The organism is Promicromonospora sp. NPDC059942, assembly GCF_042731755.1.
In the GTDB taxonomy this organism is placed as follows: domain Bacteria; phylum Actinomycetota; class Actinomycetes; order Actinomycetales; family Cellulomonadaceae; genus Promicromonospora.
In genome coordinates this window covers 6,036-61,337 of record NZ_JBHWLR010000005.1, presented here as the reverse complement: position 1 = coordinate 61,337, position 55,302 = coordinate 6,036, and the positions used below count along the sequence as shown (strand labels likewise).

55 protein-coding genes (1 of these 55 cut by a window edge) are annotated in these 55,302 nt (G+C 72.5%); 26 read left to right on the top strand and 29 right to left on the bottom strand.

The window, feature by feature from the left end; genetic code table 11:
* Positions 1-87: the end of a hypothetical protein gene (locus ACFV9Q_RS09595; protein ID WP_377234212.1), read on the top strand. 216 nt of this gene lie to the left of the window's left edge; the window shows 87 of its 303 coding nt (coding positions 217-303); its start codon lies off the left edge, out of view; its stop codon occupies positions 85-87.
* On the opposite strand, the gene ACFV9Q_RS09590 is transcribed toward ACFV9Q_RS09595, so the two are convergent.
* Complete coding sequence (locus tag ACFV9Q_RS09590; RefSeq protein ID WP_377234211.1) at positions 84-851, bottom strand: hypothetical protein; 768 nt, start codon at positions 849-851, stop codon at positions 84-86. The genes ACFV9Q_RS09595 and ACFV9Q_RS09590 overlap by 4 nt on opposite strands.
* A 95-nt stretch (positions 852-946) precedes the next feature.
* Here ACFV9Q_RS09590 and ACFV9Q_RS09585 point away from each other — a divergent pair, with 95 nt between their 5' ends.
* Positions 947-1,672: an AAA family ATPase gene (locus ACFV9Q_RS09585; RefSeq protein ID WP_377234210.1), complete on the top strand. Its 726-nt coding sequence runs from the start codon at positions 947-949 to the stop codon at positions 1,670-1,672.
* Between the two features lie 12 nt (positions 1,673-1,684).
* On the opposite strand, the gene ACFV9Q_RS09580 is transcribed toward ACFV9Q_RS09585, so the two are convergent.
* Positions 1,685-2,197 carry a GNAT family N-acetyltransferase gene (locus ACFV9Q_RS09580; protein ID WP_377234209.1) on the bottom strand — a complete coding sequence of 171 codons (513 nt, stop codon included), beginning with the start codon at positions 2,195-2,197 and terminating at the stop codon, positions 1,685-1,687.
* A gap of 130 nt (positions 2,198-2,327) precedes the next feature.
* On the opposite strand from ACFV9Q_RS09580, the gene ACFV9Q_RS09575 reads away from it, so the two are divergent.
* Entirely contained in the window at positions 2,328-2,894 is a 567-nt protein-coding gene (locus tag ACFV9Q_RS09575; RefSeq protein WP_377234208.1) for a pyridoxamine 5'-phosphate oxidase family protein, read from the top strand.
* On the opposite strand, the gene ACFV9Q_RS09570 is transcribed toward ACFV9Q_RS09575, so the two are convergent.
* Together ACFV9Q_RS09570 and ACFV9Q_RS09565 are read right to left on the bottom strand one after the other, a co-directional pair.
* Entirely contained in the window at positions 2,888-4,261 is a 1,374-nt protein-coding gene (locus ACFV9Q_RS09570) for a glutamate decarboxylase (protein WP_377234207.1), read from the bottom strand. The two genes, ACFV9Q_RS09575 and ACFV9Q_RS09570, sit on opposite strands and share 7 nt — an antisense overlap.
* Before the next feature lie 73 nt (positions 4,262-4,334).
* Positions 4,335-5,222, bottom strand: coding sequence for a hypothetical protein (locus ACFV9Q_RS09565; RefSeq protein WP_377234206.1), 888 nt, complete (start codon positions 5,220-5,222; stop codon positions 4,335-4,337).
* A 74-nt stretch (positions 5,223-5,296) separates the two neighbouring features.
* On the opposite strand from ACFV9Q_RS09565, the gene ACFV9Q_RS09560 reads away from it, so the two are divergent.
* Positions 5,297-6,139 carry an inositol monophosphatase family protein gene (locus tag ACFV9Q_RS09560; RefSeq protein ID WP_377234205.1) on the top strand — a complete coding sequence of 281 codons (843 nt, stop codon included), beginning with the start codon at positions 5,297-5,299 and terminating at the stop codon, positions 6,137-6,139.
* A gap of 85 nt (positions 6,140-6,224) precedes the next feature.
* Positions 6,225-6,887 carry a histidine phosphatase family protein gene (locus ACFV9Q_RS09555; protein ID WP_377234204.1) on the top strand — a complete coding sequence of 221 codons (663 nt, stop codon included), beginning with the start codon at positions 6,225-6,227 and terminating at the stop codon, positions 6,885-6,887.
* A 24-nt stretch (positions 6,888-6,911) separates the two neighbouring features.
* On the opposite strand, the gene ACFV9Q_RS09550 is transcribed toward ACFV9Q_RS09555, so the two are convergent.
* Together ACFV9Q_RS09550 and ACFV9Q_RS09545 are read right to left on the bottom strand one after the other, a co-directional pair.
* Positions 6,912-7,844: an RNA polymerase sigma-70 factor gene (locus ACFV9Q_RS09550; protein WP_377234203.1), complete on the bottom strand. Its 933-nt coding sequence runs from the start codon at positions 7,842-7,844 to the stop codon at positions 6,912-6,914.
* A complete protein-coding gene (locus ACFV9Q_RS09545) occupies positions 7,841-9,076 on the bottom strand; it encodes an NAD(P)/FAD-dependent oxidoreductase (RefSeq protein ID WP_377234202.1) in 1,236 nt (411 codons plus the stop codon). The genes ACFV9Q_RS09550 and ACFV9Q_RS09545 overlap by 4 nt, the downstream gene beginning before the upstream one ends.
* Positions 9,077-9,246: 170 nt before the next feature.
* Between ACFV9Q_RS09545 and ACFV9Q_RS09540 the strand changes: the two genes are divergently transcribed.
* Positions 9,247-9,591, top strand: a complete 345-nt coding sequence (locus ACFV9Q_RS09540; protein ID WP_377234201.1) for an ArsR/SmtB family transcription factor — start codon at positions 9,247-9,249, stop codon at positions 9,589-9,591.
* On the top strand, positions 9,588-10,307 hold the full coding sequence (locus tag ACFV9Q_RS09535) for a cation transporter (protein ID WP_377234200.1): 720 nt from the start codon (positions 9,588-9,590) through the stop codon (positions 10,305-10,307). The genes ACFV9Q_RS09540 and ACFV9Q_RS09535 overlap by 4 nt, the downstream gene beginning before the upstream one ends.
* A gap of 10 nt (positions 10,308-10,317) precedes the next feature.
* Here the strand turns inward: ACFV9Q_RS09535 and ACFV9Q_RS09530 are convergent, their stop codons facing one another.
* From ACFV9Q_RS09530 to ACFV9Q_RS09520, 3 genes are all read right to left on the bottom strand, one after another.
* Positions 10,318-11,046, bottom strand: a complete 729-nt coding sequence (locus ACFV9Q_RS09530; protein ID WP_377234199.1) for a helix-turn-helix transcriptional regulator — start codon at positions 11,044-11,046, stop codon at positions 10,318-10,320.
* A 76-nt stretch (positions 11,047-11,122) separates the two neighbouring features.
* Positions 11,123-11,527, bottom strand: coding sequence for a nuclear transport factor 2 family protein (locus ACFV9Q_RS09525; RefSeq protein ID WP_377234198.1), 405 nt, complete (start codon positions 11,525-11,527; stop codon positions 11,123-11,125).
* Positions 11,528-11,641: 114 nt separating this feature from the next.
* Positions 11,642-13,744 (bottom strand): HelD family protein, encoded by a 2,103-nt coding sequence (locus tag ACFV9Q_RS09520; protein ID WP_377234197.1) that lies wholly within the window; start codon positions 13,742-13,744, stop codon positions 11,642-11,644.
* 226 nt (positions 13,745-13,970) lie between these two features.
* On the opposite strand from ACFV9Q_RS09520, the gene ACFV9Q_RS09515 reads away from it, so the two are divergent.
* Positions 13,971-14,327 carry a DUF3467 domain-containing protein gene (locus tag ACFV9Q_RS09515; RefSeq protein ID WP_285104248.1) on the top strand — a complete coding sequence of 119 codons (357 nt, stop codon included), beginning with the start codon at positions 13,971-13,973 and terminating at the stop codon, positions 14,325-14,327.
* A 268-nt stretch (positions 14,328-14,595) separates the two neighbouring features.
* Complete coding sequence (locus ACFV9Q_RS09510; protein ID WP_377227295.1) at positions 14,596-14,964, top strand: STAS domain-containing protein; 369 nt, start codon at positions 14,596-14,598, stop codon at positions 14,962-14,964.
* A gap of 33 nt (positions 14,965-14,997) precedes the next feature.
* Here the strand turns inward: ACFV9Q_RS09510 and ppgK are convergent, their stop codons facing one another.
* Positions 14,998-15,744 (bottom strand): polyphosphate--glucose phosphotransferase, encoded by a 747-nt coding sequence (ppgK, locus tag ACFV9Q_RS09505; RefSeq protein ID WP_285104252.1) that lies wholly within the window; start codon positions 15,742-15,744, stop codon positions 14,998-15,000.
* A gap of 14 nt (positions 15,745-15,758) precedes the next feature.
* On the opposite strand from ppgK, the gene ACFV9Q_RS09500 reads away from it, so the two are divergent.
* Entirely contained in the window at positions 15,759-15,944 is a 186-nt protein-coding gene (locus ACFV9Q_RS09500; protein ID WP_377227296.1) for an SPOR domain-containing protein, read from the top strand.
* A gap of 55 nt (positions 15,945-15,999) precedes the next feature.
* Here the strand turns inward: ACFV9Q_RS09500 and panB are convergent, their stop codons facing one another.
* Complete coding sequence (panB, locus tag ACFV9Q_RS09495; protein ID WP_182617797.1) at positions 16,000-16,830, bottom strand: 3-methyl-2-oxobutanoate hydroxymethyltransferase; 831 nt, start codon at positions 16,828-16,830, stop codon at positions 16,000-16,002.
* A gap of 104 nt (positions 16,831-16,934) precedes the next feature.
* On the opposite strand from panB, the gene ACFV9Q_RS09490 reads away from it, so the two are divergent.
* Together ACFV9Q_RS09490 and ACFV9Q_RS09485 are read left to right on the top strand one after the other, a co-directional pair.
* Complete coding sequence (locus ACFV9Q_RS09490) at positions 16,935-18,269, top strand: glutamine synthetase family protein (RefSeq protein WP_285104256.1); 1,335 nt, start codon at positions 16,935-16,937, stop codon at positions 18,267-18,269.
* Positions 18,270-18,361: 92 nt separating this feature from the next.
* Positions 18,362-21,739, top strand: a complete 3,378-nt coding sequence (locus ACFV9Q_RS09485; protein WP_377234196.1) for a bifunctional [glutamine synthetase] adenylyltransferase/[glutamine synthetase]-adenylyl-L-tyrosine phosphorylase — start codon at positions 18,362-18,364, stop codon at positions 21,737-21,739.
* A gap of 112 nt (positions 21,740-21,851) precedes the next feature.
* Here the strand turns inward: ACFV9Q_RS09485 and ACFV9Q_RS09480 are convergent, their stop codons facing one another.
* A complete protein-coding gene (locus tag ACFV9Q_RS09480; protein WP_377234195.1) occupies positions 21,852-22,409 on the bottom strand; it encodes a hypothetical protein in 558 nt (185 codons plus the stop codon).
* Positions 22,410-22,711: 302 nt separating this feature from the next.
* On the opposite strand from ACFV9Q_RS09480, the gene ACFV9Q_RS09475 reads away from it, so the two are divergent.
* The 3 genes from ACFV9Q_RS09475 (at position 22,712) to ACFV9Q_RS09465 (ending at position 26,356) form a co-directional block, all read left to right on the top strand.
* A complete protein-coding gene (locus tag ACFV9Q_RS09475) occupies positions 22,712-23,665 on the top strand; it encodes an alpha/beta hydrolase (protein WP_377234194.1) in 954 nt (317 codons plus the stop codon).
* A complete protein-coding gene (locus ACFV9Q_RS09470; protein WP_377234193.1) occupies positions 23,652-24,281 on the top strand; it encodes an AAA family ATPase in 630 nt (209 codons plus the stop codon). The genes ACFV9Q_RS09475 and ACFV9Q_RS09470 overlap by 14 nt, the downstream gene beginning before the upstream one ends.
* A 143-nt stretch (positions 24,282-24,424) precedes the next feature.
* A complete protein-coding gene (locus tag ACFV9Q_RS09465) occupies positions 24,425-26,356 on the top strand; it encodes a GTP-binding protein (RefSeq protein ID WP_377234192.1) in 1,932 nt (643 codons plus the stop codon).
* A 377-nt stretch (positions 26,357-26,733) separates the two neighbouring features.
* Here the strand turns inward: ACFV9Q_RS09465 and ACFV9Q_RS09460 are convergent, their stop codons facing one another.
* The 3 genes from ACFV9Q_RS09460 to ACFV9Q_RS09450 all read right to left on the bottom strand — a co-directional run bounded on the left by ACFV9Q_RS09460 (position 26,734) and on the right by ACFV9Q_RS09450 (position 30,573).
* Positions 26,734-27,033, bottom strand: a complete 300-nt coding sequence (locus tag ACFV9Q_RS09460; protein WP_377234191.1) for a hypothetical protein — start codon at positions 27,031-27,033, stop codon at positions 26,734-26,736.
* 81 nt (positions 27,034-27,114) lie between these two features.
* Positions 27,115-27,768, bottom strand: coding sequence for a hypothetical protein (locus ACFV9Q_RS09455; protein ID WP_377234190.1), 654 nt, complete (start codon positions 27,766-27,768; stop codon positions 27,115-27,117).
* A 33-nt stretch (positions 27,769-27,801) separates the two neighbouring features.
* Positions 27,802-30,573: a cation-translocating P-type ATPase gene (locus tag ACFV9Q_RS09450; RefSeq protein WP_377234189.1), complete on the bottom strand. Its 2,772-nt coding sequence runs from the start codon at positions 30,571-30,573 to the stop codon at positions 27,802-27,804.
* Here ACFV9Q_RS09450 and ACFV9Q_RS09445 point away from each other — a divergent pair.
* Complete coding sequence (locus ACFV9Q_RS09445; RefSeq protein WP_377234188.1) at positions 30,572-30,724, top strand: hypothetical protein; 153 nt, start codon at positions 30,572-30,574, stop codon at positions 30,722-30,724. The two genes, ACFV9Q_RS09450 and ACFV9Q_RS09445, sit on opposite strands and share 2 nt — an antisense overlap.
* A 141-nt stretch (positions 30,725-30,865) precedes the next feature.
* Positions 30,866-32,101, top strand: coding sequence for a hypothetical protein (locus tag ACFV9Q_RS09440; protein ID WP_377234187.1), 1,236 nt, complete (start codon positions 30,866-30,868; stop codon positions 32,099-32,101).
* A 39-nt stretch (positions 32,102-32,140) separates the two neighbouring features.
* Here ACFV9Q_RS09440 and ACFV9Q_RS09435 read toward each other — a convergent pair whose 3' ends face one another.
* From ACFV9Q_RS09435 to ACFV9Q_RS09395, 9 genes are all read right to left on the bottom strand, one after another.
* Complete coding sequence (locus tag ACFV9Q_RS09435; protein ID WP_377234186.1) at positions 32,141-32,770, bottom strand: hypothetical protein; 630 nt, start codon at positions 32,768-32,770, stop codon at positions 32,141-32,143.
* A 120-nt stretch (positions 32,771-32,890) separates the two neighbouring features.
* Positions 32,891-33,271 (bottom strand): hypothetical protein, encoded by a 381-nt coding sequence (locus ACFV9Q_RS09430; RefSeq protein ID WP_377234185.1) that lies wholly within the window; start codon positions 33,269-33,271, stop codon positions 32,891-32,893.
* A gap of 155 nt (positions 33,272-33,426) precedes the next feature.
* Complete coding sequence (locus ACFV9Q_RS09425; protein ID WP_377234184.1) at positions 33,427-33,612, bottom strand: hypothetical protein; 186 nt, start codon at positions 33,610-33,612, stop codon at positions 33,427-33,429.
* 209 nt (positions 33,613-33,821) lie between these two features.
* Positions 33,822-35,246, bottom strand: a complete 1,425-nt coding sequence (gene glnA / locus ACFV9Q_RS09420) for a type I glutamate--ammonia ligase (protein WP_377227325.1) — start codon at positions 35,244-35,246, stop codon at positions 33,822-33,824.
* Between the two features lie 318 nt (positions 35,247-35,564).
* The gene (locus ACFV9Q_RS09415) at positions 35,565-36,302 is read right to left on the bottom strand and encodes a DUF4191 domain-containing protein (protein ID WP_377229785.1); all 738 of its coding nucleotides are present in this window, start codon (positions 36,300-36,302) and stop codon (positions 35,565-35,567) included.
* 55 nt (positions 36,303-36,357) lie between these two features.
* Positions 36,358-37,359, bottom strand: coding sequence for a lipoyl synthase (gene lipA / locus ACFV9Q_RS09410; RefSeq protein ID WP_377229786.1), 1,002 nt, complete (start codon positions 37,357-37,359; stop codon positions 36,358-36,360).
* A gap of 91 nt (positions 37,360-37,450) precedes the next feature.
* Entirely contained in the window at positions 37,451-38,143 is a 693-nt protein-coding gene (lipB, locus tag ACFV9Q_RS09405) for a lipoyl(octanoyl) transferase LipB (protein WP_377234183.1), read from the bottom strand.
* Between the two features lie 35 nt (positions 38,144-38,178).
* Positions 38,179-39,183: a hypothetical protein gene (locus tag ACFV9Q_RS09400; RefSeq protein WP_377234182.1), complete on the bottom strand. Its 1,005-nt coding sequence runs from the start codon at positions 39,181-39,183 to the stop codon at positions 38,179-38,181.
* Between the two features lie 230 nt (positions 39,184-39,413).
* Entirely contained in the window at positions 39,414-40,127 is a 714-nt protein-coding gene (locus ACFV9Q_RS09395) for an HNH endonuclease family protein (RefSeq protein ID WP_377234181.1), read from the bottom strand.
* A gap of 166 nt (positions 40,128-40,293) precedes the next feature.
* Here ACFV9Q_RS09395 and ACFV9Q_RS09390 point away from each other — a divergent pair, with 166 nt between their 5' ends.
* Positions 40,294-41,382 carry a Gfo/Idh/MocA family oxidoreductase gene (locus tag ACFV9Q_RS09390; protein WP_377229790.1) on the top strand — a complete coding sequence of 363 codons (1,089 nt, stop codon included), beginning with the start codon at positions 40,294-40,296 and terminating at the stop codon, positions 41,380-41,382.
* 98 nt (positions 41,383-41,480) lie between these two features.
* Positions 41,481-42,944 (top strand): hypothetical protein, encoded by a 1,464-nt coding sequence (locus tag ACFV9Q_RS09385; RefSeq protein WP_377234180.1) that lies wholly within the window; start codon positions 41,481-41,483, stop codon positions 42,942-42,944.
* A gap of 48 nt (positions 42,945-42,992) precedes the next feature.
* On the opposite strand, the gene ACFV9Q_RS09380 is transcribed toward ACFV9Q_RS09385, so the two are convergent.
* The 3 genes from ACFV9Q_RS09380 to lpdA form a co-directional block, all read right to left on the bottom strand.
* Positions 42,993-43,949 carry a TIGR01777 family oxidoreductase gene (locus tag ACFV9Q_RS09380; RefSeq protein ID WP_377234179.1) on the bottom strand — a complete coding sequence of 319 codons (957 nt, stop codon included), beginning with the start codon at positions 43,947-43,949 and terminating at the stop codon, positions 42,993-42,995.
* A gap of 178 nt (positions 43,950-44,127) precedes the next feature.
* Positions 44,128-45,936, bottom strand: a complete 1,809-nt coding sequence (gene sucB / locus ACFV9Q_RS09375; protein ID WP_377234178.1) for a 2-oxoglutarate dehydrogenase, E2 component, dihydrolipoamide succinyltransferase — start codon at positions 45,934-45,936, stop codon at positions 44,128-44,130.
* A 29-nt stretch (positions 45,937-45,965) separates the two neighbouring features.
* On the bottom strand, positions 45,966-47,384 hold the full coding sequence (gene lpdA, locus ACFV9Q_RS09370; RefSeq protein WP_377229794.1) for a dihydrolipoyl dehydrogenase: 1,419 nt from the start codon (positions 47,382-47,384) through the stop codon (positions 45,966-45,968).
* Between the two features lie 255 nt (positions 47,385-47,639).
* Between lpdA and ACFV9Q_RS09365 the strand changes: the two genes are divergently transcribed.
* A complete protein-coding gene (locus ACFV9Q_RS09365; RefSeq protein ID WP_377229795.1) occupies positions 47,640-47,990 on the top strand; it encodes an oxidoreductase in 351 nt (116 codons plus the stop codon).
* Here ACFV9Q_RS09365 and ACFV9Q_RS09360 read toward each other — a convergent pair whose 3' ends face one another.
* On the bottom strand, positions 47,991-49,562 hold the full coding sequence (locus ACFV9Q_RS09360) for a leucyl aminopeptidase (protein WP_377229796.1): 1,572 nt from the start codon (positions 49,560-49,562) through the stop codon (positions 47,991-47,993).
* A 110-nt stretch (positions 49,563-49,672) separates the two neighbouring features.
* Between ACFV9Q_RS09360 and ACFV9Q_RS09355 the strand changes: the two genes are divergently transcribed.
* The 4 genes from ACFV9Q_RS09355 to ACFV9Q_RS09340 are packed head-to-tail and all read left to right on the top strand — an operon-like array spanning position 49,673 to position 51,766.
* Positions 49,673-50,032, top strand: coding sequence for a hypothetical protein (locus tag ACFV9Q_RS09355; RefSeq protein WP_377229797.1), 360 nt, complete (start codon positions 49,673-49,675; stop codon positions 50,030-50,032).
* Positions 50,032-50,466 (top strand): hypothetical protein, encoded by a 435-nt coding sequence (locus ACFV9Q_RS09350; protein ID WP_377229798.1) that lies wholly within the window; start codon positions 50,032-50,034, stop codon positions 50,464-50,466. The genes ACFV9Q_RS09355 and ACFV9Q_RS09350 overlap by 1 nt, the downstream gene beginning before the upstream one ends.
* Positions 50,463-51,560 (top strand): quinone-dependent dihydroorotate dehydrogenase, encoded by a 1,098-nt coding sequence (locus ACFV9Q_RS09345; RefSeq protein ID WP_377234177.1) that lies wholly within the window; start codon positions 50,463-50,465, stop codon positions 51,558-51,560. Before ACFV9Q_RS09350 ends, ACFV9Q_RS09345 begins: the two co-directional genes overlap by 4 nt.
* Complete coding sequence (locus ACFV9Q_RS09340; protein ID WP_377229800.1) at positions 51,557-51,766, top strand: hypothetical protein; 210 nt, start codon at positions 51,557-51,559, stop codon at positions 51,764-51,766. The genes ACFV9Q_RS09345 and ACFV9Q_RS09340 overlap by 4 nt, the downstream gene beginning before the upstream one ends.
* A gap of 36 nt (positions 51,767-51,802) precedes the next feature.
* Here the strand turns inward: ACFV9Q_RS09340 and ACFV9Q_RS09335 are convergent, their stop codons facing one another.
* Positions 51,803-53,290 (bottom strand): PLP-dependent aminotransferase family protein, encoded by a 1,488-nt coding sequence (locus tag ACFV9Q_RS09335; protein WP_377234176.1) that lies wholly within the window; start codon positions 53,288-53,290, stop codon positions 51,803-51,805.
* Between the two features lie 62 nt (positions 53,291-53,352).
* On the opposite strand from ACFV9Q_RS09335, the gene ACFV9Q_RS09330 reads away from it, so the two are divergent.
* On the top strand, positions 53,353-54,102 hold the full coding sequence (locus ACFV9Q_RS09330) for a YitT family protein (protein ID WP_377234175.1): 750 nt from the start codon (positions 53,353-53,355) through the stop codon (positions 54,100-54,102).
* Positions 54,103-54,191: 89 nt separating this feature from the next.
* Entirely contained in the window at positions 54,192-55,205 is a 1,014-nt protein-coding gene (locus tag ACFV9Q_RS09325; RefSeq protein ID WP_377229804.1) for an aldo/keto reductase family protein, read from the top strand.
* Positions 55,206-55,302 lie beyond the last annotated feature (97 nt).

Genomic DNA, 55,302 nt, shown 5'->3' with positions numbered 1-55,302 from the left:
GTCGTCCAGCTCGTCATCGGCGTCTACCAGCTCGCCGACAACATCGACCGGACGGCGAAGGCCGTGCTCGACGGGCAACGGCGCTAGCTCGACTCCCAGACCACGAGGTCGAACGCGACGGTCTCGGCGTCACCGTTGACCGCCGCGATGTGCGCGTACGCGGTGCGCCGCTCGTTGGTCTGCACGCAGAGGTGCATCCCCTCGGCCACCGCGTCCGTGGCGATGGTCTGCTGCCAAGTCGTCTGCGCCTCGCAGTCCGCCCGGCTGGGCGCGCCGCTCATGATGGTGAGGCGCGCGCCCTCGACGCCGACGTCGCCGTAGCAGAGGTCCTGCGGGACCGACGCGGCGCCCCAGTTGGCCGACGTCGTGTCCAGGTCGAGGCAGGTGTGGAGCATTACCTGGACGGGGGCGTTCGTCTCGCGCCTGATCCCTGAGACGACGGCGGAAGCACCGCCGCCGGAATCGTCCGGCGCCGCGCCGTCATCAGTCCCGGTGTCGGTCCCGGCACCGTCGCCCGCGCTCGCCTGATCACGCAGCCGCCGGTTCTCCTCGCGCAGCTCCTGGTTCTGCGCCTCGAGGTCGTCGAGCTCGGCCTGCCGGCTGTCGTTCTGGTCGCGCAGGGCGGTGGCCTCGTCGTCGAGCAGGCCGTTGGCCGCCTCCAGGTCCTTGATCCTGACTTCGAGGACCTGGACCTGTTCCCCGGAGTCCGACGTGCCCGGGGTGAACAGGTTCTCGCCCCAGGCCGTCGCGACGCCGCCGAGCACCGCGGCGACGACGGCCGCGACGACGGCGACCGAGTGCTGGCCGAACCAGCCCGCCCGGCGGCTCGGCGGACTCTCCTGGGTGTCCACCATCGTGAGGATACGGGCATATGCCGCGAAAGCGAGGGCTCGTCGAGAGGGCACGCGGCACCGGCTGCCGGACCCCTCGCGGCTAACCTGGCGGGGTGCTGATCGAGCGAGTGAGCGTCCGGCCCGCCCTGGTCGACGACGGCGTCTGGCCGTGGACCGTACCCGCCGTCGCCGAGCTTGCCGCGCGTGGCGTGCGGCTGACCAGCAGCATCGTGATCCTCATGGGCGCGAACGGGTCCGGCAAGTCCACCGTGCTCGAAGCGATCGCGGAGCAGTACGGGATCGACGTGCGGGGTGGCCACGGCGGTCGCAAGTACGCGAGCCAGCTCGACACGAGCCCGCTGGGCGAGGCGCTCGTCCTGGACCGGACGATTGCCGGGTCCCGGATGCTCCGGCAGAAAGCGAAGGGGTTCTACCTGCGTGCCGAGACGGCCGCCGGGATGCTGGAGTTCATGACGGGCGCCGGCGTGAGCGGCTACGGCGACCGGCTGTCGACGGAGGTCAGCCACGGCGAGTCCTACCTGCAGGCCATCTCGGGCCGGTTCAGCGGCCCCGGCCTCTACCTCCTGGACGAGGCCGAGGGGCCGCTGTCGTTCGAGTCCACCCTGCAGCTCCTGTACCGGTTGCAGGACCTGGTGGTCGACCACGCCGCCCAGGTGATCTACGCGACGCACTCACCGCTCGTGGCGGCGCTCCCCGGGGCACAGATCCTGGAGATGACCGACCACGGCATCGCCGAGCGCACCTGGTCCGAGCTGGAGTCGGTCGCCCTCTGGAAGCGATTCCTCGGCCGCCCGGAGACGTTCTTCGACGCCGTCTGACCGGCCTCCCGGTCAGAGCTCCGTCGTCAGGAACAGCGAGTCACCGTGCACGGCGTCCTTCTCCACGCGACCGGACTCCACGAACCCGACCTTCGCCAGCACCCGCAGCGACGCGACGTTCCAGTCCCGCACCGTGGCCCACAGCCGCCGGTAGCCCGACTCCCGCGCCCAGCCGAGCACCGCCTGCGCGGCCTCGGTCGCGTATCCCTGACCCCAGGCGCGGCGCAGCAGCTCGTACGCGAGTTCCGGCTCGTCCTCCTGCCCGTGCGTGTTCGCGATCAGCCCGCAGTAGCCGACGACGTCCCCGGTCGCCTTGACCTCCAGCGCCGGCAGCCCGAGGGAGCCGGGCGGGGCACCGTCGCGGATCCAGCCCTCGACGTCCTCGACGGTGGGGTGGCCGTCGGCGCGGATCCGTCGGTGCGGCGGCACCCGCGGGTCGCGCTCGGTCCACATCTCGTGCTGGACGGCGGCCTCGGACACGCGCCACGGCCGCAGCAGCAGGCGGTCGGTCTCCAGCACGAACATGCGCTCGACCCTATCCGGCAGACCGGTCGTCGGCCGGTTCGCACGACACCGCGGGCGCACGTCCAGAGCGCACCCGACGACCCCCGGACGCACCAGCACCAGCGGCGCCCCGCGTGGCAGCATGCGTGCCATGAAGCTGCACGAACGTATCGAGGGCCGGCTGCGCGAGTTCGTCGACCGGCAGCCCATGTTCTTCGTGGCGACGGCGCCCCTGGCCGCCGACGGCCACGTCAACCTCTCGCCCCGCGGCGTCCCCGGCACCTTCGGCGTGCTCGACGACCACACCTTCGCCTGGCTCGACGCCACCGGCAGCGGCAGCGAGACCATCGCGCACCTGCGCGAGAACGGCCGGATCACCGTCATGTTCTGCGCGTTCGACGGCCCGCCGAACATCGTCCGGCTGCATGGCACCGGCCGCGTCGTGACCCGGTACGACGACGGGTACGCGGCGCTCGCGGCCCGTTTCACCGACGTGCCGGGCGCCCGCGCGGTCGTCGTCGTCGACGTCGACCGCGTCTCCGACAGCTGCGGCTGGGGCGTGCCGCTCATGGCGTACGAGGGCGAGCGGGACCTGATGGGTCCCTACTTCGAGCGCAAGGGCGAGGCCGGGCAGCAGGAGTACCGGCGCACCAAGAACCTGACGAGCATCGACGGCCTGCGCGCCTTCGACGACGACCCAGCCCCCGCGCCTCAGTAGCCCGTGCCGGTCTTCGCCTGCATCCGCTCGATCGGGTGGGCGCCGCCCTTGAGGTCGAGGGTCGTGCAGGCGTCCTCGATGTCCTGGGTCAGCCGGTCCACCTGGGCCCGGCTCATCGTCTCCTTGACCAGGGCGCGGAGGATCTTCACGTCCTGCGCGTCGGGCGGGAGCGTGTACGCCGGCACCATCCAGCCGCGCTCCGCCGAGAGCTGCCAGGCGATGTCCGACTCGTCGTACCCCACGTGGTCGCCCGCCAGCCGGAAGGCGACCAGCGGCAGCTGCTCGGCCTCCTCGCCGATCACCTCGAACCGCCCCGTCTTGCGCAGGTTGGCGGCCAGCACGCGGGCGTTCTCCTGCATCTGCCTCATCACGTACGTGTAGCCCTCACGGCCGAGCCGCACGAAGTTGTAGTACTGGGCCAGGACCATCGCCGCGCCGGTCGAGAAGTTGAGCGTGAAGGTGGCGTCCGTCTTGCCCAGGTAGTTCTCGTAGAACACGAGGTCCTTCGCGAGGTCCGACGTCTCCCGGAAGACCAGCCAGCCGATCCCGGGGTAGACCAGGCCGTACTTGTGGCCCGACACGTTGATGGACCGGACCTGCTCCAGCCGGAAGTCCCACTCCGAGTCGGGGTAGAGGAAGGGCCAGACGAAGCCGCCGCTGGCGCCGTCGACGTGCAGCGGGATGTCGAGACCGCGCTCCGCCCGCACGTCCAGGAGCAGTCGGTTGATGCCGACGATGTCGTCCATGTGCCCCGTGAAGGTGGTGCCGAGCACGGCCGCCACACCGATCGTGTTCTCGTCGAGGTACGGGGACACGTCGTCGGGCCCGATCGTGTACTTGTCCTTCGCCAGCGGGATGATCCGGGGCTCGACGTCGAAGTACCGGCAGAACTTCTCCCAGACCACGTGCACGTCGCCGCCGAAGACCAGGTTGGGGCGGTCGACCGGCTGCCCGGCCGCCTCCCGGCGCTCCTTCCACTTCCACTTCAGCGAGAGCGCACCGAGCATGATCGCCTCCGACGACCCCTGGGTGCGGCACCCGGTGGTCTCGCCGGGAGCGTGGAAGAGGTCGGCGAGCATCCGCACGCACCGCTGCTCGATCTCGGCGGAGATCGGGTACTCCGCGTGGTCGATGAAGTTGCGGTGCAGGTTCTCGGCGATGATCCGCTGCGCCTCGGGCTCCATCCACGTCGTCACGAACGTCGCCAGGTTGCGCATCGGGTCACCCTCGAGCGCGAGGTCCTCGCCGAGCATCCGCATGGTGTCGGTGGGACTCATCCCGGTGGCCGGGAACACCGTGGAGGGTGGCTCCTCGGTGAGGAATCTGTTGCCGTAGAGCGCCGTCGTGCGCTCGTCGCGCGTGGCCATGTTTTCGAGTGAAGCACGGCGCCCTGGCCCCGGCGACCCAAGGCCGGGCGAACTTCGCCCGGCGCTCGCGGGGTCAGCGGTCCGGGCGTTCCGCGAGCTGCAGCGCCCCGCCGACGACGAAGCAGACCGCCCCCGCGAACGTGCCCCAGTTGACCAGGCCCAGGTCGACCACGGTCGACGTCGCCGGCCGGGTGAACGCGGCGAGCCCGGCGAGGAAGAAGAACACCGAGCCGAGCTGGTTGACCGCCACCACCCACCAGCCGAGCTCGCGGGGCCGCAGCCCGATGTGGCCGTGGCAGACCTCGACCAGGGCGAGGTGCCCCGAGACGAGGAAGCAGATGCAGCCGACGATGTCCGGGAACCAGATCCAGCCGTTGGACTGCCGCGCCGTGAGGTCGGACGCGAACGCGGCCACCAGGCTGACCCCGAAGAACAGGGTCCCGGCGAACAGCACCGCCGCGCTGAGCCAGCCGATCTGCCGTGGCCACCACGCCCACCACCGCCACGCCGTCCCGCGGAGCATTCCGCGCTCGTCGATGTCGGTCGGCATGTTCGACGCCTGCACCACCGAGACGTAGCCGCCGGCGCTGAAGAACACCCCGCCGACGAGGTAGACCATGTCGACGCCGCGCACGCTCCCGGCGCCGAACTGGGCCAGGAGGGGGCCGAGGGCGAACAGGGAGCCGCCGATCATGAAGGCGATGCCCGCGGCGAGGTTCGCCCGGGCCAGCCGGGTCGCGGTCGCGGGCTCGGCGCCGACGACGCGGGTCACGCTCCCGTCGGCGTCCCGGATCTCGACCCGGCCGCGGCGGCGGGCAGCGCGTGACGCCCAGCGGACCGACGAGCCGTCCACGAGGTGCCAGGTCATCCGGGTGATGAACCCGCCCGAACGCTCGACCCGGCCCAGCGCCCACCGCGCCGGACGGGCGATGCGCAGGCCGTGCGGCGCGTCGTCAGCCACGTTCCGAAATTAGCACCGGCCGGGAGAAGGCACGCGGGGCAGCGGGCGCAGGCCCGGCCGCTACGCTCCGCGACATGGCCACCCCGTACGCGAGCCCCGACCCCACGAGCCTGGACGACGCCGGCGTCGCGACAGCCGCGGCCCGGGCCGGCGCGCACGTGGTGCGCTCCCTGTACGGCCGGCGGCTCGCCCGGGTCGACAAGGGCGGCGGGGACTTCGCCACGGCCGCCGACGTCGAGGCCGAGCAGGCGATCCTCGACGTCCTGCGGGCCGCCCGGCCCGACGACGCTGTGCTCGGCGAGGAGAGCGGGCAGCACGGCGCCGCCGGGTCCGCGCGCCGCTGGCTGGTCGATCCGCTGTGCGGCACGCTGAACTACGCCGTCGGCGGCATGCTGGTGGCGGTGAACGTGGCGCTGCATGACGGGTCGCTGCATGACGGGGCGCTGCATGACGAGGCAGCAGCCGTCGCCGACCCCTTCAGCGGCGAGGTGTTCGTCACCGACGGCGAGACCGCCTGGGCGCTACGGGACGACGTCGCCGAGAAGCTGGTGCCGACGTCGGCCACCCGGCTGGTGGACGTCAACCTGGACCCGCCCTTCCCTAGCGCGCCCGGCTTCCGCGCCGTCGACCTGCTGGCCCATCCCGGCTTCGTGGAACGGTTCCGGCCGCGCGTCGTGTCCACGACCCTGGCGCTGACCTGGGTCGCGGCGGGCAAGCGCGCCGCGTACGTCACCGACGGCGCCGACCTCGCCGGGTCCGTGCACTTCGCGGCCGGCATCGCGCTGTGCCGGGCCGCCGGCTGCGTGGTCACCGGGATCGACGGCGAGCCGGTCGGGCCCGCGAGCCGCGGGCTGGTCGCGGCCGCCGACGCCGGGACGCACCGGCTGCTGATGTCGATGATCCGCGGCGAGGCCTGAGCCGGCTCTCCCGGATGCCTGGGTGCCGGGACGCCGCCGGACGCCGGATGGCGGCTCGACCCGCCCGGTCGGGGAGAATGCGCCCATGCGACTTCTGCTGCTGCGCCACGGACAGACCCCCTCGAACGTGGAAGGCCTGCTCGACACGGCACACCCCGGACCGGGCCTGACCCGGCTCGGCGAGCTGCAGGCGGCCGCGGTCCCCGCGGCGCTGCGCGACCGCCAGATCGACGCGATCGCCGTCTCCTCGCTGGTGCGGACGTCGCTCACCGCGGCGCCGATCGCCCAGGATCGCGGCATCGAGCCGCAGGTGCTGGACGGCCTGCGCGAGATCGACGCCGGCGAGCTGGAGATGGCCGGCGCGCACGAGGCGCACCTGCGTTACCTCGACACGGTCTTCGGCTGGGCGCGCGGCGACATCGGCCGCGCGATGCCGGGCGGCCCGGACGGCGTCGCCTTCCTCGCCCGGTACGACGACGCCGTCTCGCAGCTCGCCGCCCAGGGGCTCGAGAGCGTCCTCGTGGTCTCGCACGGCGCCGCGATCCGCGCGTGGGCGGCGGCGCGCGCGACGGACGTCGACGTCGACCACGCCGAGCGGACGCCCCTGGCCAACACCGGCATGGTGGAGCTCGAGGGCGACCCCGTGGGCGGCTGGCGCGTGACGTCCTGGAACGCCGAACCCGTGGGCGGGGCCGAGCTGGCGCCGCTGGTGGGGGACGACCCGACGGGGGAGCCCGTCGAGCCCTGACCCGCGCCGCCGGCCCCCACCGGCTTACGTCGTCCCGACGTCGTACCGGGCGCCGGTGGATACGGCCCGGAGCTTGTCCGGGTTGGCCACGTTGTGGATGGCCACGATGCGGCCCTCGGCGTCGAAGTCGAACGTGACCGTGGAGATGACCCGGCCCGCGCCGCTGAACAGCATGCCCGGCCCGCCGTTGATCTCGACGAGCTCGGCCCGCATGTCGGCGGGGTCGATGCCCTGGTAGGTGACCGTCCCCATCGCCGCGAACCAGCCGGCCACCGTGTCCGCGCCCACCACGGGCCGCAGCGCCTGGCGGACCTTGCCGCCGCCGTCGGTCCACAGGGTGACATCGGGGGACAGGAGCTCCAGCAGCGCGTTGAGGTCGCCGCCGGTCGTGGCCGCGAAGAACCGCTCGGTCACCTCGCGCTGCCGGGCCCGGTCGGCGCTGTACCGCGGACGCCGGGCCTGCACGTGCTCGCGGGCGCGGTGCGCCGCCTGCCGCACCGCAGGCTCGGTGCGCTCCGTGGCCTCGGCGATCTCGGCGTGGCTGAAGCCGAAGACCTCCTTGAGCACGAACACAGCGCGTTCGAGCGGGCTCAGCGACTCGAGCACGACGAGCATCGCCATCGAGACCGACTCGGCGCTCACGGCGGCGTCCGCGGCGTCCCCGCCGGTCAGGATCGGCTCCGGCAGCCACGGGCCCACGTAGGTCTCGCGCTTGTGCCGGGTGGAGCGCAGCCGCTCCAGCGCCAGGTTGGAGACGATCCGCGTCAGGTAGGCCTTGGGGTCGGCCACCTGCGACCGGTCCGCGGAGGACCACCTGATCCACGCGTCCTGGACCGCGTCCTCGGCGTCGGCGGCGCTGCCCAGCAGGCGGTAGGCCACGGAGAACAACAGCCGGCGGTGGTCGTGGAAGACCTGCTGCCCGGGTCCGGCGTCCTGCCCGGGTACGCCGTCGTTCAACGCGCCACCTCCCGGGTGAAGTGCCCGCCGGTGGGCCAGAACGCGCCGGAGGCGGGAACCTTCTTCATGCGGCCGTAGGTGGGCCAGGGCGATGCGGTCACCGTCTCCTTGTACCGCATCGCCGTCCGTCCGGTCAGGCTGATCCGGCGCGGGCTGTCGTCCGGGTGCGTGAACTGGACCACGGCGTCGGCCCGGCCCAGGCTCACCGGCGTGTGGTAGTAGCCGAAGCGGAACGGCCTGGGCTCCTTGCCGCGCAGCACCCGGTCGATCGAGAGCGCGGCGTGCACGCCGGTCGGCATGCCGCCCTGGCAGGTGCCGTGCATGACGCCGTAGCCCTGGCGGATCGCAGCGGCGTCCCCGATCGCCCAGACGTCCGGGTGCGACACCGAGTGCAGCGCCGCGTCGGTGACGATCCGCCCGCGGTCGTCGACCTCCAGGCCCGCGACGGCGGCCAGCGGGGACACCCGCGCCCCGCCCGTCCAGAGCACGACGTCGGCGGCGACGCGCTCGCCGCCGGCCAGCTCCACGGCGTCCGGCCGCACCCGCACCACGTCGGCTCCGGCGCGGACCGTGACGCCCAGCCGGTCGAGGGCGCCGCGCAGGTGCGTCCGTGCCCTCGTGTTCATCGTGGCGCCGGGCTCGGTGCGGCCCACCAGCACGACGTCGAGGTCCGGCCGCTGCTCGGCGAGCTCCGCGGCCGACTCGACCCCCGTGAGCCCGGTGCCCACGACCACGACGGTGCCGCCGCGGAGCTGCCCCAGCCGGTCGGCCAGCAGCTCGGCGTCCTGCGCGCCGCTCAGGGTGAAGGCGTGGTCGTCGGCGCCCGGCACGCGCGCCGTGTCGGCCGCGCTGCCCAGCCCGTACACCAGGGTGTCGTAGGGCAGCTCCCGGTCGTCGTCGATCCGCACCGTCCGCGCGTCGGCGTCGACCGCCGTCACCCAGCCGCGGACGAACTGCGCGCCCGTGCCGTCGAGCATCTCCGGGATGCTCAGCTCCGCGACCTGCTGCCCGGTCGCCGTCATGTGCAGCCGGAGTCGCTCGGTGAACCGCTCCTGGGCGTTGACGACGGTCACCTGCACCGCCCCACCCCGCCGGGTTCGGGCGGCGAGCTGCACGGCCGCCGCCATGCCCGCGTACCCGGCGCCGAGGATCACCACACGGTGCGTGGTGCCAGCGGCTGTGGCAGTGGTGGCAGCGGCGGTGCCGGTGGCGTCGGTTCGCTGTGCGCTCATGGTTCCTGCTCCTTCGGTCGGTCTCGTTCGACGGTGTTGCCCGGTAGATGGAGGCAGGGCGCCCGCCCGTGACATCCGGCCGGTGTGACGCGGGACACACTGGAGCGCGCGCCGGAAACGCCATCAGTACAGCGTTCCCTGAATACACGATTCCGTGTACCGTCACGTCCATGACCGAGACGATCGCCGAGTCGGTGACCCTGACCCATACCGCCGCCCTGGCGCGGCTGGGGCACGCGCTGTCCGACGAGACCCGCACCCGGATCCTGCTCGCGCTGCGGGAGGCGCCGGCCTACCCGTCCGACCTCGCCGACGCGCTGGGGGTGTCCCGGCAGGTGATGTCCAACCAGCTCGCCTGCCTGCGCGGCTGCGGTCTGGTCGAGTCCGTCAAGGACGGACGGCGCTCCTGGTACCGCCTCGCGGACACCCGCCTCGCGCCAGCGCTGGGCGACCTGCTCGGCCTGGTGCTGGCGGTCGACCCCGGCTGCTGCGGCCCCGACTGCACGTGCGTATGACGGCGCTCCCCGTGCCCCGGCCGCTGAGCGCGGCCCGGCGCGACGTGCTCGCTCGCCGCATCCGCTGGGTCGTGGCCGCCACGATCAGCTACAACGTGGTCGAGGCGGCGGTCGCCCTGACCGCCGGGCACCTGGCTTCCTCCAGCGCGCTGATCGGGTTCGGCCTGGACTCCGTGGTCGAGGTGCTGTCGGCGGCGGCGGTCGCATGGCAGTTCGCGGGCCGCGACCCGGAGGCCCGCGAGAAGGTCGCGATGCGCCTGATCGCCGTCTCGTTCTTCGGCCTGGCCGCGTTCGTCACCGTCGACGCCGCCCGCGCCCTCCTCGGCGCCACCTCGCCCGAGCACTCCGCGGTCGGCATCGTCCTGGCCGCCGTCAGCCTGCTGGTCATGCCGGGGCTGTCCTGGTTCGAGCGCCGCACGGGCCGCGAGCTCGGCTCCGCCTCCGCCGTGGCCGACTCCCGGCAGACCCTGATCTGCTCCTATCTCTCGGCGGCCCTGCTCGCCGGGCTCCTGCTCAACAGCCTGCTCGGCTGGTGGTGGGCCGACCCGGTCGCGGCCGTGGTCATCGCGGGCTTCGCCGTCCGCGAGGGCTGGGAGGCGTGGCACGGCGACGCCTGCTGCACTCCCGTGGCCCAGCTCGTGGGCGAGAGCGAGCGCGGGGCCGAGCAGGGGTGCGGCGACGACGGCTGCCGCTGCGGGGACCAGGCACCTTCCTGAGCCGCACCGGCTACTCCGGTCCGAGCAGCAGCCGCCGCGCCGACCACCGTGCGAGGTCCGCCTCGAGCAGCGCGGGGTCGCGCCGCGGCGGGACCTCGTCGAGGATCTCGAGCCGCGTGATCCGCTCGATGCGGAACCCGCGGATCGCATCGCGGAGCCGGCACCAGCCGCTGAGCAGCCACGTGTCGGCGGCACGAAGGAGACCCATGGTCTCGACCTCGCGGACGGTCGTGGCGGAACGGTCCGGTGTGCCGTCCGTACCCTCGCCCACGTAGGTGAGCCGCACCACGCGGCGTGCGGCGATCGCGTCGGAGAGGATCCCGAGCGGCACGGCCCTTTCCGTCGGGGGTGCGGCGTCGATGACGTGCATCGTTCCGAGCAGCTCCTGCACGGGCTCGCGGTGCGCCTCGTCCATGACCGCGGCGATCTTGGCGCCCGCCCGGCGGGCGGCTCCTTGGTAGGGCGAGGACTCGAGGAGCGCGAGACCGGCGAGCACCGCCAACGACTCGGCGGCGGAGAGGTTCAGGGGCGGCAGCGAGTACTCACGGAGGATCGAGTACCCGCCCGCGGCCCCGTGCTCCGCGTAGACAGGGACGCCGGCCACCTGGAGCGAGCCGATGTCTCGTTCGATCGTCCGTGCGGACACACCGAACTCACGGGCGAGCCGAGCGGCGGACCAGGGGCGCCGCGCACCGCGAAGCAGGTCGACCAGGGCGTACTGCCGCTCGGCTCGCTTCATGCCTCACATTCTTTCAGGGCTTCTTCCGGGGCATCTTGCAGGCCTTCTTGAAGGGCGAGAGGAATCGCGTAGGTGGTCAGCTCCGCATGCTGCGCTGCCCGCCCACGGACCAGACCCGGCGGACCCGGCCGTCTCCATCGAAGTCGAAGACGTCCACGCCACCTGCCTGCTGACCGTTCGCGTCGACGTCCCAGAGCAACCGGCCGTGGTCACCGTCGATGGCATCGGCAATCCTCGTGAAGACGACGCCCGGGTTCTGCTCGTGCCACCAGGCGAGATACCGCGCGAAGTCCTCGGAGGTGCGGATGTCGTCCGCGGGTGTCGACCCGTCGGGCTCGGTGACGGCGAAATGGATCCGGAAGTCGTCCGCGCAGATCTGTCGTGCGATGTCGCCGTCCGTGTTCCACATGGTCAGCCACACGTCGAGCGCGTGCCGGGCGGCGGAGGTGGGTGTCGCCGTCGGGTTCGTGGTGTCGGTCATGGGTCCACTGTCGGCCGACGACGCGACAGCTGTGTGTCGGTGTTCCTCAAGCCGAGGCGTTGTTCCCCGAGCCGCCGCAGCGCCGGCACCGCGGGTCCGACGTACTTCGAGGCCCTAGCCCGCGACGCCGAGCTCCGGCGGCAGGTCGCCGTCGTGCCGCACCACCAGCGACGTGACCGCGCGGGTGAGGCAGACGTAGAGGCGGCGCAGACCGGTGGCGTGGTTGGGCTCGGCCGCGACGATCGCGGCCGGGTCGTGCAGCAGCACGTGGTCGAACTCCAGGCCCTTGGCCAGGGAGGCGGGCACCAGGTCCAGGTGCACGTCGAACTCCGAGGAGTCGTCCGGCTCCGCGCCGCCGTCCCCGTCGTTCGCGCCGCCGGCGTCGCCGCCCGCGGCCGGGGCGGCGTCCTCCTGCTCGCCCACGACGGCGAAGGTGAGCCCGACGGCGGCCAGCGTCTCGCGGACGTCCGGCACCGCGGCATCGGGCACGATGAGGCCGACCGAACCCTCCAGGTCGGAGATGCCGACGCCGACCAGCACGTCGTCGAGCGGCTCCGTGGTGAACCTGAGCCGGCCCTTGGCACGCCGGACCGCGGTCGGCGGCTCCAGGCCGGGGGCGATGCTGGGCAGCAGCCGGGCGGCGAGCTCGATCACGTCGGCCGGCACGCGGAAGCCCGCCGTGAGCTGTTCCACGTACCCGTCGGGCTTGGCCAGGTGGCGCAGCACGTCCGCCCAGTCGCGCGCCGCCCACGGCGTCGTGGCCTGGGCCAGGTCGCCGAGCACGGTGAGCGAGCCGGTGGCGGCGCGTCGGCCGAGGGAGCGCAGCATCATCGCGGACAGGTCCTGCGCCTCGTCGACCACGATGTGCGCCACCGACGTGGTCCGGTCCAGCAGGTCGGCGATCTCGTCGAGCAGCACGAGGTCCGCCGTCGTCCAGCGGGCGGAGCCGGCGGTGCGGGGCGGCCGGGCCCAGGTCAGGAGCGCCTGCTCGGCGTCCGTCAGCACGTCATCGGCGCACTCCGCCAGGAACTCCGGGTCGGAGTACAGGCGGAACAGCAGCTTGCGCGGGTCCACCGCGGGCCAGACGGCCGCCGCGTAGTCCCGCACGGGCTTGGTCCGGGCGAGCACGTCCCAGGCCTTGTCGTCGAGGGCGTCGCCGGTCTCCTCGATCTGGACCAGCACCCGGTGCGCCAGCGCGTGCCGGAGCTGGGCCCCGCCCAGCGCGTACGGCACGCCCCGGCCCATGACCTGCTCCACGGCCTCCCGCGCCTCGTAGGCCGGGACCCGCCAGCGGAACGAGCCGCGCGGCAGTACGAGCGTCTCCTCCGGGGTGCGCACGTGCGACCAGACGGCGCGGCGCAGCACCTCGGCCAGCCGGCCGTCGCCCTTGAGGGTCGCGACGTCGGCGGTGTCCGTGGCGCGGACCGGTGCGTGGCCGCTGACGATCTCCTCGATGGTCGCCTGCGTCGCGTGGATCTCGCCCAGGGCGGGCAGCACGTCGCGGATGTACCGCAGGAAGCTTTTGTTCGGCCCGACGACGAGCACGCCGCGGCGGGTGAGCTGGTCGCGGTGCGCGTACAGGAGGTACGCCGCGCGGTGCAGGCCCACCGCCGTCTTTCCCGTGCCAGGCGCGCCCTGGACCACGAGCGTGCGTTCGAGCGGCATGCGGACGATGACGTCCTGCTCGGGCTGGATCGTCGCGACGATGTCGCGCATGGGGCCGGAGCGCGGGCGCTCGATCTCGGCCTCGAGGATCTCGGAGTGCGCGGCGCCGTCGCCGTCCTGCGCACCCAGGTCGGCGCGGGTCAGGGACTCGTCCTCGAACGCCGTGAGGTGGCCGCGGGCGAACCCGTAGCGGCGCCGCGCGGTGATGCCCATCGGCTCCTTGGCCGTGGCCCGGTAGAACGGCGTGCTCACGGGGGCGCGCCAGTCCACGACCATCGGCTCGCCGTCCGGGTCCGACACGTGGCGGCGTCCGATGTGGAAGGTCTCGCCGGCCGTGAGGTCGATGCGCCCGAAGAACAGCGGGATCTCCGGGTCGTCGGTGAGCTGCTCCATCCGGCGCGCGAGCGTCGCCTCCAGGACCTCGGCGCTCACCCAGTCGCCCGCGTAGCTGCCGTCGAGCGCGGCGACCCGGTCGCGCATCCGGCCGAGCTGGGAGCGGGCCTCGGCCAGGAACTCCCGCTCCGTGGCGAGCTCTGACGCGTCGGCGGGCATGGGAGGTCCTCCTGGGTTCGTGTGCGGGGTGTTCGTCGCCCGAGGCACTCGTGCGAACGGCCGCGTGAGTCTAGTGCCGGGAGCCTGAACGTGTCGGCATATTTTCTTGACCGGGGCGGTAGCTCGGGAGGTCAGGAACCATATGTCCTTCGAGTCCGTTTCCACTGTCGCGCCAACCTGCCCCACGGTACGGTCGGTGCACCGCCCGGCCTAACGAGGAGCCTCAGTGTCGTCCGACGAGCTGCCCCAGGAGTTCCAGATCGACGTGCCCGACGAGATGGAGACCGGCGTACCCGCCGACTTCGCCTCGGTCTGGCACACGCCGACGTCGTTCATCCTGGACTTCATCGCCGTGAAGCAGCCGCCGAGCCCGGTCTCGGACCCCGAGTCGGGCGAGGTCACGTCGATCACCGTGCCGGGCCGGGTGGTTTCGCGCGTGCGCATTCCTCCGCAGCAGGTGTTCGAGCTCGCCAAGGCGCTCACTATGCAGCTCGATGCATGGGAGAAGGAAAGCGCACCGAATGTTCGCAATCCCGGTGCCTCCGAAGGCCCGGACGGCCCCAATCGGTCGTCGGAGAATTGATTCCGGTGAATTTTTTTCTTGGACGTATGTCCAACTCGGTATCTTTTTGTCCGTTGTGACCGGGGGTTGTGTGCTAGTTTGCCCCTAGAAATACTGGGTTATACCAGTAGGGTCTTCGAAATGTAACCCTTGCAGGCTGTTCCACTTGCGATCTTCACGGATGTAGGCTGCCCGTGATCGCGACGAAGGCGTTGCAATCTCCCAGAGTTGCCCGGGGGGTCGGGCGACCCGTTCCGGCGGCCGTGTCGGGGAGCAATGAACAGGGGCGATGCAAGTGAGCAACACCGAATTCGACAACAGGGGGCGCACGGGCGGGATCCTGTTCGAGGAACAGGCTCGCACGAGCGTCGTGAGCATGTGGGGAGAGATCGATGTCTCTTTGCGCGGTGAGTCGAGTGCTGCCATAGCCAACGCCCTCGAGCGGGCCAAGGCGGTGGTCATCGACACGTCCAAGGTGACGTTCATGGACTCGACCGGCGTCGCGTTCCTCATGCAGATGTACACCTACGGGACGCAGGAGGGCCTGACCGTCAGCCTTCCGGAGCCGCCGCCCGTGGTCCGAAACGTCATCGAGATGCTCGGGGTCGACGCGCTCTTCACGCAGCCCGCGCACCGCGGCACCGCGCGCGAGGCCTGACCGCACCCGGCCCGAAGGCCGGGCGCGCACGCCTCAGCGCCCGGCGGCCAGGGCCGCGGCCCCCACGATGCCGGCCGCGTTGCGCAGCTGCGCCGGGACGATCGGCGCCCGCAGGTGCAGGTGCGGCAGGTACTTCTCGTGGTGCTTGCTCACACCGCCCCCCACGACGATGAGGTCGGGGGAGATCAGGTCCTCGACCACCCCGAAGTAGCGCTGCAGGCGCTCGGCCCAGTCCTCCCAGGACAGGTCCTCACGCTCCCGCGCGGAGTCGGCCGCCCGCGACTCGGCGTCGTGCCCGTCGATCTCCAGGTGCCCCAGCTCCGTGTTGGGCACCAGGACGCCGTCGACCACGAGCGCCGACCCGATCCCCGTGCCGAGCGTCGCCACCAGCACCACGCCGTCCGCGTCGCGCGCGGCGCCGTAGCGCACCTCGCCCACGCCCGCGGCGTCGGCGTCGTTGACCGCCACCACGTGGCGCCCGGTCACGCGCTGCACGAGCGCCGGCAGGTCCACGCCGGTCCAGGACTGGTCGAGGTTCGCCATGGAACGCACCACGCCGTGCTGCATGGGCGCGGGGAAGGCGACGCCGATCGGGACGTCGTCGGGCAGGTGGTAGGTGTCGACGAGCTCGGCGAGCACGTCAGCCACGGCCTGCGGGGTGGACGGTTGGGGCGTGGGGATGCGGGTCCGCTTCTCCGCGTACTCGCCCGCCGTGAGATCGACGGGCGCACCCTTGATCCCCGAACCTCCGATGTCTATGCCGAACGCCAGGTCGCTCATGTCAGGATCGTCTCATGAGCACCGAGGAGCAGTACTGGTACAACACCGAGACCCGGGCGGTCGAAGTGGGACGCCGTTCGTCCTGGTCGCACCTGATGGGTCCCTACAGCACCCGCGCCGAGGCCGAGCGGGCGCTGGAGAGCGCGAGATCGCGCAACGAGTCCTGGGACAAGGAGGACGAGGACTGGCGCAAGAAATAACCCCTCGTGTCAGACGTACAGGTCACCCGGGTGATCTGTACGTCTGACCCGTGCGCTACTTCTCGAACGAGTGCTCCGCGTCCGGGAACGAGGCGTCCTTGACCTCGGAGACGTAGTCCTCCGCGGCCTGCTGCAACGCCGCGCCGAGCTCGGCATAGCGCCGGGCGAACCGCGGCGACCAGTCGGTCATCCCGGCCATGTCCGTCCACACGAGCACCTGGCCGTCGCAGTGCGGCCCGGCGCCGATGCCGATGGTGGGGATCCGCACGATCTCGGTGATCCGCGCGGCGACGTCGGTCGGCACCATCTCCAGGACGACGGCGACGGCGCCGGCCTCCTCGACGGCCTTCGCGTCGTCGGCCAGCCGCTCGACGGCGTCGTCGCCCCGGCCCTGCACGCGCGGCCCGCCCAGCAGGTTCTCCGACTGCGGCGTGTAGCCGAGGTGCGCGACGACGGGGATCCCGGCGTCGGTGAGCGCCCGGATCTGCGGGGCGGAGCGGACGCCGCCCTCCAGCTTGACGGCGTCGGCGCCGGTCTCCTTGAAGATCCGCACCGACGTCTCCAGCGCCTGCTGCGGCCCGGCCTCGTAGGAGCCGAACGGCAGGTCGATCACGACGAACGCGCGCTTCGTGGCCCGCGCGACGGCGCGGGCGGCCGGGATCATGTCGTCCACGGTCACGGGGATCGTGCTGGTGTGCCCGTGCATGACGTTCCCGATGGAGTCGCCCACCAGCAGGATGTCCATCCCGGCCGCGTCGAAGATCGCGGCGGTCACCGCGTCGTACGCGGTGAGCATCGCGAGCTTCTCACCCTTGGCCTTGGCCTCGGCCAGATGGTGCACGCGGACCCTCTTGGGACCCTGAGTGGGTGAGGTGTGGGCGGACATGGTCCTCCTGTGGTTCGAACGGCCTCGGTGCCGCTGGAAAGCCTACGACCGGTCGTCCATGCTCGGTACACGCACCTGTAACAGGTTTAGTGCAAGATGGGCCCATGGACAGGCAGCAGGAGTTCGTGCTCCGCACGGTCGAGGAGCGCGACATCCGCTTCATCCGGCTTTGGTTCACCGACGTTCTCGGCGTGCTGAAGTCGGTAGCTGTGGCACCCGCCGAGCTCGAGTCGGCGTTCAGCGAGGGCATCGGCTTCGACGGCAGCGCCATCGAGGGGCTCACCCGGGTCTTCGAGGCGGACATGGTCGCCAAGCCGGACCCGACCACCTTCCAGGTGCTCCCGTGGCGCGGCGAGCGGCACGGTACGGGCCGCATGTTCTGCGACATCCTGACGCCGGACGGGCAGCCGTCGCTGGCCGACTCGCGCAATGTGCTCAAGCGCACCCTCGCCAAGGCGAGCGACCGCGGGTTCACCTTCTACACGCACCCCGAGGTCGAGTTCTACCTGTTCAACCAGCTCACCAAGTCGGACCCGAAGCTGGAGCCGGTGGACCAGGGCGGGTACTTCGACCACCTGGCCCGGGGATCGACACACGACTTCCGCCGTGCCGCGATCACGATGCTGGAGTCCATGGGCATCTCGGTCGAGTTCTCGCACCACGAGGCCGGTCCCGGCCAGAACGAGATCGACCTGCGGTACGCCGACGCGCTGACCACCGCGGACAACCTGATGACGTTCCGCACCGTGGTCAAGGAGGTGGCGCTCGAGCAGGGCGTGTTCGCGTCCTTCATGCCCAAGCCGCTGGCCGACCAGCCCGGCTCCGGCATGCACACGCACGTCTCGCTGTTCGAGGACGACCGCAACGCGTTCTACGAGCCCGGCGCCCAGTTCGAGCTGTCCAAGACGGCGCGCCAGTTCATCGCGGGCCTCATGGTGCACGCGGGTGAGATCACCGCCGTCACCAACCAGTACGTCAACAGCTACAAGCGGCTCTGGGGCGGGCAGGAGGCCCCGAGCTACGTGAGCTGGGGCCACAACAACCGCTCCGCGCTGGTCCGCGTGCCGATGTACAAGCCGGGCAAGGGCAACTCCGCGCGCATCGAGTACCGCGCGCTGGACTCCGCCGCGAACCCGTACCTGGCGTTCGCCGTGATCCTGGCGGCCGGCCTCAAGGGCATCGAGGAGGGCTACGACCTCCTGGACCACACCGAGGACGACGTCTGGGAGCTGACGCCGGCCGAGCGCCGCGCGCTGGGCATCGCCCCGCTGCCGCGCGACCTCGACGAGGCCATCCAGTTCATGGAGAAGTCCGAGCTCGTGGCCGAGACCCTCGGCGAGCACGTCTTCGACTACTTCCTGCGCAACAAGCGCGAGGAGTGGGAGGCGTACAGCGCCCAGGTGACGCCGTTCGAGCTCAAGCGGTTCCTGCAGCTCTGACGTTCGTGCAGCTCTGACGTACCCGCAGGTCTGAAGTTCCTGCGGCCCTGACAGAGGTGCTGCACCCCCCGCCCGCGTCGTAGGGTCGGGGGGTGCAGAGCCGCCGACCCGAGACCCTGACGACCCATCTGATCCGGGCCGGGTTCGCCGACCTCACCCGGTCCGCCGCGCTGTGGCGCGACCCCGACCTGGTCGCCGTCCTGGACAACGGTTCCAGGGGGAACGGGGAGAACCGCGCGGCCGGCCCCGACCGCGGTGCGGTGGTCCTGGAGCCCGCCGACGTGGCGCTGCTGCGCTCGCTCGCCGGCGTCGCCGACCCCGACCTGGCGCTGCTCCAGCTCGTCCGGCTCGCGGCGGCCGCCCCGGACCGGCTGCGCCCGGTCCTCGCGGCCTTCGGCCCGACCGCCGACGCCCCGGCCCACAACGGTTCCGGGAACGGCGGCGGCGCCGTCAACGGCGGCTCGGCCAACGGCACGGACAACGGCCCGGCCGACGACGACGCCCCCCGCCCGACCGCCGTCGACCGGCTGCTGCGGGTGCTGGGCTCGTCCTCGGCGCTCGGCGACGAGCTCGTCCGCCACCCCGCGCTGCTCGACCTGGTCCGCGACCTCACCCCGGGCACGGGCGTCCCCGCCGAGGCAGTGCGCGCCGAGCTGCTGCGCGCCGTCGACGCCGACCCGGAGTCCGCCGAGCCCGTCGCGGGCACCCACGCCCAGCACGGGGAGACGGCACCGGACGAGGCCTCCTCGTCGTCGTACACCGACCGGCTGCGCCGCGCCTACCGCGCCCGCCTGCTGCGGATCGCGGCCACCGACGTCACCGCGTCGGAGCCGACGACGGTGCTGCCCGCCGTCGCGGCGGCGCTGGCCGACCTGGCGGCCGCCGCACTGGAGGGCGCGCTGGCCGTGGCGCGCTCCGAGGAGGACGACCACGCGGCCGGCGTCCGGCTGGCCGTGCTCGGCATGGGCAAGACCGGCGGCCGGGAGCTGAACTACATCTCCGACGTGGACGTCATCTACGTGGCCGAGCCGGGCCTGCTGCCCGACGGCGCGCCCGCGTGCGACGAGGACCACGCCCTGCGGGTCGCGACGCGGCTCGCGGGCCGCCTGGCGCAGGTGTGCTCGGGCGCGTCGGCGGAGCCCGCGCTGTGGCAGGTCGACGCGGCGCTGCGGCCGGAGGGCAAGCAGGGGCCGCTCGTGCGCACCCTGGCCAGCCACGTCGCGTACTACGAGCGGTGGGCCGTGACGTGGGAGTTCCAGGCGCTGCTCAAGGCGCGTCCCGTGGCGGGCGACCTGGAGCTCGGGGAGGCGTACACCGCCGCCGTCGGGCCGCTGGTGTGGCAGGCCGTGGAGCGACCCAACTTCGTCGAGGACGCCCGCGCGATGCGCAAGCGCGTCGAGGGCAACGTGCCGGTGGCCGAGGCCGACCGGCAGATCAAGCTCGGCAAGGGCGGCCTGCGCGACGTCGAGTTCACCGTGCAGCTCCTGCAGCTCGTGCACGGGCGGGCGGACGAGGACATCCGGTCGAGGACCACGCTCGACGCCCTGGCGGCGCTGTCCCGGGGCGGTTACGTGGGGCGCGAGCACGCCCGCCGGATGGGCGAGTGCTACCGGTTCCTGCGGGCGCTGGAGCACCGGATCCAGCTCTTCCGCCTGCGCCGCACCCACCTCATGCCGACCGCCGAGGCGGAGCTGCGGCGGCTGGCCCGCGGGCTGGGGCAGGGCGGCGCGGACGACCTGGTCAAGACCTGGCGGTCCGTGCGGCGAGAGGTGCGCGACCTGCACGAGGCCGTCTACTACCGGCCGCTCCTGCCGGCCACGGCGCTGCTGTCCACGAGCGAGGCGTCGCTCGCGCCGCGGGCGGCCATGGCCCGGTTCGCGGCGATCGGCTACCGCGACCCGGCCGGCGCGATGCGCCACGTCCAGGCCCTGACCGACGGCGTCTCGCGGCGCGCGGCGATCCAGCGGCAGCTCCTGCCGGTGCTGCTCGGCTGGTTCGCCGAGGGCGCGGACCCGGACGAGGGTCTGCTCGCGTTCCGCAAGCTGTCGGACACGCTGGGCTCCACCCACTGGTACCTGCGCCTGCTGCGCGACTCCGCGGAGGCGGCCTCCCACCTGGCCCAGGTGCTGTCCTCGTCGCGCTACCTGGCGGACGCGATCGGCAGGTCCCCGGAGTCGGTGCGCTGGCTGGCGCAGTCCGACTCGCTGGCGCCGCGGGGCGCGCGGCGGCTGGCTGCGGAGGCGGACGCACTGCTCGGCCGGGCGCAGGAGGTGGACGCCGCCACGGTCGCGCTGCGCGCGCTGCGCCGCCGCGAGCTGGCCCGCACCGGCGTCGCCGAGGTCCTGGGCGAGCTCGGGCCCGTCGACGCCGCCCGGGCCATCTCGGACGCCGCCGACGTCGTCCTGGCGGGCGGGCTGCGCATCGCGGAGCACGAGGCGCGCGGCGAGCGGAACATCGCGCGCGGGGACGAGCCCGCCCGGCTGCTCATCGTCGCGATGGGCCGGCTGGGCGGCCAGGAGATGGGGTACGGCTCGGACGCCGACATCATGTTCGTCTACGAGGCGGTGGGCGGCGCCGGGGACAAGGCGGCCAACGACTACGCCCTGACGGTGGCGAAGGGCATGCGGCGGATCCTCACCGCCGTCGGGCCGGAGCCGGGCCTGCCCGTGGACGCCGACCTGCGGCCCGAGGGCCGTAGCGGGCCTCTCGTGCGCTCCTTCGACTCCTACGTGGAGTACTACGGCCGCTGGTCCTCGCCCTGGGAGGCGCAGGCGCTGCTGCGGGCGCGCGCCCTGTCGGGCACGCTCAGCGTGGTCGCGGCGGGCGGCCCGGACGAGGGCGCGGTGGCGGCCTCCCTGTCCGACGGCGGGGGCACCCTGCCGGACGGCGGGACCGAGCTCGACCTCGGACCCGGCGCCGAGGGCGGCCGGTCGCTGGGCGCGCGGTTCACGGAGCTCATCGACCCGCTGCGTTATCCCGAGGGCGGGCTGGACGCCGCGGTGCTGCGCGAGGTGCGGCGGATCAAGGCGCGCGTCGAGTCGGAGCGCCTGCCGCGCGGCGCCGACCCGGCGCGGCACCTGAAGCTGGGCCGGGGCGGGGTCTCCGACGTCGAGTGGACCGTGCAGCTCCTGCAGCTCCAGCACGCGTACGAGGTGCCGGGCCTGCGGACCACGGGCACCATCTCCGCGCTGAAGGTCGCGAACGAGGCCGGCCTGCTGACCGACGACGACGCCGAGGTGCTGCTGGAGGCCTGGGTGCTCGCGTCGCGGCTGCGGTCGGCGATCGTGCTGTGGTCCGGGCGGACGACGGGCGCCGGCGTCGACATGCTGCCCCACGACAGCCACGCCCTGACCGGCATCGCCCGGCTGCTCGGCGACGTGGGCACGGGCCCGGAGCTGGAGGAGCTGTACCTGCGGCTGGCCCGCCGCGCCCGAGCGGTGATGGAACGAATCTTCTACGGCGCGGAGTGAGGCGCGCCCCGGCCAGCCGGGAACGATGTGTTGACCACAGCAGCTGCTGCCACCGATCCGCCGCTGCCGGCAGGAGCTGCTGTGGTCAACGCCGCCGGCTGGGCGGGTTCGGTCAGGCGGTCAGGCCTGCGCGGGTCGCTACCTCCTTGGCGACCTCGGCCGGTCGGAGGGTCGTCGTGTCGATCACGTCGGTGCGTGCGGCGAGCCAGGGGAGCGCCGCGCGGTAGTCGGCGGCGCGGTGGCGGCGCCAGCCCACGCCGCCGTCGTCGATCGTGATCTCCTCGATCGTGGAGTTCGTGACCGTGTCGCCGGCGATCCGCCGCTCGTGCTCGTCGGGAGTGCAGTCCAGCGTGAACGCCCTGAGCTCAACCCCCGCCGCCGCGAGGCCCGACGTGATCTCGTCCCAGTACTGCTCCACGACCACCGTCTGCGGGGCCACGATCGTCCGGCCGGTGTGCCGGTCCAGCGACGTCAGCGCCGTCACGACCAGCTCGCGCCACGGCCGCCAGTCCTGGAAGTCGTGCACCGGCTCGATGCCCGACAGCGTGGGCACCAGGGGCGGGCCCATCGACTCCGGGTCGAACACCACCGCCTCCGGCAGGAGCGCGTCGAGCTCCGCCGCCGTCGTGGTCTTGCCGCCGCCGAAGGGTCCGTTCAGCCACACGATCATGCGGGCAGGTTAGCGCGGGGCCGTCGGGCGGGGCCGCCTCCACCCCGGTGTTGACCACAGCAGCTGCTGCCACTGCCGGGCCGTTCCTGGCAGCACACGCTGTGGTCAACAGCTGTGGCCGGGTCCAGACCATCGGCCCTAGATGAGCGCCGGTGTAGTTGCGCTCTGGCCGGTGATACCGCCTCCAGACCCACGCTCATCCGCCCTGCCTCAGACGGCGGGTTCGCGCGCCCTTGATGGGTGCCGCCGTCACTGTCGGAAAAGGGCGCGACCCGAGCGCCGGCGGTCGTTAGCGTGGCGGCGTGGCCGCTTCTGTTCCGTTCCGTCCGATTCCGCTCGACCTCGACGACGTCCGGTACGAGCTCGGGCCGGACTCCCGACGGCGTCCCGATGTCCCGCCGGGCGAGACCGTCGAGCTCCGGCTGGACGACAGCGTCGTCTATCCCGGCACCGCGCGCCGCGTGTGGATCCACGTGCCCGCCGCCGTCGACCCCGTCGTCAACCCCGCCGTCGACCCCGCCGCCCACGACCCCGCCGACCCCGCCGGGCTTCTCGTGTTCCAGGACGGCTGGTGGTACCTCGACCCCCACGGCGACGTCCGCGGCGGCATCGTGCTGGACAACCTGGTGCACGACGGCGCGATCCCGCCCACGATCGGCGTCTTCGTCGACCCCGGCGTCTTCGAGGACCGCGCGGATCCCGCTGAGCGCAAGAACCGCAACGCCGAGTACGACGCCGCCGACGACCGCTACGTCACCTTCCTGCTGACCGAGGTGATCCCCGAGGTCCGCCGCCGGTACGCCGTCAGCGACGACCCGGACCGCTGGGGTGTCGTCGGCGGCAGCAGCGGCGGGAACTGCGCGTTCACCGCCGCGTGGCACCGCCCCGACCGGTTCCGCCGCGTCGTCGGCTTCCTGTCGAGCTTCGCCCAGATGCCCGGCGGCAATCCGTACCCCGCGGCGCTGCACGCCGAGCCACGCAAGCCGCTGCGGATCTTCCTCCAGGCCGGGCACCGCGACCTCGGCTGGGACCGGCCCGAGCGCAACTGGCTTGCCGAGAACCTGCGGGTCGGCGCGGCGCTCGCGGAGGCCGGCTACGACTTCCGGCTCGTGCTCGGCGACGGCGGCCACAATCCGAACCACGCCGGCGTGCTGCTGCCCGACGCGCTGCGCTGGGCGTGGCGCGCGGATCCGGCGTCGGACCCGGGGCTCGCGCCGGGCGAACCGGCGGGGGAGAGTCGCGATGAGCGGGCGTGAGCACCTGGCCGGCTGCCTGCTGATCACCGGGACGCCGGGCGCCGGGAAGACCACCGTGTCGCGGCTCGTGGCCGAACGGCTGCCCCGAGCGGCCCAGGTGGACGGCGACGTCTTCAACCTGATGCTCGTCAGCGGCCGGGCGCGCATGCTCGACGACGAGCGCCGGTGGAACCCGGGGCCCGACGGGCTGCGGGAGCTGCGGCTGCGCGCCACGAACGCCTGCTCCACCGCGGGCAACTTCGCGGAGGCCGGGTTCACCCCCGTGCTCGACACCGTCGTCGAGACGCGGGCGGAGCTGCGCTACGTGCTCGGCGCGCTGCGGGCGCGGCCCCTGATGCTGGTGGTCCTGTCCCCGTCGCTGGAGGTGGCGCGACACCGGAACGCGACGCGAGCGCCCGAGACCAGGGTGGACTACGACGTCGCGCCCCTGGCGCGGAACCAGCGGCGCGAGCTGGGCGACCTCGGCTGGTGGCTGGACTCGGGTGGGCAGACACCCGAGCAGACCGCCGACCTGGTCGTGGCCGAGGCCGCGCGCCGGGCGGCGGTGACGGCCGACGACGTGGAGCGGCCGCGGTCCGGGGCCGACTGGCCGGGCTTCACGGCCGGGCTCGCATGACACCCGACCGACACGGACCCGAATAAAGCATTGCCCCGACCTCGGTCGGGCGGGCAAGGTCGGGGCAACCCGAGAGATTGGAACACCGATGACAGCTGTCACGCCCCGTGCCCTGACCCACCTGACCACGGACGTGACTGCTTTTGTCGTACCTCAACCTCGGGATCGTCGCTCATGTCGATGCCGGTAAGACCAGCCTGACCGAACGCCTGCTGCACCACTCGGGCGTGATCGACCGCCTCGGTTCCGTCGACGGCGGCGACACCCTGACCGACTCGCTCGCGCTGGAGCGCGAGCGGGGGATCACCATCCGCGCGTCCGTGGCGTCGTTCCCCGCGGGGGACGTCACCGTCAACGTGCTGGACACCCCGGGCCACCCCGACTTCATCGCCGAGGTGGACCGCAGCCTCGCCGTGCTCGACGGCGCGGTGCTCGTGCTGTCCGCCGTCGAGGGCGTGCAGGCGCAGACCCTCGTGCTGATGCGCGCCCTGCAGCGCCTGCGGCTGCCCGTGATCGTGTTCGTCAACAAGATCGACCGGCGCGGTGCGCGCCCGGAGGCGGTGGCCGACGCCGTCGCGCGCCGCCTCAGCCCCGACGTCCTGCCGGTGCAGCGGGTGCTCGACGCCGGCACGCCCGCCGCCCGGGTGGAGCGTCTGCCGGACGACGGCCTGCGGGCCTGGCTCGCGGGCGAGTCCCGGCGGGGTGCCGCGCACCCGGTGCTGTTCGGGTCGGCGGTGACCGGCGTCGGCGTGCCGGAGCTGACTGCCGCGCTCGGGACGCACCTGCCGGTCGTGGCCGACGGCGGGGGCGAGCCGGAGGTCGAGGACGCGCGAGCCGACGGTGCTCCCGAGGCCGGTCCGGACGCGCCGCGGGCCGGCGGCACCAACGCGCCGGCTGCTGGGACCAAGGCGCCGGCGGCCGCTACCAGCGCGCCGTCCGGCGTCGTCTTCGCGATCGACCGGGAGGACGGCCGCAAGCGGGCGTTCGTCCGGATGCGGTCGGGCGCGCTGCGGGTCCGCGACCGGATCGACCTGGGGCACGGGAAGTCCGAGCGGGTGACGGGGCTGCGCGTCGCGGACCGCGGCTCGCTCGACCCGCGGTCGACGGCGCGGACCGGCCAGATCGCCGTCGTACAGGGGCTGGCGACGGCGCGCGTCGGCGACGTCGTGGGGCCGCAGCGGCCGGGGGACGAGCGGGCGAGCCAGTTCCCGCCGCCGTCGTACGAGACGGTGGTGGACGCCGAACCGGTCGCGCGCGGGCGGCTGTACGCCGCGTTGTCCGAGCTCGCGGAGCAGGACCCGCTCATCCGGGTGCGCCGCCGCGACGAGGAGATCACCGTCTCCCTGTACGGGGAGGTCCAGCGGGAGGTGCTGGCCGCGATCCTGCAGCGGGAGTACCGGGTCGACGCGCGGTTCGGCGAGGTGCGGACGGCACGCACCGAGCGGCTGGTCGGCACCGGGCACGCGCTGGAGATCAAGAAGCAGAACGGCAACGAGTTCCACGCCACGATCGGGCTGCGGGTCGAGCCCGCGACCCCGGGGAGCGGTGTGACGTTCGAGCTGGAGTGCGAGCGCGGCTCGATGCCGCCCGCGTTCTTCGACGCGACCGAGGACACCGTGCGCCGCGAGCTCGCCCGCGGGCCGCTGCACTGGCCGGTCCCGGACGCCCGCGTGGTGATGACCCACTCGGGCTACTCACCCCGGCAGAGCCACATGCACCAGAAGTTCAACAAGGCGATGTCCAGCACGGGGGCCGACTTCCGCGGGCTGGCGCCGCGCGTGCTCGCCGCCGCGGTCCGGCGGGCGGGGACGGTGGTGTGCGAGCCGGTGCACCGGTTCGTGATCGAGCTGCCGGAGGACACCGTCGGGCCCGTGGCGTCGCTGGTGGGCCGGCTGGGCGGGGTGCCGTTCGAGTCGCGCGTGGGGAGCGGCGGCATCGTCGTCGTGCGCGGCGAGATCCCGGCCGGGAGCGTCGCCGCGCTGCAGCGGGACCTGCCGGGCCTGACCCACGGGGAGGGCATGTGCCGCACGGAGCACGACAGGTTCGAGCCGCTCCGGGAGGTGGTGGGGGCGTGAGGTGGTGGGGCGGTGCGGCGGCGGCGCTGCCGGCTCGACGCCCGGCTGCGCGGCCGGCTACCTGCCCGGCTGCACAAATCGGGCATGCAGTTGCTGCCAGGACGGGTGCGGTCCTGGCAGCAACTGCATGGTCGAAAACGCCGGGCGCCGGCCGCCGCCCACGTGTCACACTCGCGCCGGTGAAGAACTGGGATCGGGCCAAGGATCAGCGAGCCTCGGTCCTCGAGACCGTCGACTGGACGCGCGAGGCGACATCGTGACCGACCTGTGCGTCGCGGCGATCGCCTCAATCCCGCGCTGGCAGACCGGCCAGTAGTCCCCGATCCCGAAGAGCCCATCCCAGGATGCTGACTCGGTTGGCGTGGAGTCGGGGGAGGTCATTCCCGTTCCGAGCGCTGCGCGAGAACCTGGCCGAGGCTGACGTCCGCCCACTTGCGCCATACCTTGCGCCGTCGTCCGCGTACGGTCAGGTCGGCGACCTCGCCCAGGTCCGGGTCCGATGGGCCGGTGGCGATGACCAGCGCTTGCCGGTCAGCGTGCCGGTTCGCGCGATTCACGAACGCTTTGTTCCGTGGGATGTTCTTCCGCGATGCCTTCAAGTTCTCGCCGTAGCCGTTGCGACGGTCGTTGAGCAGGCTGAGCTGCTTCTTCTCCTGGGGAGTTCTCCGTCGTGGCACAGCGGGAGGCTACCTGTCCGGCTGGTCTGGCCGACACGGTAATACGGGGAGCGCCTCGCGAGCAGCCGGACCGCCTGCGAGCTAGTCGGCCGAGGCGCCGAGTGCTTCGGCCGGGAAGACGAGGCGATCGACCCCACCGACGGCGTCGATCACGAAAGCCTTGGCGTCGGCCAGTGACATGTCGAAGGCGCGGTGCATGGCCAGGATCGCGGTGATCATCGAGCCGGTGGCAGCGCGCACCGCGACCGGGGTCGCTGCCTTGACGGCCTCGACGAAAGCCCAGATCTCCGCGTGAACGACCGGCCAGGGCCGCGGCTCCGTCGTCGTCGGCTCGTAGTGGGGCCCGATCGTCCAGCCGTCCACCGTGTTGACGATCCGCACGGCACCCAGGACCTCGTACGCCATGGAGTCGAACACGAAGTCGTCTCGTGGCTCGTCCGTCTCGCAGGCCCACAACTCCAGCGCCCGGGCCAGCTCGGCCACAGGGAACGACGGCTCGGCGAAGATGACGTCCCGGCCCTCGCGGATGGAGAACTCGGCCTCCACATCCAGCAGGAACTCTGCGCCTGTCATCGCCCCCAGGTTGTGCGCGGCCCGCAGGAGCTCGATACGACCCGGCAGATCAGGTGCGCCCACGGTGCCGAAGCGCAATATCGCGGTCGACTCGTCCGAGATCCGCACCGTAGCCACTCCCTCGTCACCGGCAGGCAGCAGGAGCTGCTCGACCCGGATCATCTCAGACGGGAGCACTCCTGTCGGCCCAACCCCTCACACCGCCCGCGTCACCCCGGCCGTCGGCGGCACCCGCGGCGCCCCGCCCCCGCCCCCGGCCGCGCGCGCCCGCAGGAACACCTTGATGATCTCCTCGATCACCAGCAGGCTCAGCGCCAGCGCGATGCAGACACCCCACTGCCGCCCGTCGAGCTCGGTCGTGCCGAACACCCTCTCGAGCAGCCCGATGGTGGTCACCGCGACGATCGCCAGCAGCGCCAGCCCGTACCGCCGCAGCTGGGCGACGCCCGGGATGGCGTCGCGGTCGAAGATCGTGCCGAGCTGGTCGCGCGACAGCAGGCCCGCGACGACGTGGAAGAGCGACAGCGTGGTGAGCAGCATCGTCGACGCGACCACCGTCCCGGCGTCGGCCCCGATCTGGTACGCCCACAGCGAGCCGGCCGTCATGACGGCGCCCTGCACGCAGAGCCGCACCCAGGCCGCCCGGGACAGGACCGGCGCCCCGACCGGCCGCGGGGGCCGGTCCATCAACCCCTTGGTGGGCTGGTCGAAGCCGAGCGCGATCGCGATCGGGATGTCCACGACCATGTTGAGCCACAGGATCTGCAGGGGGTTCAGCGGCGTGCCGGCCGCGATGTTCAGGATGCCCGCGAGCAGGAAGATCGCGATGTAGGCGACCAGCGTGGACATCTGGAACCGGAGGTACTTCACGAGGTTGTCGTAGAGGCTGCGACCGTAGGAGACGGCGCTCACGATGGTCGCGAAGTTGTCGTCCGTCAGGATCATCACCGCGGCCTCCTTGGAGACCTCGGTGCCGGTGATGCCCATGGCGACGCCGATGTCGGCGGCCTTGAGCGCGGGAGCGTCGTTCACGCCGTCGCCCGTCATCGAGACGACGTTGCCCGAGCGCTTGAGCAGCTGCACCAGCCGGATCTTGTCCTCGGGCGCCACGCGGGCGATCACCCCGATGTCGTGGAGCTGGGCCAGCAGCTCGTCGTCGGTCAGGTCCGCGAACTCGTTGCCCGTCAGGGCGCGCCCCTCGATGCCGAGCTCCGTGGCGATCGCGGCGGCGGTGGTCGCATGGTCGCCGGTGATCATCCGCACCCGGATCCCGGCGGAGCGGCACTCGGCGATCGCCGCCTTCGCCTCCGGCCGCGGCGGGTCCACGATGCCCACCATCGCGAGCAGCGTCAGATCGGTGACCAGGGCGATCAGATTCCGGCCGCTCACGCGCGCCGCCTCGAACGTCTCGGGGTCGACGTCCCGCTGGGCCACGACCATCACCCGCTCGCCGGAGTTCGCCATCCGGTCGTTCGCCTCCAGCGCCAGGCCGCGGTTCTGGTCGGTGATCGGCACGACGGCGCCGTCGGGGGACCGGTAGGCGGCGCCGCGGCCGATCAGCACGTCCGGGGCGCCCTTGACGTAGCAGCGCACCACGGGCCGTCCGGCGTCGTCGGCCATCTCGTGGAAGGTGGCCATGAACTTGTACTCGGAGTCGAACGGCACCTCGGCGACGCGCGGGAAGTCGCGCCGCGTGGCGTCGATGTCCAGGCCGCCCTTGGCGCCGAGCACGATCAGCGCGCCCTCGGTGGGGTCGCCGATCAGGCTCTCGCCGTCGAGCACGGCGTCCGCGCACAGGACCATGGGCAGGAGGTACGGGTCGAGGTCGATGCGCGAGCCGCCCACGTGCCGGATCTCGCCGGTGGTGCCGTAGCCCTCGCCCGTGACGGTGAAGGCGTTCTGCCCGGGGATCGCCAGCTCGCGGGCGGTCATCTTGTTCAGCGTGAGCGTGCCCGTCTTGTCCGAGCAGATGGCCGACGTCGACCCGAGCGTCTCCACCGCCGGCAGCCGCTTGACGATCGCGTGCCGGCGCGCGATCTCGCGGGTGCCCATGGAGAGCAGGGCGGTCACGACGGCGGGCAGGCCGGTCGGGATCGCGGCCACCGCCAGCGCCACCCCGGTGATGAACAGCGTGTCGAACGACTCGCCCCGCACCAGCCCCAGCACCACCACGAACACCAGGGCGACCGCCGCGATGGTCGCGATGATCTTGGACAGGCCGTCGAGCTGCTTCTGCAGCGGGGTCTTGTCCGTCTCGGTGCCGGCCAACAGGTTCGCGATGTGCCCGATCTCGGTGTTCATGCCCGTCGCGGTGACCACCATCTCGCCGCGGCCGCGGGTGACCGCGGTGTTCATGTAGGCCATGCAGGTGCGGTCGCCCAGCGGGACGTCGTCGCCCGCCACCGGATCCGTCGACTTGCCCACCGGCAGGCTCTCCCCGGTGAGCGCGGCCTCCTCGATCTCCAGCGTGGCGGCGAGCGTGATCCGGCCGTCGGCGGGCACGCGGTTGCCCGCCTCCACCAGGACGACGTCGCCCGGCACCAGGTCCCCGGCGTCGACCTCGACGGCCTGGCCGTCGCGCCGGACACGCGCGACCGTCTTCATCATCTTGGCCAGGGCCGCGACGCTCTCCTCGGCCTTCGCCTCCTGCCGCAGGCCGATGACGGCGTTGAACAGCGTCAGCCCGGCCAGCACCAGCGAGGTGCCGACGTCGCCGGTGACCAGGAGGTTCACCACCGCCGCGACCAGCAGGACGATCTGCATGAAGTCGCGGTACTGCCGCCCGAACGCCTGGATCGGCGACTCCTTCTTGGCGGCGGTCAGCCGGTTCGGCCCGTACATCTGGAGCCGACGGCCCGCCTCGGCAGGGGAGAGACCCTGCACCACGTCGACATGGAGCCGGTTGGCTACCTCGATCGCGTGCGTGGACGCCGGGTCCACCGCGATCCGGCCCACGGTCCGCGACATGGTCGCCTCCAGCGTGCTCCTGCGGGCGCACCCCGGGGCAGGGCGGCGCCTCGTCCGCAAGCCCACGATGGCGGACGGCGGCCCGCGGGACCTCCCCCGAAACGGGCGACCGTGGTCCTGGCTGGGTTCCTGGCGCTTCATGACGGCCTGACCTGGGATGACGCAGGGTGAAAGGGCCGTCGGGTGAGGTGAGCCCGTGCCACCATCGGTACAGACCGCGCGTACCCCGGCCCCTGGCAGCGACGCCACGGGCCCCGGAGCGGCAGCGGTGGCGCTGACCCCAGGAGGCATCATGCGTCGGACTGCAGCCGCGGCCTCAGCGGCCGGTGTCCTTGCCACGGCGTTGCTCGCCACGGCACTGCTTGCCGAAGCGCCGGCGTCCGCCGCCCCGGGCGACCGGACGTACGAGTGGAGCGGCCCTGAGGGAGAGGTCCACCGGGACGTGGCGGTGTCCGGGTCGGGCCGCGTGTTCAGCGTGAGCCTGCCCGAGCCCGGCGCTCAAGAACGGTCGTGGCTCGAGAACGGCCGCCGGCTCGAGTGGTCGCGTTTCGACGTACCGGCCAGCTCCCAGGGCGGCATGATCGCGGGGCCGGGGAACTACGCGATGGCGGTCACGGGAAGTGTGTCCTGGCTGTTCGACGGGACGGGCTGGGACGGCCCCGTGACGATCACCGCGCAGGAGGTCGCGCGGTCGAAGCTCGTGGGCAACACGGACGGCGACGCCGCCCTGCTGTGGAGCGCCCCGGGCGGCCGGGCGTACCTGAGCCGGCTGGAGCGGGGCGGCTCCTGGGACACACGCCGCGTCCCCTCGGTCCTGGTGGACGCGCCCAGGGATGTGGCCATCAACAGCGCGGGCAAGGTCACCGTGGTCTGGGCGGCGCCGAAGGGGACGACGGCGGAGATCCGTCGGACCGTGATCCAGACCGGGGCGACCACCTGGTCCCCGTCCGTGGCACTCGGCACCGTGGACCACCCCCGGCCGCGGCTCCGGCTCGTGACCGAGGGCGGCGGCCGGGAGACGCTGCTGGCGCGCGACAAGCTGTGGCGCCAGGCGAGCAGCACCACGATGCCGACCTACCAGTTCCGCACGAGCAACCGCGCCGAGCTCGCCGCCGGCGACTCCCTCACGCGGCTGGTCTGGGCCGGGATGGTCGGTGACGAGCACCGGTTCTACACGCGGTCGGCCGGGACGAGCTGGGGGCCTCGAACCCTGGTGTGGGCGAACGCCGGCCCCGGGGACTGCCCCGAGAGTCCCTGGTTCGGCGTCGGCATGGTGCCCAGCGGACGGTCCTACGTCGCGGCCGCGGTCCGTACCGACGTCGGCGAGACGACCGAGGTCTGCGGAGGCCCGTTCGCCACGTTGGTGACTCTCGACCGGTTCGACGGCTATCTGAACAGGGCGGGCCTCGACACCGCACTGCAGACGACGCCGTACCAGATCGTGGGCGGGACGAGCGGCCCGGTCGTGGTGGAGTACGAGCCGGGCAACTGGACGACGGACTGGATGATGCAGTTCTTCGACCGCTGACGGGGCTGCCGGGGGCCGCGTGCCCTCCACCCGAGGCGTTCAGTCGAACGCCGCCACCAGCCGCACGCCGTCGGACCCGAACCTGCCGGCGAGGGCGCGCATGACGGCCAGCACGTGGCCCCACGGGGTGCCGTCACCGAAGTAGGAGCCAAGGGTCATCGGTCGGTACCGATAGGTCGTGCCGTCGTGCTCCCACGTCGCCGTTTCGGCTGGGGTCAGTGCGGTCGACACCGCGGCCGGTCCGGCGAAGTCGATCGCGTCGGGTGTCCAACCACGTGGCAGGAGCATCGTTCGGTACATGGACGAGCCGTCGTTCGACTCCAGGTAGCCGACGACGTGCCCGAACGGTTCTTCCGGGTCGATTGCTGCCAGCTCGTCCCACCCGATCCAGGCGGCGATCAGCTCCCCGGACTCGATGTGGGCCTGCAGGTCATCGCGGAGGGCACCCGAGACGTCGTCGGGCAGGCCGCGCGCCTGCGCCAGCGGCTCGAAGCCATAACTGTTCCGGATGCCGAAGAGGTAGGCGTAGGCCGGATAGCTGCCTGCCGGGCCGTCGTCCTCGAGGAGCGGGTGGAGGTCCATGACCTTGAACCACGGCTCGCCGTCGTACCAGTCGCTGTGCGCACCCGGGTGCCGGGCTTCGATGCCGCCGTAGATGTCGGTGCCCACCCGCGAAGCGTACGCACCGACAAGGTGCTTGACCGCGCCGGTGTTGACCACAGCAGTTGCTGCCACGCGCGGCCCCGGTCCGGCAGCAACCGCTGTGCTGAACCGCGTTGGCCTGCCGGATCAGCGGGAGACCATCGAGAGGTGCTCTATCGGCGGTAGGCCGGTCAGCGGCCGGTCGCCCCAGGTGTGGTAATCGAGGTATGAGAGCCTGCCGTCCCGCACGAACATGATGATCGCGCCGTAGGGCATCCCGTCTACGTCCGTAACCGCCAGCTCTTGGGGGACCAGTCCGTTCGGGAGGTCGGCCCGCGAGATGTCGGGTTCGACGACGTCGACGTCGAAAGAACCGCACCCGCACTGGCACATCGCGACGACCCGAGCGTGCCCCGCCTGGGCGCGGAGCGCAACGGCGCCCGGGAAGTCGCCGTCGAGCAGCATGTCGAGAACCGAGCGCTCGTGCGGCGTCATGGCCCGGGCAGGCAGAGGCGCAGGGTTCTCCACGCCTGAACGATATCGGCCCCGCGCGTCCGCGCGCCGGAAGTCGTCGTCGGCCACAGCAGTTGCTGCCACGCGCGGCCTCCGTCCGGCAGCAACCGCTGTGGTCAACCGCCGTCAGCCGAGCCGATCAGGGCGGCGGCCAGATGTCTTGTGGACCCTCACGGGGGCGGTTCGGTGGTCATCTGACCCAGTCCCTTGGCCAGCGCGCCGATGCTTCGGGCCAGATCAGCGAGCGCTTGCGACGTCGCCTCGTCGGCCCCCGTCAGTCCGGAGAGGCGGCTGTAGGCCTGGCCGGCCCACTCCTCCGCTGATCGGAAACTGCTCATTGCCTCGTCGGTGCTCATAGTTCGACGATGCCACGCCGTCCCGATTCGGCATTCCGGGGCCGGGGTGAACTACCGCGGGCCTGGGGAGGTAGGCCCCTGACCTGGGCAATAACACGAGCTACACCGGAGCACGAGAAACGGCGGCCGACGCCGCACCTCGTCGCGAGACGAAAGTGCAGGTCAGCCGCCGTTTCGGCGACATCTCCAGGCCCTACCGGGCCCAGGGATCAGATGTCGTAGTACAGCTCGAACTCGTGCGGGTGCGGCCGCAGGCGGATCGGGTCGATCTCGTTCTCGCGCTTGTACGCGATCCAGGTCTCGATCAGGTCCTCCGTGAACACGTCACCGGCGGTGAGGTACTCGTGGTCGGCCTCGAGCGCGTCGAGCACGCCACCGAGCGACGTCGGGACCTGGGCGATCTGCGCGTGCTCCTCGGGCGGCAGCTCGTAGAGGTCCTTGTCGACCGGAGCCGGCGGCTCGATGCGGTTCTTGATGCCGTCCAGGCCGGCCATCAGCATCGCGGAGAACGCCAGGTACGGGTTGGACGACGGGTCCGGCGCGCGGAACTCGATGCGCTTGGCCTTCGGCGACGTACCCGTGATCGGGATGCGGATCGAGGCGGAGCGGTTACGAGCCGAGTAGACGAGGTTCACGGGAGCCTCGAAGCCCGGGACCAGGCGGTGGTACGAGTTCACCGACGGGTTGGTGAAGGCCAGCAGCGACGGCGCGTGCTTGAGCAGGCCGCCGATGTACCAGCGAGCCAGGTCGGACAGGCCGCCGTAGCCCTTCTCGTCGTAGAACAGCGGCTCGCCGTTCTTCCAGAGCGACTGGTGCGAGTGCATGCCCGAGCCGTTGTCGCCGAAGATCGGCTTCGGCATGAACGTGGCCGACTTGCCGGCGTCGAAGGCGACGTTCTTGATGACGTACTTGAACTTCATCAGGTCGTCGGCGGCGTGCAGCAGGGAGTTGAACTTGTAGTTGATCTCCTGCTGGCCGGCGGTGCCCACCTCGTGGTGCGCGCGCTCGACGGAGAGGCCGACCTGGCCGAGGGTCTTGACCATGTCGTCGCGCAGGTCCGCGAAGCGGTCGCTCGGGGAGGTGGGGAAGTAGCCGCCCTTGTAGCGGGTCTTGTACCCGAGGTTGCCACCCTCCTCCTCGCGGCCGGTGTTCCACGCGGCCTCGACGGAGTCGATGGAGTAGTAGCTCTCGTTCGACGCGGTCTTGAAGCGCACGTCGTCGAAGACGTAGAACTCGGCCTCGGCACCGAAGAAGACGGTGTCGGCGATGCCGGTCGACTTGAGGTAGGCCTCGGCCTTGGCCGCGATGTTGCGCGGGTCGCGGGCGTAGGCGTCACCCGTGAACGGGTCCACGATCGAGAAGTTCACGATCAGGGTCTTGGCCTTGCGGAACGGGTCGATGTACGCCGTCGCGATGTCCGGCACGAGCTTCATGTCGGACTCGTGGATCGCCTGGAAACCGCGGATCGACGAGCCGTCGAACATGAGGCCCTCGCTGAAGGCGTCCTCGTCGAACTGCTCGACCGGGATGTTGAAGTGCTGAGTGACACCCGGCAGGTCGATGAACCGGACGTCGACGAACTCCACCCCCTCGTTGCGGGTGAAGGCAATCGCCTCCTCGGCGTTGTTGAACATCTGCGCTCCTTGCTCGCTCGATAAGTCCAGGGGGAGTCCGTCGCACGACGCCGAACGGCTGGGCAGGCTTGCACGCGGATCGCCACGAACCTAAGGGCAGGTGGTTTCTCTCGGGTTACTGATTGTTGCCGGAGTGTTTCTCGCGCCTCTCGACCGTGTAACCGTGGGGAGATGTGCTGGTGGTAGCTCCGGCAGCGTTATCACAGCGTGCCAGAACTCACATGCCGCGGCCCGGCGGCGTCCGTCCATCGGACGGCCGCCGGGTACGCAAAAAGGGCGCCTCCCGTACGGGAGGCGCCCCCTTCGAGGTCAGACCGGTCAGCGACCGCGCATGCCCTTGCGGTCGGGACGGGCCCGGGTCGGGTCGATGCCCTTGGGGATCGGCAGCTTCATGCCGCCGATGGCCTTCAGGCGCTTGCTGATCTCGGCCACCTCGGCCCGGGTCAGCGTCGACTTGAGCCGGGTGACGGCGCGCGCGACCTTGGTCAGCGGCACCTGGCCCTCGCCGTCGCCGCACTGGATCACGGTGACCGGCACGTTGGACAGGATGCGGCTGACCTTCTTGCGCTCCTGGTCCAGCAGCCGCGTCACGCGGTGCGACGGGCCCTCGGAGACCAGCACGACGCCGGCCCGGCCCACACCGCGGAACACGAAGTCCTGGTTGCGGGCGTCGACAGCGACGGGCTCGTCCTCGAACGTCCAGCCGCCGCGCACGGTGCCGAGCGCGGCGCGAGCCGCGCCCGGCTGACCGGCGATCTGCGTGTAGGCGGCCTTCTCCGCGCTGCGCGACAGCACGAACATCGCCGCCAGCACGCCGAACGGCACGCCGATGACGAGCGCGTAGACCCACGGGCCCGCGAGCACACCGATGAGCAGCGCCACCGCCACCACACCGACGAACGCGGCGAGCATCCACCAGGTGACGAGCGGGTTCTGCTTGCGGGTCATCTGGTAGACGTCCCACAGCTGGTGATACCAGCGGCGCTTCTTGGGCTTCTTCTGCTTGGTGACGGACGCGTCGTCGCGCGCTTCGCCTCCGGACGAGGTTCGGGCCATGGTCATCGATTCTAGTGCGCTACGAGGGGTCGGCGTGCCGAGCCGGCGGGCCGGGTCAGCGCGCCAGCAGGCTCGCCGCCTCCTGACGGGACGTGGTGGGCTGTGCGAGGTGCGAGAGCGCCTCGGGGATCGCGCGGCCGTGCTTGGTCATCGCCTGGCCCCACAGGCGGCCCGCGCGGTACGACGAGCGCACCAGCGGCCCGGCCATGACGCCGAGGAAGCCGATCTGCTCCGCCGTCTCGGAGAGCTCCACGAACTCCTCCGGCCGCACCCAGCGGTCCACCGGGTGGTGGCGCAGCGACGGGCGCAGGTACTGCGTGATCGTGATGATGTCGCAACCGGCGTCGTGCAGGTCCTGCAGCGCCTGCTTGACCTCGTCGATCGTCTCGCCCATGCCGAGGATCAGGTTGGACTTGGTGACCAGGCCGGCGTCGCGGGCCCGGGTGATGACCGAGAGCGACCGCTCGTAGGTGAACGCCGGGCGGATCTGCTTGAAGATGCGCGGCACGGTCTCGACGTTGTGCGCGAGCACCTCGGGGCGCGACTCGTTGACGGCGTCGAGCAGCTCGGGGATGGCGTTGAAGTCCGGGATCAGCAGCTCGACGCCGGTGCCGGGGTTCAGCGCGTGGATCTGGCGGACGGTCTCCGCGTAGAGCCAGGCGCCACCGTCGGCCAGGTCGTCGCGGGCGACGCCGGTGACGGTCGAGTACTTCAGGCCCATGGTCCGCACGGACTCCGCGACCCGGCGCGGCTCGTCCTTGTCGAAGTCGGCGGGCTTGCCCGTGTCGATCTGGCAGAAGTCGCAGCGGCGCGTGCACTGGTCACCGCCGATGAGGAAGGTGGCCTCGCGGTCCTCCCAGCACTCGAAGATGTTGGGACAGCCGGCCTCCTCGCAGACCGTGTGCAGGCCCTCGCCCTTCACGAGCGATTTCATGTCGCGGTACTCGGGTCCCATCACCGCCCGGGTCTTGATCCACTCGGGCTTCTTCTCGATGGGCGTGGCCGAGTTGCGCGCTTCGATGCGCAACATGCGTCGGCCTTCAGGTGCGATGGTCACGCAGATCCCTCCCAGGTCAGCGGGTTGGCCCAGCCTAAGCCTCGGGCGACCGCCGTCGCGCGGCCGTCGCGGGGGCGGCACGTGGCGTTCGTCACGCTGTCGCGGCGACGGCCTCGGACGGCGCGGAGTCCCGCGCGAGCAGCGGCGAGAGGCGCTCGATCAGGGCCGCCTCCAGCAGGGGCCGGACCTCGTCGACGGTGACCCGTCGGCCGGCCTCGGCGGTCAGCGAGGTGACGTCGGCGTCCTCCGCCGGGATGCCGCACGGCACGATGTGGTCGAACGCGGCCAGGTCGGCGTCGCAGTTCAGGGCCAGGCCGTGCATGGTCACGCCCTTGGCGACCCGCGCCCCGATGGCGCACACCTTGCGTTCGAGCCGGGGGCTCGCCACGTCGGGGGAGTCGGCGGCGACCCAGACGCCGGAGCGGCCCTCGACCCGCATGGTCTCCACGCCGAACGCGGCGCACACGTCCATCACCGCCTGCTCCAGCGTGCGGACGTACTCGACGACGTCGAACGGCTTGGCCAGCTTGATGATCGGGTAGGCCACGATCTGGCCCGGCCCGTGCCACGTGATCTTGCCGCCGCGGTCGACCTTGATGACCTCGGTGCCGTCGGTCGGGTACTCGTCGCGGTGCGTGCGCGCGCCCGCCGTGTACACGGACTCGTGCTCCAGGAAGAAGACGGTGTCGGCCAGGTCCTCCGCGCGGACGCCCTCGTGGGTGCGTCGCTGCAGGTCCCAGCCCTCGTGGTACTCGACGTGCCCGGTGAGGTGTCGGATGTCCATGGCCGCAAGCCTAGACCCGCCCCGTCGGGCGGGTTTCAGTCCAGGTGGACCGGAGACAGAGGGGGCCCAGGGTTCGGGGTGCGGCCGCCCAGGTCCTTCAGGTGGGCGGCGACGACCGCCCCGATGCCTCCCGGCTGGTCGTTGTCGGCCGGCTTGAAACGCAGCAGCACGATCCTTCCGGTCGTGAGCAGGCGGTTCTGCCGGGGTGCGTCCTTGACCAGCGCCTCCGGTGTGGAGTGCGGTCCGACGCCGTCCACCTCCACCACGAGCCAGCGCCCGTCGCGCAGCTGCCAGCCGAGATCGCACCGGCCCAGGAACTTCCCGTTCTTGCGGAACTCCACCTGGACGCGGTCTGGGGGCACGCCGTTGTCGATGCACGAGAGGCGGGTACGGGTCTCGGCGGGGGACTCGTCACCGCGGTTCGCGAGGCCGAGCCGGCGCACGGCCTCCACGGCTCCGCGCCGCCCGCGCAGCAACCGTTCGACCTGGGCCGGCCCGGCCTCGGCCTCGCCGAGCAGGCCCTTGTGCAGGGCGCTGCTGACCACGGCGACGGCGTCGTCCCGCGACAGGTCGGGGAGGGCCTGGGCCAGCGCGTGCTCGATCTTCGCGATGCGCCAGGCGCCGTGGATCTGGGACGCGAAGCTCCCGTACTGCCGCACGATCACGCCGTCCCGCCCCTGGTGCCGGATGCCCCGGGGGAACGAGACCTCGGGGTCGATACGCCGGGGCAGCCCGGCGACGCCGTGCAGGGCGAGCGCGGCGCACCCGACCGCGGCCGTTCCGGGCCAGACGAGCAGGCCCTTCACCGCGGACCGGCGACGGAGGTGGTCGAAGTAGTCGTCCCGGACCAGCGTGGCCGGCGGAGCGGGGTCGGTGTCGACGACCCGACCGCCCTCCCGGCGCCAGGCGCCGTGATCGACGAGCCGGGCGATCCGCCGACGGTCGACGCCCGCGGCGTAGCACTGTCGCACGGAGACGAGGCCCTCCTGGCGGGCGGCGAGAACCTCCAGCACCTGGGGGACCGCGGTGAGTGAACGCATGTGGGGATCAGATCACCGCGGAGCCCGCCGTCGACGGCCAGCGGGCCGAGTCTGTGCACAACCCCGCCGACCACCACGCTGTGGTCGCGCTACCTCTCCGATGCTGCGGTCCTCAGGTTCTGTCGGCCAACGCTGCTGAGTGGGATTCAGCAGGCTGGGGACGACTGCATGTGGTCCGGTAGTGGTCGTCGATCTCCTGCTGAACCAAAGTCAGCAAGGACCAGCTCGGGTCAGGACGCCGGGAGGGTTTCCGCCGGGCAGCTCGTCAGGACGTCCTCCATGGCGTCGTGCTCGGCGGGCGTGACCCACAGCTCGTACTTGGTCTTGACGGCGATCTGCCGGGCCACGTACTCGCACCGGTAGGCCTGGTTGTCCGGCAGCCACTCGGAGGCGTCCTTGGCGCCCTTGCCCATGTTGGCGGGACCGTCCGAGGCGACGAGGTTGAGCGGATCGTTCGCGATGGAGACGCGCTTGTCCTTGTCCCAGTCGGCCGCGCCCGTGGTCCACGCGTTCATCAGCGCGACGACGTGGTCGATCTGCACGGCGCCGGAGTTCTCGCCGCGCTCGAACTCGATGGTCTCGCCCGTGTACGGGTCGTCGAGCGTGCCGGAGGCCACCTGGCACGAGTCGCCGTCGGTGAGCACGAAGTCGTCGAGGTCGCGCTGGAGCATGTCGTTGCGGGTGTCGCAGCCGTTGTCGTCGGCGTCCTGCCAGGCGCTGCCGAAGTCGGACTCGCGGTCGTAGCCGTCCTTGGTGGCGGCGTCCTGCACCGGCAGCGTGTCCAGCGCCGCGAGGGCCGAGCCCTGCGCGCCCTCGGCGGGGGCGACGTCGTCGCCCAGGGACTTGACGACGAAGTTGCCGGCGAGCACCAGCGCCGCGACGGCGATGAGCACGAGCTGCAGGGTCTTGCGGGTCTGGCTGGACTTCTTGGCTGTGGCGGACACGAGCCCCTCAATCTGTCGGCCGTTGGTCCGGACCGCAGATGGCCGGACAAAGTCTAAGAACGTGCGAAACGTACCTCTTGCCCCAGTCTGCCAGAGTTGTGTTACGGGGATTAAGCGGCTGACCAGTAATCTCGCGTCGCTGCGTCCCGCGGGGCACGATGGGGCCATGGCACTTCGGATCGGGATTGTCGGCTACGGCGGCGCGGGCAGGCAAATTCACGCTCGGCTGGCGCGAGCTGCGGGTATGTCGGTAACGGCGGTCGTCGCGCGCGACTCCGGACGGCGCGTCCAGGCGGCCGGTGACTGGCCCGGCGCGCGGCTCTTCAACGACCTGCCCTCGATGCTGGCCGAGCCAGGTCTCTACGACCTGGTCGTCATCGCCAGCCCCTCGTCCCTGCACGCCGAGCACGCGAACGCCGTCTCCGTGGCGGGCAAGCCCTTCGTGCTGGACAAGCCCATCGCGACCACGGCGGCCGAGGCCCGCCGGGTGGTGGCTGCGGCGTCGTCGTCGGGCACGCCGTTCACCGTGTTCCACAACCGGCGCTGGGACCCGGAGCAGCTCACGCTCAAGGCCCTCCTGGACCGGGGCGACCTCGGCAAGGTGCACACCTTCGAGCGGCACTGGGAGCGCTGGCGGCCCAAGCCCCAGCAGCGGTGGAAGGAGAACGACGTCGTGGGCGGCGGGCTGCTGCTCGACCTCGGCCCGCACCTCGTGGACTCCGCCACCCAGCTGTTCGGGCCCGTGGTCTCGGTGTACGCCGAGACCCGCTCGCTCTCGACGCCCACCGAGGACGACGTGTTCCTCGTGCTGCACCACGCCGCGCCGGGCACCCGGCCGGGTGTGGTCCCGGGGCGCGCCGCGGCCGCCGACGTCCTGTTCGGCGTGGAGCCGCCCGCCAAGGGCGTGGTCTCGCGGCTCTGGGCGGGCTCCCTGGTCGGGGCGCCCGGCCCGCGTACGCGCGTGCTGGGGGACGGCGGCGCGTACCTGGTCAACTCGTTCGAGGGCGACGCCTCGCCCTTCGACGTGCTCGACGACGACCAGCCCGAGGGCACCCACGGCTGGCTCACGCGCGGCCGCGAGCGGACCGCCGTGCCGCAGCCCCGCGGCGGGCACGGCGACTTCTACTCCGCGGTGGCCGAGTGGCTCGCCGGCGAGGCCGACGTACCCGTCGATCCCGCCGACGCCGTCCGGACCGCGGAGGTCCTGGACGCCGCACGGGTCTCGGCCAAGGAGGGGCGGCTCGTCGACGTGTGATTCCCTGCGTGTACCCAGGAGTTCACCCACAGGGCGTCGAATTCGGCAAATCCTGTGGATAAAGAGCGGGCTCCGATTCACGGAGTTCTCATGATCGGGTGCACTACATCGAATCCGCGGAACTGGTCCGCGTAGCCGTCCCCTCCGAGGCCGCGGCACGGGAACTTCTGGTGCGCCGCCTGGACACCCTCGCGACACTGGACCACCCACATCTCGTGCCGCTCATCGCCATCTCGCCGAACGGCCCGGACAACCTCGACGTCCGGCTGTCGCGGACGGGCGCCGTCGACCTGCCGACCGCCGTCGGCTCGCGCGGCCCCCTGACCGCCGCCGAGGGCGCCGGGATCACCGTCGCCATCGCGCAGGCGCTCGCCGCGCTGCACAGCGTGGGCCTGGTCCACGGCGGCGTGCGGCCCACCGACGTGCTGCTGCGCAGCGACGGCAGCGCCGTGCTGCGCCCGCGCGTCACGCTGCCGGACCACAGCGACGACCCGGTCGACGTCACCTCGCTGGCCACGCTCGTCGAGTCGGTGCTGGGCTTCCCCGGCCCGAGCCTGGACTCCAAGGCCGACCAGGCGCTGCGGGCCGTCCTGTCCCGCGCCCGGGCCGAGGACCCGCGCGACCGGCCAGAGCCGGGCACGCTCGCGGCGCTCGCGAACGACGCCGTCAAGCCCGTGCCGGTGCGGCTCCCGGACGCCTCCGCCCTCGTCTCGGCCGCCATCAGCGGTCCCGTGCCCATCGCCGGTCACGTGCCGCTGGGCGCGCACACGCCGTCGGCGTGGCGCTCCGCCGCCAAGACGCTGACGGGGTCCATCGCCGCGGTCGACGCCCGCTCCTGGACGCCCGGCGCGCGGCGCCGGGCGACGATGCCCGTCTCGGGCCGGGCCGCCGGCGCGCGACCGGGCGCGCAGGCCGCCGAGCCGCGCTTCACCGCGGGCTCCGTGCTCGCGACGGTCATGATCGCCGCCGGCGTGGTCACGGGGATCACGGCTGGGGCCATCGCCCTGCCCGAGGCATTCGGCGGCGAGGAGCCCGCCGTCGCGGCGCCCTCGCCCGAGGCCTCCGGCCCCGTCTGGGGCGGCATCAACCCGGTGAGCAACGCCAAGGACCCGGCGGGTGCCGCGGTCGAGCTCACCGAGCGCCGCCTCGCGCTGCTTGCGGGCGCCATCTCGGACATCAGCACGGTCAACCTGGAGGGCTCGCCGGCCTACCTGGCCGACCAGCAGATCCTCGACGAGCTCAAGCAGCACCGGTCGCAGGTGGTCGGCGCGTCCGCCGAGGTGGAGTCCATCGAGGTCGTGACGCAGGGCCCCGGCGCCGCGTCGGCCGTGCAGAGCGCGACCACGGCGTCGCGCAAGACGGTCCAGACGTCGGACGGCGCCGAGAGCCAGTCGTCCGGCAAGAAGGTACCGATCGAGGCGATCGTGCGGATCCAGTACACGATCACGGCGCACCGGCAGGTGTCCGCGGACGGCGAGACGGCAGTGCCCGCGTCGAAGGAGTCCGCCGACCTGACCCTGGTCTGGACGCCGCTCGGGTGGCGGGTCAGCGAGGTCCGCTGACCCGTCCCCGGCCTGGCCGGTCCGGCCCACCTTGCGTGCCGGACCGGCTCAGTGCCCGACGACCCAGCGCGCCGCCTCCTCGGGGGCGGCGTGTGTCCAGGTGAAGCCGGTGCGGCTCAGCACCGCGGGGACCACCCGCTGGGAGGCCACGAGGTCGCCGGCGAACTGCCCGAGCGCGATCCGCAGGGCGAACGTGGGCACCTTCAGGGCCGCCGGCCGGTAGAGGGCCTGGGCGAGCGCCCGGGTCAGGTCCCGGTTCGTGGTGGGCTCGGGCGCCACGGCGTTGACGGGGCCGCGCACGTCCGCGCCGATGACGTGGCGGATCGCCGCGACCTCGTCGGTGAGCGTGATCCAGCTCCACCACTGCCGGCCGCTGCCGAGCGGCCCGCCGACGCCGAGGCGCAGGAGCGGCAGCAGCCTGCCGAGCGCCCCGCCCGACGGCGCGAGCACGATGCCGCTGCGCAGCCAGACGACGCGGGCCCCGGCGTCGGCCGCGGGCGCGGTGGCGCTCTCCCAGGCCTTGACCAGGCCCGCGAGGAAGTCGTCCCCGCGTTCCGACGCCTCGGTCAGGACCTCGTCCCCGCGGTCCCCGTACGCCCCGACCGCCGACGCGTTGACCAGCACCGGCGGGTCGTCCAGGCGCGCGATCGTGCGGGCCAGCAGGCTCGTGGTCGTGGTGCGCGAGCCCAGGAGCTTCTGCTTGTACGCCGGGGTCCAGCGGTGGTCGCCGATCCCGGCCCCGGCCAGGTTCACGACGGCGTCCGCGCCGTCCACCGCGGCCGGGTCGAGCTCGCCGGTGCGCGGGTCCCACGGCACGTGCCGGACGTCGGACGGCCCGGCCGTTTCCGCTGCGCCTGACGACTGGGCGGCACCGGACGACTCGGCAACGCCGGACGACTCGCTCCCGCGCCGCACCAGCCGACGCACGCCGTGCCCCCGGGCGACGAGGTCCGCGACCAGCGCGGAGCCGATGAGGCCGTGCGACCCGGCCACGACTACGTCCATGCCGCGAATCTAGCCTGCCCGACGGCGCCGCACCGACACGGCGCCGGCGCAGCCCGCTGGGGCATCAAGGCAGGGCACAGACGGCTGTGGCCGGTCCCGAACCCGGAACCGGCCACCACCCGCTGCTGCTGGGTCGACATCAGGTGCGTGAGCTACCCGGCCGACCCGTTGGTCCTCGTCAGAGACCGACCTCGGCCTCGAACGCGCCCTCCTCGATCCGGTTCTTGATCGCGGTGAGGAAGCGCGCGGCGTCCGCACCGTCGACCAGGCGGTGGTCGTAGGACAGGAAGATGTAGGCCATCGAGCGCACCGCGATGCTCTCGTTGCCCTCGGCGTCGGTCACCACGACCGGGCGCTTGGTGATGGTGCCGGTGCCCAGGATCGCGGCGTGGCCCAGCGGGACGATCGGGGTGTCGATGAGCGACCCGCCCGAGCCCGTGTTGGTGATGTTGAACGTCCCGCCCGAGAGCTCGTCCGGCGTCACCTTGTTGGCCCGGGTGCGCGCACCCAGGTCCTGGATCTGCCGGGCGATGCCCGCCAGGTTCAGGTCGCCCGCGTTCTTGATGACCGGGACCACGAGGCCACGCTCGGTGTCGACGGCGATGCCGACGTTCTCCGAGCCGTGGTAGGTGATCTCGCCCTTCTCGGTGTCGATCGTGGCGTTGATCTTCGGGTACGCCTTGAGCGCCTCGACGGCGGCCAGCGTGAAGAACGGCAGGAAGGTCAGCTTGGCGCCCTCGCGCGCGGCGAACGACTCCTTGGCCTTGGCCCGGAGCTTCGCGACGCGGGTGACGTCGACCTCCAGGACCGTGGTCAGCTGGGCCTGCGACTGGACCGCCTCGAGCATGCGCTCGGCGACGATCTTGCGCAGGCGCGACATCTTCTCCGTGGTGCCGCGCAGCGGCGACACCTCGAGCTTGGTCGTGACCGGAGCCTTCGCGGCGGGTGCGGCAGCGGCGGCGGGCGCCGGGGCGGCCTTGGCCTCGGCTGCGGCGAGCACGTCCTCCTTGCGGATGCGGCCACCGACGCCGGTGCCCTTCACCTCGGCGACGTCGACGCCCTTCTCCGCGGCGAGCTTGCGCACGAGCGGGGTCAGGTACGAGCCGATGGTGCGACCACCGGCGGCGGCCGGAGCGGCGGCGGCGGGGGCCGGAGCGGCAGGCGCCGGAGCGGCAGGCGCCGGAGCAGCCGCAGCCGGAGCCGGAGCGGCCGGCGCAGGGGCCGGAGCCGGAGCGGGCGCCGGAGCAGCAGGGGCCGGAGCCGGGGCGGCAGGAGCAGCGGCCGGAGCGGCAGCAGCGGCCGGGGCCGGGGCAGCGGCGGCCGGAGCAGCAGCCGGAGCGGCGGCGCCGGAACCGACGCGGGCCAGGATGGCGCCGACCTCGACGGTCTCGTCCTCCTTGACCAGGATCTCCTGGAGCGTCCCCGCGACGGGCGACGGGATCTCGGTGTCGACCTTGTCGGTCGAGACCTCGAGCAGCGGCTCGTCGACGGCGACGTCGTCACCGACCTCCTTGAGCCAGCGCGTCACCGTGCCCTCGGTGACCGACTCGCCCAGCGCGGGCAGCGGCACGTCGGTGCCACTACCGGCCGGAGCCGGAGCGGGAGCCTCGGCCGGAGCCTCGGCAGGGGCGGCGGGCGCGGGTGCCTCGGCGGGAGCGGCCTCGGCCGGCTCAGGCGTCGCCTCGGGCGCGGGGGCCTCCGCTGCGGCGGGCTCGGCGGCGGGCGCCGCCGGGGCGGCACCGGAACCGGAGCCGTCGCCGATGACGGCGAGGGTGGCGCCGACCTCCACGGTGTCGTCCTCCTGGACGAGGATCTGCTCGAGCACGCCGGCGATCGGCGACGGGATCTCGGTGTCGACCTTGTCGGTCGACACCTCGAGCAGCGGCTCGTCGACGGCGACCTCGTCGCCGACAGCCTTGAGCCAGCGGGTGACAGTGCCCTCGGTGACGGATTCGCCGAGGGCCGGCAGCTGCACGTTCTCAGACATGACCTGTGGGGTCTCCTTTGTCGTTATGGTCAGTTGTGGGCGTGCAGAGGCTTGCCGGCCAGTGCCATGTGTGCCTCTCCGAGTGCCTCGTTCTGGGTGGGATGTGCGTGGACGAGCGAGGCGACGTCCTCAGGGAACGCCTCCCAGCCGACGATGAGCTGGCCCTCGCCGATCAGCTCGCCCACACGCGAGCCGATCAGGTGCATACCGACCACGGGTCCGTCCTTGCGGCGCACCAGCTTGGCGAAGCCCTGGGTACCCAGGATCTTGCTCTTGCCGTTGCCCGCCAGGTTGTACTCGATGGTCTCCACCCCGTCCGGGCCGTACAGCTCGGCGGCCCGCGCCTCGGTGACGCCGACCGACGCCACCTCCGGCTCGCAGTAGGTGACCCGCGGGATCGTCGCCTCGTCGATCGGTGCGGGCGACCTGCCCGCGATCTGCTCGGCCACGAAGATGCCCTGCGCGAACCCGCGGTGGGCAAGCTGCAGGCCGGGCACGATGTCGCCGACGGCCCAGACCTGCCCGCCGGCCGGCGTGGTGACGCCGGTGCGGAGCAGCTCGTCGGTCAGCACGAACCCGCGGTCGACGCGCACACCGGCGGCCTCGTAGCCGAGGTCGGCGGTCCGCGCCCCGCGCCCGACGGCGACGAGCAGCAGCTCGGCGTCGAACGTGGTGCCCGACTCCAGCTCGACCTGGACGCCGTCGTCGGACTGCTTGGCCTGGGCGAAGCGCTCGCCCAGGGAGAACTTGATGCCACGCTTGCGGAACGCGCGCTCCAGCGCCTTCGAGAGAGCGACGTCCTCGTTGGGGACGAGGTGGGGCAGCGCCTCGACGATCTGCACGTCGGCGCCGAAGGACTTCCAGACGCTGGCGAACTCCACGCCGATCACGCCGCCGCCGAGCACGACCACGGACTTCGGCACGGTGTCGAGCGTGAGCGCCTGGTCGGAGGTGAGGACGCGGCCGCCGAGCTCCAGGCCGGGCAGCGTCTTCGCGTACGAGCCGGTCGCGAGCACCACGTGGGTGCCGGTGACGCTGCTCGTCGCGCCGTCCGCGGCGGTGACCTCGACGACGCCGGGGGAGGCGAGCGTGCCGTGCCCCTCGACGACGGTGATCTTCCGCGAGGCGATCAGCCCCTGCAGGCCCTTGTACAGGCCGGCGACCACGGAGTCCTTGTAGGCGAGCACGCCGGGCATGTCGATGCCGTCCAGCGAGGTGCGCACACCGAACTGCGCGCCGTGTGCGGCGGCGTCGGCCACCTCGGCGGCGTGGAGCAGGGCCTTGGTGGGGACGCAGCCCACGTGCAGGCAGGTCCCGCCGAGCTTGCCCTCCTCCACGAGGGCCACGCTCAGGCCAAGCTGTGCCGAGCGGAGCGCGGTGGCGTAGCCGCCGCTTCCCCCGCCGAGCACGACGACGTCGAACGTGGTCGAGCTGTCCTGCGTAGGCACGTGCTGGCTCCTCGTTGACTCTGCGGAGGTGACCGCGTTGGCTGCGTCGGCTGCGTGGGTTGTCGCCGCATGCCATCTTGACACTTCAGCGGGCGTGGCCCCAATCGTGTACCGGGCTTGTCGGGTGTGACCGTGGCGACATTGACGCTCCGGGCGGCCCTGTGACAGGACGGCCCGCGAGCAGAAGGTGCGAGTTTCCTGCGATGTGCGTGGAGATGCCTAGGACAGCGCAGGTCTCGCTAGTACCCTCGGTGCATGCCTCGCCAGTCCCGTAGCTCGCTCGCGCGCTTCTTCCAGCGACGCTCCGCACCCGGTAGCGCCGCGCGTCCCACCGGTAACGACGCGCGCCGCCAGACCCTGGCGCACCTCGGTGAGTTCATCGCTTCGCGCGTCGGGGTCGAGGCCTACGTGGAGCCCCCGACCACCGACATCCCCAGCACCATCCTGCTCGTGGCGAGCACCGGTGAGTGGACGCGCCGCCGGGTGCCCGACGAGCGCACCGCGTTCGACATCGCGAACCAGCTCGGGGTGCCGGTGTACAACGTGCGGTTCACCGGCTACCCCCAGCGGATGCGCGACTGGAACAGCGCCCAGCGCAGGAAGTAGCTACTTCGCGGCGGCCCGGCCCTCGACGAAGCCCAGGAGGGTGCGGACGCCGACGCCGGTGCCGCCACCGGACGTGTAGCCGTGCGCGCCGCCCTCGTTGAAGGCAGGCCCGGCGATGTCGAGGTGCGCCCACGGGTGGTCGCCCACGAAGGTCTGCAGGAACAGGCCGGCGTTGAGCATGCCGCCCCAGCGCGGGCCGGAGTTGGCGACGTCGGCCACCTTGGACTTGATGTTGGCCTTGAGCTCCTCCGGGAGCGGCATGGGCCAGAACAGTTCGCCCGAGGCGTCGGCGGCGGCCTTGACCTCGTCGCGCACCTCGTCGGTGCCCATGACGGCGGACGTGCGGCTGCCGAGCGCGACCATCTGGGCGCCGGTGAGCGTCGCGATGTCGAGCACGACGTCGTGGCCGTCCTCGATGGCCGAGACGAGGCCGTCGGCCATGACGATGCGGCCCTCGGCGTCGGTGTTGAGCACCTCGACGGTCTTGCCGCCGTAGATCGTGATGACGTCGGCGGGGCGCTGCGCGTTGCCGCCCGGCATGTTCTCGGCGAGGCAGAGGTAGCCGGTCACGGCGACCGGGAGGTTCAGCTTCGCGGCGGCGATCACCGTGGACAGCACGGCGGCGGCGCCGGCCATGTCGGACTTCATGGCCTCCATGCCGGCGGCCGGCTTGATCGAGATGCCGCCCGAGTCGAACGTGATGCCCTTGCCCACGAGCGCGACCTTCGCGTCCGGCTTGGCCGGCGTGTAGGCGACCTTGACCAGGCGCGGGCCGCGCGACGAGCCCTGCCCCACGGCCGTGAGGCCGCCGTAGCCGCCCGACGCGAGCTGTTTGTCGTCCAGCACCGTCACCCGGACGTGCTTCACGTCCTTGGCCGCGGCCTTCGCCGCGTCGGCGAACGTGGCTGGGTACAGCTCATTGGGCGCGGTGTTGACCAGGTCGCGGGTGGCGTGGACCGCGGCGGCGAGGATCTCGGCGCGCTCGGCGGCCAGCTTGGCCTTCGCGTTCTTGTGCAGCGGGGTGAGGATCTCGATCGCGGCGACCGGGTCCTTGCCGTTCTTCGCGGCGTCCTTGCCGGTGGCCTTGGCGTCCTTGGTGCCGTTCCCGGTGGACTTGGCGGCGTCCTTCGCGGAGGCCTTGCCGGCCGTGCGGTACCGGTTGAAGGCGTAGGCCCCCAGCAGCGCGCCCTCGGTGACGGCGGTGATCTCGGCGTCGTCGGACGCCGGCAGGGCGATCGCGGCGGACTTGAGGCCCGCCAGCTCGCGCGTCGCGGCGCCCGCCGCGCGGCGCAGCGTCTCGGCGGCGAACGTGCCGTCCTCGGCGCGCTCACCCAGGCCCGTCAGGACGAGGACGTCGGCGGCGAGCTTGTCGCCGGCCGGGATCTTGCGCACCTCGTCGCGGGCGCCCGTGACGCCGAGCTGCGGGGCGAGCGTCTCGAGCTGCGTCAGGAGGTCCGTGGGGAGCTGGTCGGACACGACGGCTACGCCGTCCGACGTCTGGGCGGTCGCCACCACGAGCGCTTCGGCCTTCACGGCGGTGGGATTCTTGCTGGAGAGGGTCACGTCGGTCACGCAGCCGATCGTATCCCGGGCCTCCGACAGCCGGGCCGGGCCTCATCGAGGCGCAGGTCACGCACGATCCGATTGCCGCCCCACAGGGAGCGCCCGGTAGTCTGCAGGACGTGATCCCTGCCCTCCTGCTCCTCGTGGTCGCGCTCTGCGTGGTCCTGGCCGGGTGGGCCGGCTGGTTCGTCGCCCGCGACCGCGCGGTCATCCTGAACCAGCTCTGGGGCGGTGCCGTCATCGAGTTCCTGCTGCTCGTGCAGGGCGTCGTCGCCATCGTGCAGGGTGCGGGCGGGGGCGGTGCGAGCGACCCGGTGCTGTTCTGGGGCTACTTCGCCACGACCCTGGTGATCCTGCCCGTGGCCGCCGCGTGGGCCTTCGCCGAGCGCACGAAGTGGAGCTCGGTGGTGCTGCTCGTGGCCTCGCTGACGGTGGCCTTCCTGGAGTGGCGCATGTGGCAGATCTGGACGGGGGCCTGATGACGATGGCGGAACGGAAAGCCGCGCGACGGACCGGGCGGGGCTTCGGCCGCGTCCTGGTGACCATCTACGGGATCCTGGCGTTCGCCGCCATCGGCCGCTCGTCCTACGAGCTCGTCGTGAAGTTCGGCGAGGCGCCCGTGGCCTACACGCTCTCCACGCTCGCCGCGGCGGTGTACGTGGTCGCGACGTTCGCGCTCGCGATCGGCACCCCCGCCTGGCGCGTGACCGCGTGGATCACCGTCGGGATCGAGGCGGTCGGCGTGGTCACGATCGGGGCGCTGTCGCTCGCCGACCCGGACGTGTTCGGCGAGTCGACCGTCTGGTCCGGATTCGGCCAGGGCTACGGTTACGTGCCCCTGGTCCTGCCCTTCGTGGGCCTGTGGTGGCTGTGGCGGACGTCGCGCAGCACGTCCGAGGAGAGGACTGCATGAGCTGGCCGTACTCGTTGTTGTTCAACGGTGTCTTCCGCCGGATGGACCCGGAGCGTGCGCACGAGATCGCGTTCTCGCTGATCGAGCGGGCCGGGAGGGTGCCGGTCCTGCGGGACGTCGCGCAGGGCGCGCTCGCCCCGTACCTGGGCCAGCGCGCCGGCGGACCGGGCAGCGTGCGCCTCTTCGGCCGCGTGGTGCCCGCGCCGTTCGGCCTGGCCGGCGGGTTCGACAAGAACGCGCGCGCCGTCCGGGGCCTGACGATGCTCGGCTTCGGGTTCGTCGAGATCGGCACCGTGACCGCCCGCCCGCAGCCCGGCAACGAGAAGCCGCGCATGTGGCGCGAGCTGGACGTGCGGGGCGTGCGCAACCGGATGGGCTTCAACAACGAGGGTGCGGCCGCCGCCGCGGACCGGCTGCGCGCGCTGCGCCGCACCGCCGCGGGCCGGGCGATCGTCGTCGGCGCCAACATCGGCAAGTCCAAGGTGACGCCGCCCGAGTTCGCCGCCGCCGACTACGCGACGTCGGCCCGACTGCTGGCCCCCTGGGCCGACTACCTCGTGGTCAACGTGTCGTCCCCGAACACCCCGGGGCTGCGCGACCTGCAGGCGACGGAGTCGCTGCGGCCCATCCTGGAGGCGGTCCGCGCCGCCGCCGACGAGGCCACGACCGGCACGGCCGCGGGCAAGGGCACGGGCCGCCGGATCCCGCTCCTGGTGAAGATCGCCCCCGACCTCGCGAACGAGGACGTCGACGCCGTCGCCGACCTCGTGCTGGAGCTGGGGCTGGACGGCGTGGTCGCCGTCAACACGACCATCGGCCACGACCGCGGCCCGGGCGGGCTGTCCGGCCCGCCGCTGCTCGGCCGCGGCATCGAGGTGGTCGCGCGCCTGCGCGAGCGGCTCGGCACGGGCCCCGTCATCATCGGCGTGGGTGGCATCACCCGGGCCGACGACGTCCGCGCGTACCTGCGCGCCGGCGCCGACCTGACCCAGGGGTACACGTCGTTCGTCTACGAGGGGCCGCTGTGGGCGTCGGAGATCAACCGCGCCCTGACCAGGTCGGCCGGCTCGACGGCTAGTGGGAGGTACGAGTGATCCGTCCGCAGTGGGAGTGGGCCCTGGACGACGCCGAGGGGCGTCGCCTGACCGAGCCCGTCACGCCCGTCTTCACGGCCCAGTACGACGCCGAGCAGTGGCTCGGTGAGCACTGGCGCGAGCTGGCCGCGGCCGGCGCCGTGCTGGCGAGCCTGCTGCACGACGGCACGCAGGCCGCGCCCGGCGTGGAGCTGCGGGTCCCCTAGGCGCTGTCGGTACCCGGGGTCACCGCAACCCCCGGGTCACCGCCGCGACCTGCCGGACGGCACCACCCGGCTCCAGGCCCGGGCGAGCCGCGGCACGGCGTCCGCCAGCTCGGCCGGGGACCGCGTGAAGGTGAGCCGCACGCGGGACGCGGAGCCGGTGCTCTCGGGGCTGAAGATCGGCCCGGCGGCCACGAGCGCGCCCTCCGCGGCGGCCGCGGCGGCGAACGCCTGCGCGACCGGCCGCCCCAGGTCGACCCAGCAGAACAGCCCGCCCTGCGGCGTCGGCACGTCCCAGGAGGGGAACGCCTCCCGGAGCCGGTGGACCAGGAGGTCGCGCCGCTCGCGCAGCATCCGGCGCCGGCCCGCCATGACCGCCTCGTGGCGCCCGAGCAGCTCCACCACGGCGAGCTGCTCCAGCACGGCCGTCGCGATGTCCGCCGACTGCCGCGCCCGCGCGAGGTGCGAGATCACCTGCGGGTGCGCCCGGACCCAGCCGACGCGCAGCCCGCCCCAGAACGCCTTCGACGCCGACCCCACCGTCACCACGTGCGGCGACGTCCCGTCCCCGGCGAACGCGGGCGGCATCTCGATGTCCGACAGGTTGAGCTCGACGAGGGTCTCGTCACCCACGACCGTGACGCCGTACCGGTCGGCGATCTCCCGGACCGCCGCGCGCTCGCCCGCGGACATCACGAACGCCGTCGGGTTCTGGAAGTCCGGCACGAGGTACACCAGCCGCGGCTGGGCGCGGCGCACCGTGGAGGCCAGCAGGTCGACGTCGAGCGGCCCCGTGGGCACGCCGACCACCCGGCCCCCGGCGTCGCGCATCGACTCCATGGCGTGGAAGTAGGTCGGCGACTCCACGACCGCCCGGTCGCCCGGGTGCAGGTGGGTGTTCGCCAGCAGCGCGATCGCCTGCTGGGCGCCGGTGGTCACCAGGATCTCGTCGGCGGTGGTCGGCACGCCGCGCTCGCGGTAGCGGGCGGCGACGGCCTCGCGCAGCGGCGTCAGGCCGTGCGGCTCGTACCCGCCCGAGTCGAGGTACGCGGGCAGGCGCTCCAGGGCCCGCGCGAAGGCCTCGTGCAGCTCCGGCGGCGCGGGCGGGGTCGCCTGCCACAGGTCCAGGTGCCCGACGCCGTGCGGCACGCCCCCGGGCGTCACGGCCCGCAGGGCGTCGTCGGCCACCGGGGCGTCGCCGCCCGCCGGCCTGCCGGGGGCAGGATCGGCGCTGCGCTGCGGCAGCGTGGCGACCGTCCCCGAACCGACGCGGCTGACCGCGAAGCCCAGCTCGCGCAGCCTCGCGTACGCGCCCGACGTCGTGGTGCGCGACACCTTGAGCGTCGCCGCGAGCTCCCGTTCGCTGGGCAGGCGGGTGTTGGGGGCGAGCGTGCCGGACAGGACGGCGGCGCGCAGGGCGTCGGCGAGGGCCACGTAGGCGGGCCCGCCCGCGTGCCACGAGCCGAGCAGGCGGGCGGTCGTGGCGGGGGAGAGCTGGCGCAGCACGGTCGGGGTCGCAGCGGACATAGGGGCCACTCTTGCGCGATTGGCCCTGGATGACAAGGCCAATGGGCCCGCACCATGGGCACATGACGACGACCACCGGCCGCCCGGCCGAGCCTGCCCCCGAGACCGCGGCCGTGCCCGCGCCCCTGCCCGAGTCCCTGCCCCAGCCCCTGCCCGCGTCCGCTGCGACCGACACCGCGATCGCTGCTACCGCGCCCGGCGCCCCCGTCCTGATGCACCCGGTGCGCCGCGGCGTCCAGCTCCTGCTCGGGCTCGTGGGCTTCGGCGTCGCGACCGCGCTGATGCTCCACTCGGGCCAGGGCGCCATGCCGTGGGCCGTGCTGGACCAGGGCATCGTGGACCGGACCGGGCTGGCGTACGGCTGGGTGGTACTCGGGGTCGGGCTGCTGGTGATGCTCGCGTGGATCCCGCTGCGCCAGAGGCCGGGGATCGGCACGATCGCCAACATCATCGTGATCAGCCTCGTCATCGACCCCTCGCTGTGGGTGCTCGAACGGCTGCTGCCCGAGCCGGCGCTCGCGACCGGGATCGCGCTGGCGCTGGGCGGCACGGTGCTGCTCGGGGTGAGCACCGCGGCCTACGTCGGGGCCCGGCTCGGGCCGGGGCCGCGCGACGGCCTGATGACCGGCATCGTGCAGCGCACGGGCTGGCCCGTCTGGATGGTGAAGACCGTCATCGAGGTCACGGTGGTCGTGGTCGGGGTGCTGCTGGGCGGCACGTTCGGGTGGGCCACCGTGGTGTTCGCCTTCGGGGTGGGCCCGGTGGTGCAGGTCGCCGCGCGCTGGCTCGCGCCGCGCGGTCTTGTGGGGTGATCAGCTCGATCGGCTCCCAGGGCGGACGTGGCCATTCCAGTGCGCGAAAGTGGGTCAAAGCGATTCGATCGCTGTCATAGGCTGATGCCATGGTCAACTACCGGTACCTCGGCAACAGTGGTCTCAAGATCTCGGAGATCACGTACGGCAACTGGCTCACCCACGCCTCGCAGGTGGAGAACGACGTCGCGACGGCGTGCGTCCGCGCGGCCCTCGACGCCGGCATCACCACCTTCGACACCGCGGACGCGTACGCCAACACGGCCGCGGAGCAGGTGCTCGGCGACGCGCTGCAGGGCGAGCGGCGCGAGTCCCTGGAGATCTTCACCAAGGTGTACTGGCCCACCGGGCCCAAGGGTCCCAACGACACGGGTCTGTCCCGCAAGCACATCCTGGAGTCGATCAACGGCTCCCTGACGCGCCTCGGCACCGACTACGTCGACCTCTACCAGGCGCACCGCTTCGACGTGGAGACGCCGCTGGAGGAGACGATGCAGGCGTTCGCCGACGTCGTCCGCCAGGGCAAGGCCCTCTACATCGGCGTCTCCGAGTGGACCGCCGACCAGATCCGCGCCGGTGCCGCGCTCGCCAAGGAGCTCGGCTTCCAGCTCATCTCCTCGCAGCCCCAGTACTCGATGCTGTGGCGCGTCATCGAGGACGAGGTCGTGCCCGCCTCGAAGGAGGTCGGTGTCTCGCAGATCGTGTGGTCGCCGATGGCGCAGGGCGTGCTCTCCGGCAAGTACCTGCCGGGCCAGGCCGCCCCGGCCGGCTCGCGGGCCACGGACCAGAAGGGCGGCGCGCAGACGATCAGCCGCTTCATGAGCGACGAGACCCTGACGGCCGTGCAGAACCTCAAGCCGGTCGCCGACGAGCTGGGCCTGTCCATGGCGCAGCTCGCCGTGGCCTGGGTGCTGCAGAACGACAACGTGGCCGCCGCACTGGTGGGCGCGTCCCGCCCCGAGCAGGTCGCGGAGAACGTCAAGGCGTCGGGCGTGACCATCCCGGCCGAGCTGCTCAAGCAGATCGACGAGGCCCTGGACGGCGTCGTCGAGCGCGACCCGGCCAAGACCCTCGAGGGCATGCCGAAGAAGCGCCCGGCCTGACCTTCGGCTCCCGGAGCCGAAAGACCTGTGGCGGGGGGGGAGGAGGGGGGGTGGGTCCTATGAGAGGGTTTCTGTTTGTGAGTCGGGCGTTCCTGGG

Coding starts and splice junctions, on each gene's coding strand:
- ACFV9Q_RS09330 (WP_377234175.1), top strand. CDS start 53,353: ATGACGACGACCACCGGCCGCCCGGCCGAGCCTGCCCCCGAGACCGCG.
- sucB (WP_377234178.1), bottom strand. CDS start 45,936: ATGTCTGAGAACGTGCAGCTGCCGGCCCTCGGCGAATCCGTCACCGAG.
- ACFV9Q_RS09520 (WP_377234197.1), bottom strand. CDS start 13,744: ATGCCCGCCGACGCGTCAGAGCTCGCCACGGAGCGGGAGTTCCTGGCC.
- ACFV9Q_RS09425 (WP_377234184.1), bottom strand. CDS start 33,612: ATGAGCACCGACGAGGCAATGAGCAGTTTCCGATCAGCGGAGGAGTGG.
- ACFV9Q_RS09580 (WP_377234209.1), bottom strand. CDS start 2,197: ATGTTCGTGCTGGAGACCGACCGCCTGCTGCTGCGGCCGTGGCGCGTG.
- ACFV9Q_RS09455 (WP_377234190.1), bottom strand. CDS start 27,768: ATGATCCGGGTCGAGCAGCTCCTGCTGCCTGCCGGTGACGAGGGAGTG.
- ACFV9Q_RS09345 (WP_377234177.1), top strand. CDS start 50,463: ATGAGCTGGCCGTACTCGTTGTTGTTCAACGGTGTCTTCCGCCGGATG.
- ACFV9Q_RS09525 (WP_377234198.1), bottom strand. CDS start 11,527: ATGACCGACACCACGAACCCGACGGCGACACCCACCTCCGCCGCCCGG.
- ACFV9Q_RS09325 (WP_377229804.1), top strand. CDS start 54,192: ATGGTCAACTACCGGTACCTCGGCAACAGTGGTCTCAAGATCTCGGAG.
- ACFV9Q_RS09350 (WP_377229798.1), top strand. CDS start 50,032: ATGACGATGGCGGAACGGAAAGCCGCGCGACGGACCGGGCGGGGCTTC.
- glnA (WP_377227325.1), bottom strand. CDS start 35,246: ATGTTCAACAACGCCGAGGAGGCGATTGCCTTCACCCGCAACGAGGGG.
- ACFV9Q_RS09545 (WP_377234202.1), bottom strand. CDS start 9,076: ATGAGCGCACAGCGAACCGACGCCACCGGCACCGCCGCTGCCACCACT.
- ACFV9Q_RS09555 (WP_377234204.1), top strand. CDS start 6,225: ATGCGACTTCTGCTGCTGCGCCACGGACAGACCCCCTCGAACGTGGAA.
- ACFV9Q_RS09490 (WP_285104256.1), top strand. CDS start 16,935: ATGGACAGGCAGCAGGAGTTCGTGCTCCGCACGGTCGAGGAGCGCGAC.
- ACFV9Q_RS09440 (WP_377234187.1), top strand. CDS start 30,866: ATGCGTCGGACTGCAGCCGCGGCCTCAGCGGCCGGTGTCCTTGCCACG.
- ACFV9Q_RS09445 (WP_377234188.1), top strand. CDS start 30,572: ATGGTCGCCTCCAGCGTGCTCCTGCGGGCGCACCCCGGGGCAGGGCGG.
- ppgK (WP_285104252.1), bottom strand. CDS start 15,744: ATGAGCGACCTGGCGTTCGGCATAGACATCGGAGGTTCGGGGATCAAG.
- ACFV9Q_RS09335 (WP_377234176.1), bottom strand. CDS start 53,290: ATGTCCGCTGCGACCCCGACCGTGCTGCGCCAGCTCTCCCCCGCCACG.
- ACFV9Q_RS09560 (WP_377234205.1), top strand. CDS start 5,297: ATGGCCACCCCGTACGCGAGCCCCGACCCCACGAGCCTGGACGACGCC.
- ACFV9Q_RS09530 (WP_377234199.1), bottom strand. CDS start 11,046: ATGAAGCGAGCCGAGCGGCAGTACGCCCTGGTCGACCTGCTTCGCGGT.
- ACFV9Q_RS09540 (WP_377234201.1), top strand. CDS start 9,247: ATGACCGAGACGATCGCCGAGTCGGTGACCCTGACCCATACCGCCGCC.
- panB (WP_182617797.1), bottom strand. CDS start 16,830: ATGTCCGCCCACACCTCACCCACTCAGGGTCCCAAGAGGGTCCGCGTG.
- lipB (WP_377234183.1), bottom strand. CDS start 38,143: ATGGACATCCGACACCTCACCGGGCACGTCGAGTACCACGAGGGCTGG.
- ACFV9Q_RS09380 (WP_377234179.1), bottom strand. CDS start 43,949: ATGGACGTAGTCGTGGCCGGGTCGCACGGCCTCATCGGCTCCGCGCTG.
- ACFV9Q_RS09450 (WP_377234189.1), bottom strand. CDS start 30,573: ATGTCGCGGACCGTGGGCCGGATCGCGGTGGACCCGGCGTCCACGCAC.
- ACFV9Q_RS09400 (WP_377234182.1), bottom strand. CDS start 39,183: ATGCGTTCACTCACCGCGGTCCCCCAGGTGCTGGAGGTTCTCGCCGCC.
- ACFV9Q_RS09480 (WP_377234195.1), bottom strand. CDS start 22,409: ATGATCGTGTGGCTGAACGGACCCTTCGGCGGCGGCAAGACCACGACG.
- ACFV9Q_RS09365 (WP_377229795.1), top strand. CDS start 47,640: ATGCCTCGCCAGTCCCGTAGCTCGCTCGCGCGCTTCTTCCAGCGACGC.
- ACFV9Q_RS09535 (WP_377234200.1), top strand. CDS start 9,588: ATGACGGCGCTCCCCGTGCCCCGGCCGCTGAGCGCGGCCCGGCGCGAC.
- ACFV9Q_RS09570 (WP_377234207.1), bottom strand. CDS start 4,261: ATGGCCACGCGCGACGAGCGCACGACGGCGCTCTACGGCAACAGATTC.
- ACFV9Q_RS09415 (WP_377229785.1), bottom strand. CDS start 36,302: ATGGCCCGAACCTCGTCCGGAGGCGAAGCGCGCGACGACGCGTCCGTC.
- ACFV9Q_RS09500 (WP_377227296.1), top strand. CDS start 15,759: ATGAGCACCGAGGAGCAGTACTGGTACAACACCGAGACCCGGGCGGTC.
- ACFV9Q_RS09575 (WP_377234208.1), top strand. CDS start 2,328: ATGAAGCTGCACGAACGTATCGAGGGCCGGCTGCGCGAGTTCGTCGAC.
- ACFV9Q_RS09510 (WP_377227295.1), top strand. CDS start 14,596: ATGCAAGTGAGCAACACCGAATTCGACAACAGGGGGCGCACGGGCGGG.
- ACFV9Q_RS09390 (WP_377229790.1), top strand. CDS start 40,294: ATGGCACTTCGGATCGGGATTGTCGGCTACGGCGGCGCGGGCAGGCAA.
- ACFV9Q_RS09470 (WP_377234193.1), top strand. CDS start 23,652: ATGAGCGGGCGTGAGCACCTGGCCGGCTGCCTGCTGATCACCGGGACG.